General features: G+C 59.8%; 56 protein-coding genes and 1 pseudogene (1 of these 57 cut by a window edge). 21 read left to right on the top strand and 36 right to left on the bottom strand.

Annotation, left to right across the window (positions count from 1 at the left end):
* On the bottom strand, positions 1-2,480 hold the 5' portion of the coding sequence (ppc, locus tag L6D63_RS23560) for a phosphoenolpyruvate carboxylase (protein WP_131671900.1). 151 nt of this gene lie to the left of the window's left edge; only the first 2,480 of its 2,631 coding nucleotides appear in the window; it begins with the start codon at positions 2,478-2,480; the stop codon falls past the left edge of the window.
* A 210-nt stretch (positions 2,481-2,690) separates the two neighbouring features.
* Here ppc and L6D63_RS23555 point away from each other — a divergent pair, with 210 nt between their 5' ends.
* The 3 genes from L6D63_RS23555 (at position 2,691) to lptF (ending at position 4,651) form a co-directional block, all read left to right on the top strand.
* Complete coding sequence (locus L6D63_RS23555; RefSeq protein ID WP_003222064.1) at positions 2,691-3,035, top strand: hypothetical protein; 345 nt, start codon at positions 2,691-2,693, stop codon at positions 3,033-3,035.
* Between the two features lie 366 nt (positions 3,036-3,401).
* On the top strand, positions 3,402-3,806 hold the full coding sequence (locus L6D63_RS23550) for a DUF4398 domain-containing protein (RefSeq protein ID WP_007964219.1): 405 nt from the start codon (positions 3,402-3,404) through the stop codon (positions 3,804-3,806).
* Positions 3,807-3,862: 56 nt separating this feature from the next.
* Complete coding sequence (gene lptF, locus L6D63_RS23545; protein ID WP_047292806.1) at positions 3,863-4,651, top strand: lipotoxin F family OmpA-related lipoprotein LptF; 789 nt, start codon at positions 3,863-3,865, stop codon at positions 4,649-4,651.
* Positions 4,652-4,789: 138 nt separating this feature from the next.
* Here the strand turns inward: lptF and L6D63_RS23540 are convergent, their stop codons facing one another.
* The 15 genes from L6D63_RS23540 to L6D63_RS23470 all read right to left on the bottom strand — a co-directional run bounded on the left by L6D63_RS23540 (position 4,790) and on the right by L6D63_RS23470 (position 21,453).
* Positions 4,790-5,119, bottom strand: a complete 330-nt coding sequence (locus L6D63_RS23540) for a PA3694 family proteiin (RefSeq protein ID WP_007964217.1) — start codon at positions 5,117-5,119, stop codon at positions 4,790-4,792.
* Positions 5,116-6,021, bottom strand: coding sequence for an alpha/beta hydrolase (locus L6D63_RS23535; RefSeq protein ID WP_131671899.1), 906 nt, complete (start codon positions 6,019-6,021; stop codon positions 5,116-5,118). Before L6D63_RS23535 ends, L6D63_RS23540 begins: the two co-directional genes overlap by 4 nt.
* Positions 6,022-6,182: 161 nt before the next feature.
* Entirely contained in the window at positions 6,183-7,460 is a 1,278-nt protein-coding gene (locus L6D63_RS23530) for a flavohemoglobin expression-modulating QEGLA motif protein (RefSeq protein ID WP_095667407.1), read from the bottom strand.
* A 24-nt stretch (positions 7,461-7,484) separates the two neighbouring features.
* Entirely contained in the window at positions 7,485-8,042 is a 558-nt protein-coding gene (locus tag L6D63_RS23525; protein ID WP_047292800.1) for a hypothetical protein, read from the bottom strand.
* Positions 8,043-8,188: 146 nt separating this feature from the next.
* Positions 8,189-8,902 carry a TetR/AcrR family transcriptional regulator gene (locus tag L6D63_RS23520; protein ID WP_007964212.1) on the bottom strand — a complete coding sequence of 238 codons (714 nt, stop codon included), beginning with the start codon at positions 8,900-8,902 and terminating at the stop codon, positions 8,189-8,191.
* A 105-nt stretch (positions 8,903-9,007) separates the two neighbouring features.
* Positions 9,008-10,510 carry a lysine--tRNA ligase gene (gene lysS, locus L6D63_RS23515; RefSeq protein WP_041063265.1) on the bottom strand — a complete coding sequence of 501 codons (1,503 nt, stop codon included), beginning with the start codon at positions 10,508-10,510 and terminating at the stop codon, positions 9,008-9,010.
* A 112-nt stretch (positions 10,511-10,622) separates the two neighbouring features.
* Positions 10,623-11,718, bottom strand: a protein-coding gene (gene prfB / locus L6D63_RS23510) for a peptide chain release factor 2 (protein ID WP_131671898.1) whose coding sequence is annotated in 2 segments (ribosomal slippage) — positions 10,623-11,645 and positions 11,647-11,718 — 1,095 coding nt in all. Because the reading frame shifts where the segments join, the coding sequence is not laid out codon by codon here.
* Between the two features lie 202 nt (positions 11,719-11,920).
* On the bottom strand, positions 11,921-12,922 hold the full coding sequence (locus L6D63_RS23505; protein WP_047292797.1) for a response regulator: 1,002 nt from the start codon (positions 12,920-12,922) through the stop codon (positions 11,921-11,923).
* A 48-nt stretch (positions 12,923-12,970) separates the two neighbouring features.
* The gene (gene cheB / locus L6D63_RS23500; RefSeq protein ID WP_131671897.1) at positions 12,971-13,981 is read right to left on the bottom strand and encodes a chemotaxis response regulator protein-glutamate methylesterase; all 1,011 of its coding nucleotides are present in this window, start codon (positions 13,979-13,981) and stop codon (positions 12,971-12,973) included.
* Entirely contained in the window at positions 13,978-16,275 is a 2,298-nt protein-coding gene (locus L6D63_RS23495; RefSeq protein ID WP_095667409.1) for a hybrid sensor histidine kinase/response regulator, read from the bottom strand. The genes cheB and L6D63_RS23495 overlap by 4 nt, the downstream gene beginning before the upstream one ends.
* Positions 16,272-16,967, bottom strand: a complete 696-nt coding sequence (locus L6D63_RS23490) for a chemotaxis protein CheW (RefSeq protein ID WP_131671896.1) — start codon at positions 16,965-16,967, stop codon at positions 16,272-16,274. Before L6D63_RS23490 ends, L6D63_RS23495 begins: the two co-directional genes overlap by 4 nt.
* Entirely contained in the window at positions 16,964-18,241 is a 1,278-nt protein-coding gene (locus L6D63_RS23485; RefSeq protein WP_131671895.1) for a CheR family methyltransferase, read from the bottom strand. The genes L6D63_RS23490 and L6D63_RS23485 overlap by 4 nt, the downstream gene beginning before the upstream one ends.
* Complete coding sequence (locus L6D63_RS23480) at positions 18,238-18,756, bottom strand: chemotaxis protein CheW (protein WP_121183871.1); 519 nt, start codon at positions 18,754-18,756, stop codon at positions 18,238-18,240. Before L6D63_RS23480 ends, L6D63_RS23485 begins: the two co-directional genes overlap by 4 nt.
* The gene (locus L6D63_RS23475; protein WP_041063242.1) at positions 18,756-20,378 is read right to left on the bottom strand and encodes a methyl-accepting chemotaxis protein; all 1,623 of its coding nucleotides are present in this window, start codon (positions 20,376-20,378) and stop codon (positions 18,756-18,758) included. Before L6D63_RS23475 ends, L6D63_RS23480 begins: the two co-directional genes overlap by 1 nt.
* 352 nt (positions 20,379-20,730) lie before the next feature.
* Positions 20,731-21,453, bottom strand: coding sequence for a tellurite resistance TerB family protein (locus L6D63_RS23470; protein ID WP_131671894.1), 723 nt, complete (start codon positions 21,451-21,453; stop codon positions 20,731-20,733).
* 176 nt (positions 21,454-21,629) lie between these two features.
* On the opposite strand from L6D63_RS23470, the gene L6D63_RS23465 reads away from it, so the two are divergent.
* The 8 genes from L6D63_RS23465 to L6D63_RS23430 all read left to right on the top strand — a co-directional run bounded on the left by L6D63_RS23465 (position 21,630) and on the right by L6D63_RS23430 (position 31,574).
* Positions 21,630-22,544 (top strand): LysR family transcriptional regulator, encoded by a 915-nt coding sequence (locus tag L6D63_RS23465; protein ID WP_007954670.1) that lies wholly within the window; start codon positions 21,630-21,632, stop codon positions 22,542-22,544.
* 130 nt (positions 22,545-22,674) lie between these two features.
* Positions 22,675-24,132: a gamma-aminobutyraldehyde dehydrogenase gene (locus L6D63_RS23460; protein WP_121183869.1), complete on the top strand. Its 1,458-nt coding sequence runs from the start codon at positions 22,675-22,677 to the stop codon at positions 24,130-24,132.
* Positions 24,133-24,215: 83 nt separating this feature from the next.
* Positions 24,216-25,367, top strand: a complete 1,152-nt coding sequence (gene ydcS, locus L6D63_RS23455; protein ID WP_095667415.1) for a putative ABC transporter substrate-binding protein YdcS — start codon at positions 24,216-24,218, stop codon at positions 25,365-25,367.
* Between the two features lie 146 nt (positions 25,368-25,513).
* Positions 25,514-26,551, top strand: a complete 1,038-nt coding sequence (locus L6D63_RS23450; protein WP_131671893.1) for an ABC transporter ATP-binding protein — start codon at positions 25,514-25,516, stop codon at positions 26,549-26,551.
* 1 nt (position 26,552) lies between these two features.
* The gene (locus L6D63_RS23445) at positions 26,553-27,488 is read left to right on the top strand and encodes an ABC transporter permease (protein WP_236170398.1); all 936 of its coding nucleotides are present in this window, start codon (positions 26,553-26,555) and stop codon (positions 27,486-27,488) included.
* A complete protein-coding gene (locus L6D63_RS23440; RefSeq protein WP_007967757.1) occupies positions 27,478-28,287 on the top strand; it encodes an ABC transporter permease in 810 nt (269 codons plus the stop codon). The genes L6D63_RS23445 and L6D63_RS23440 overlap by 11 nt, the downstream gene beginning before the upstream one ends.
* Positions 28,288-28,451: 164 nt before the next feature.
* Positions 28,452-29,876 carry a gamma-aminobutyraldehyde dehydrogenase gene (locus L6D63_RS23435; protein WP_047292773.1) on the top strand — a complete coding sequence of 475 codons (1,425 nt, stop codon included), beginning with the start codon at positions 28,452-28,454 and terminating at the stop codon, positions 29,874-29,876.
* Between the two features lie 213 nt (positions 29,877-30,089).
* Positions 30,090-31,574, top strand: coding sequence for an APC family permease (locus tag L6D63_RS23430; protein ID WP_047292771.1), 1,485 nt, complete (start codon positions 30,090-30,092; stop codon positions 31,572-31,574).
* A 106-nt stretch (positions 31,575-31,680) separates the two neighbouring features.
* Here L6D63_RS23430 and L6D63_RS23425 read toward each other — a convergent pair whose 3' ends face one another.
* The gene (locus tag L6D63_RS23425; RefSeq protein WP_041063212.1) at positions 31,681-31,866 is read right to left on the bottom strand and encodes a hypothetical protein; all 186 of its coding nucleotides are present in this window, start codon (positions 31,864-31,866) and stop codon (positions 31,681-31,683) included.
* 393 nt (positions 31,867-32,259) lie between these two features.
* Here L6D63_RS23425 and L6D63_RS23420 point away from each other — a divergent pair, with 393 nt between their 5' ends.
* The gene (locus tag L6D63_RS23420; RefSeq protein ID WP_131671891.1) at positions 32,260-33,888 is read left to right on the top strand and encodes a glucan biosynthesis protein D; all 1,629 of its coding nucleotides are present in this window, start codon (positions 32,260-32,262) and stop codon (positions 33,886-33,888) included.
* 125 nt (positions 33,889-34,013) lie between these two features.
* On the opposite strand, the gene L6D63_RS23415 is transcribed toward L6D63_RS23420, so the two are convergent.
* The 4 genes from L6D63_RS23415 to L6D63_RS23400 form a co-directional block, all read right to left on the bottom strand.
* Positions 34,014-34,547, bottom strand: coding sequence for a GNAT family N-acetyltransferase (locus L6D63_RS23415; protein WP_131671890.1), 534 nt, complete (start codon positions 34,545-34,547; stop codon positions 34,014-34,016).
* Between the two features lie 83 nt (positions 34,548-34,630).
* Positions 34,631-35,737, bottom strand: a complete 1,107-nt coding sequence (locus L6D63_RS23410; RefSeq protein WP_047292764.1) for an NADH:flavin oxidoreductase/NADH oxidase — start codon at positions 35,735-35,737, stop codon at positions 34,631-34,633.
* 253 nt (positions 35,738-35,990) lie between these two features.
* Positions 35,991-37,700, bottom strand: coding sequence for a single-stranded-DNA-specific exonuclease RecJ (recJ, locus tag L6D63_RS23405; RefSeq protein ID WP_131671889.1), 1,710 nt, complete (start codon positions 37,698-37,700; stop codon positions 35,991-35,993).
* A gap of 55 nt (positions 37,701-37,755) precedes the next feature.
* Complete coding sequence (locus tag L6D63_RS23400; RefSeq protein WP_041063193.1) at positions 37,756-38,298, bottom strand: YaeQ family protein; 543 nt, start codon at positions 38,296-38,298, stop codon at positions 37,756-37,758.
* Positions 38,299-38,444: 146 nt separating this feature from the next.
* On the opposite strand from L6D63_RS23400, the gene L6D63_RS23395 reads away from it, so the two are divergent.
* Together L6D63_RS23395 and L6D63_RS23390 are read left to right on the top strand one after the other, a co-directional pair.
* A complete protein-coding gene (locus L6D63_RS23395; RefSeq protein ID WP_047292761.1) occupies positions 38,445-39,644 on the top strand; it encodes a CaiB/BaiF CoA transferase family protein in 1,200 nt (399 codons plus the stop codon).
* On the top strand, positions 39,592-40,551 hold the full coding sequence (locus tag L6D63_RS23390) for a TIGR02285 family protein (protein WP_236170397.1): 960 nt from the start codon (positions 39,592-39,594) through the stop codon (positions 40,549-40,551). The genes L6D63_RS23395 and L6D63_RS23390 overlap by 53 nt, the downstream gene beginning before the upstream one ends.
* A gap of 176 nt (positions 40,552-40,727) precedes the next feature.
* On the opposite strand, the gene L6D63_RS23385 is transcribed toward L6D63_RS23390, so the two are convergent.
* From L6D63_RS23385 to L6D63_RS23370, 4 genes and pseudogenes are all read right to left on the bottom strand, one after another.
* Complete coding sequence (locus tag L6D63_RS23385) at positions 40,728-41,009, bottom strand: DUF3509 domain-containing protein (protein ID WP_027610974.1); 282 nt, start codon at positions 41,007-41,009, stop codon at positions 40,728-40,730.
* Positions 41,010-41,171: 162 nt separating this feature from the next.
* The gene (locus L6D63_RS23380; protein ID WP_236170396.1) at positions 41,172-41,309 is read right to left on the bottom strand and encodes a hypothetical protein; all 138 of its coding nucleotides are present in this window, start codon (positions 41,307-41,309) and stop codon (positions 41,172-41,174) included.
* A gap of 196 nt (positions 41,310-41,505) precedes the next feature.
* Positions 41,506-41,658: pseudogene (locus tag L6D63_RS23375) on the bottom strand (transposase); the annotation flags it as partial.
* A gap of 47 nt (positions 41,659-41,705) precedes the next feature.
* A complete protein-coding gene (locus tag L6D63_RS23370; RefSeq protein ID WP_003119937.1) occupies positions 41,706-41,933 on the bottom strand; it encodes a helix-turn-helix domain-containing protein in 228 nt (75 codons plus the stop codon).
* Between the two features lie 101 nt (positions 41,934-42,034).
* Here L6D63_RS23370 and L6D63_RS23365 point away from each other — a divergent pair, with 101 nt between their 5' ends.
* The 5 genes from L6D63_RS23365 to L6D63_RS23350 all read left to right on the top strand — a co-directional run bounded on the left by L6D63_RS23365 (position 42,035) and on the right by L6D63_RS23350 (position 45,425).
* A complete protein-coding gene (locus L6D63_RS23365) occupies positions 42,035-42,622 on the top strand; it encodes a hypothetical protein (protein WP_003090691.1) in 588 nt (195 codons plus the stop codon).
* Positions 42,622-44,022, top strand: coding sequence for a DEAD/DEAH box helicase (locus L6D63_RS23360; protein WP_003090692.1), 1,401 nt, complete (start codon positions 42,622-42,624; stop codon positions 44,020-44,022). The genes L6D63_RS23365 and L6D63_RS23360 overlap by 1 nt, the downstream gene beginning before the upstream one ends.
* 90 nt (positions 44,023-44,112) lie before the next feature.
* The gene (locus L6D63_RS23355) at positions 44,113-44,415 is read left to right on the top strand and encodes a hypothetical protein (RefSeq protein WP_023083424.1); all 303 of its coding nucleotides are present in this window, start codon (positions 44,113-44,115) and stop codon (positions 44,413-44,415) included.
* Positions 44,416-44,535: 120 nt separating this feature from the next.
* Positions 44,536-44,799 (top strand): BPSL0761 family protein, encoded by a 264-nt coding sequence (locus L6D63_RS28670; protein ID WP_041104676.1) that lies wholly within the window; start codon positions 44,536-44,538, stop codon positions 44,797-44,799.
* A 14-nt stretch (positions 44,800-44,813) separates the two neighbouring features.
* Positions 44,814-45,425, top strand: a complete 612-nt coding sequence (locus L6D63_RS23350; protein WP_023083423.1) for a DUF6088 family protein — start codon at positions 44,814-44,816, stop codon at positions 45,423-45,425.
* Positions 45,426-45,574: 149 nt separating this feature from the next.
* Here L6D63_RS23350 and L6D63_RS23345 read toward each other — a convergent pair whose 3' ends face one another.
* The 8 genes from L6D63_RS23345 to L6D63_RS23310 form a co-directional block, all read right to left on the bottom strand.
* Positions 45,575-46,825: a TerD family protein gene (locus L6D63_RS23345; RefSeq protein ID WP_003090694.1), complete on the bottom strand. Its 1,251-nt coding sequence runs from the start codon at positions 46,823-46,825 to the stop codon at positions 45,575-45,577.
* Positions 46,826-47,071: 246 nt separating this feature from the next.
* Positions 47,072-48,277, bottom strand: a complete 1,206-nt coding sequence (locus tag L6D63_RS23340) for a lysozyme inhibitor LprI family protein (protein ID WP_023098557.1) — start codon at positions 48,275-48,277, stop codon at positions 47,072-47,074.
* A gap of 580 nt (positions 48,278-48,857) precedes the next feature.
* Positions 48,858-49,817, bottom strand: a complete 960-nt coding sequence (locus L6D63_RS23335) for a DUF3330 domain-containing protein (RefSeq protein WP_003090696.1) — start codon at positions 49,815-49,817, stop codon at positions 48,858-48,860.
* 26 nt (positions 49,818-49,843) lie between these two features.
* A complete protein-coding gene (gene merE / locus L6D63_RS23330) occupies positions 49,844-50,080 on the bottom strand; it encodes a broad-spectrum mercury transporter MerE (RefSeq protein WP_003090697.1) in 237 nt (78 codons plus the stop codon).
* Positions 50,077-50,442 carry a mercury resistance co-regulator MerD gene (merD, locus tag L6D63_RS23325; RefSeq protein ID WP_003090698.1) on the bottom strand — a complete coding sequence of 122 codons (366 nt, stop codon included), beginning with the start codon at positions 50,440-50,442 and terminating at the stop codon, positions 50,077-50,079. Before merD ends, merE begins: the two co-directional genes overlap by 4 nt.
* Positions 50,443-50,459: 17 nt before the next feature.
* The gene (gene merA, locus L6D63_RS23320; protein ID WP_003090700.1) at positions 50,460-52,145 is read right to left on the bottom strand and encodes a mercury(II) reductase; all 1,686 of its coding nucleotides are present in this window, start codon (positions 52,143-52,145) and stop codon (positions 50,460-50,462) included.
* Positions 52,146-52,216: 71 nt separating this feature from the next.
* Positions 52,217-52,492, bottom strand: a complete 276-nt coding sequence (merP, locus tag L6D63_RS23315) for a mercury resistance system periplasmic binding protein MerP (protein WP_000732290.1) — start codon at positions 52,490-52,492, stop codon at positions 52,217-52,219.
* A gap of 15 nt (positions 52,493-52,507) precedes the next feature.
* Complete coding sequence (locus L6D63_RS23310) at positions 52,508-52,858, bottom strand: mercuric transport protein MerT (RefSeq protein WP_001294666.1); 351 nt, start codon at positions 52,856-52,858, stop codon at positions 52,508-52,510.
* Positions 52,859-52,929: 71 nt separating this feature from the next.
* Here L6D63_RS23310 and L6D63_RS23305 point away from each other — a divergent pair, with 71 nt between their 5' ends.
* A complete protein-coding gene (locus tag L6D63_RS23305) occupies positions 52,930-53,364 on the top strand; it encodes a mercury resistance transcriptional regulator MerR (protein ID WP_000414383.1) in 435 nt (144 codons plus the stop codon).
* Positions 53,365-53,381: 17 nt separating this feature from the next.
* Here the strand turns inward: L6D63_RS23305 and L6D63_RS23300 are convergent, their stop codons facing one another.
* A complete protein-coding gene (locus L6D63_RS23300) occupies positions 53,382-53,921 on the bottom strand; it encodes a Fic family protein (protein ID WP_052150901.1) in 540 nt (179 codons plus the stop codon).
* Positions 53,922-54,249: 328 nt separating this feature from the next.
* Here L6D63_RS23300 and L6D63_RS23295 point away from each other — a divergent pair, with 328 nt between their 5' ends.
* Positions 54,250-54,480, top strand: coding sequence for a hypothetical protein (locus L6D63_RS23295; RefSeq protein ID WP_034010206.1), 231 nt, complete (start codon positions 54,250-54,252; stop codon positions 54,478-54,480).
* A 511-nt stretch (positions 54,481-54,991) separates the two neighbouring features.
* Here L6D63_RS23295 and L6D63_RS23290 read toward each other — a convergent pair.
* Positions 54,992-55,594 carry a hypothetical protein gene (locus L6D63_RS23290; RefSeq protein WP_126543330.1) on the bottom strand — a complete coding sequence of 201 codons (603 nt, stop codon included), beginning with the start codon at positions 55,592-55,594 and terminating at the stop codon, positions 54,992-54,994.
* A partial coding sequence (locus L6D63_RS23285) for a hypothetical protein (protein ID WP_236170395.1) occupies positions 55,566-56,545 on the bottom strand: 980 nt, incomplete at its 5' end. The genes L6D63_RS23285 and L6D63_RS23290, both read right to left, overlap by 29 nt.

Here is a 56,545-nt window from a genome sequence, read left to right as displayed (position 1 = left end):
AAACGGATGAATTCCAAGGTGTCTGGGCTATGTGCCAGCAGTTGCGACTGACCGGTCAGGCCGAGCACCACCGTGCACGCCTGCGACAATAGGTCGCGTAACTGTGCGCCCAACGGCAGCAAGTCCGGCTCGACCAGACGCTGGTCGTACGACAGCGCGATGTCGGCGTCGGCCTTGGCCAGGACCATTTCCAGCATGTCGATACGGGTGCGGAAGAACGGCCACTGTTCACGCATCTGCCCGAGCAGTTCGCCCTCGCCGCGCTCCAGCGCCTTGCTCAATGCAGTTTCCCAGCCGAGCCAGGCCGGCAGCATCAGACGAGTCTGGGTCCAGCCGAAGATCCACGGAATCGCCCGCAGGCTCTCGATCCCACCCGCACGGCGCTTGGCCGGACGGCTGCCGAGGGGCAAGCGTCCCAGCTCCTGCTCCGGTGTCGACTGGCGGAAATACTCGACGAACTGCGGATTCTCCCGCACCACGGCGCGGTACGCGGCGACGCCGTCGGCGGCCAGTTCATCCATCAGGTGCCGCCATTCGGGCGTCGGCGGCGGTGGTGGCAACAGCGTCGCTTCGAGCACCGCGGCCAGATACAGATTGAGGTTCTGCTCGGCGATGTCCGGCAGGCCGAATTTGAATCGAATCATTTCGCCCTGCTCGGTGGTGCGGAAGCGCCCCGCCACCGACCCCGGCGGCTGCGACAAAATCGCCGCGTGCGCCGGTCCGCCGCCGCGGCCCACGGTGCCACCGCGACCGTGGAACAACAGCAGTTCGACTTGCTGCTCGCGGCAGATCTCCACCAGCCGCTCCTGCGCGCGGTATTGCGCCCAGGCCGCAGCGGTGGTGCCGGCGTCCTTGGCTGAGTCGGAGTAGCCGATCATCACTTCCTGCGGGCCTTGCAGCCTTGCGCGGTAGCCCGGCAGCAGCAACAGACGCTCCATCACCGGCCCGGCGTTGTCGAGGTCGGCGAGGGTTTCGAACAGCGGCACCACGCGCATCGGCCGCAACACGCCGGACTCTTTGAGCAGCAGTTGCACCGCCAGCACGTCGGAGGCGGCGCCCGCCATCGAGATCACGTAGGAACCCAAGGACGCGGCCGGTGCGGCGGCGATTTCCTTGCAAGTGGCGAGCACTTCCGCCGTGTCGGCGGACGGTTTGAAATGCGCCGGCAGCAGTGGCCGGCGATTGCTCAATTCGCGGGTAAGGAAGCTGATGCGCTGTTCTTCGTCCCAGTCTTCGTAGCGACCGAGGCCCAGGTAATCGGTGATTTCGGTCATTGCCGAACTGTGCCGCGTCGAATCCTGACGTACATCGAGGCGCACCAGAAACAGGCCGAAGGTCACCGCCCGGCGCAGGCAATCGAGCAACGGCCCGTCGGCAATCACGCCCATGCCGCATTCGTGCAGGGAGTTGAAACACAGTTCCAGCGGATCGAGCAGATCGCGGTTGTTGTGCAACACGTCGGCCGGCGCCGGTGTACTGGCGCTGAGCGAGGCATGCGCCCAATTGCGCGTGGCACGCAGGCGTTCGCGCAATTGCTTGAGCACCGCCCGGTAAGGTTCGGCACTGTCACCGGCCTTGGCCTTGAGCGCATCACTGGCCTGCTGCATCGACAGCTCGGCGGCGAGGTGATCGACGTCACGCAGGTACAGGTCGGCCGCCATCCAGCGCGCCAGCAACAGCACTTCGCGGGTCACCGCTGCCGTGACATTCGGGTTGCCGTCACGGTCGCCGCCCATCCACGAGGCAAAGCGGATCGGCGCCGCTTCCAATGGCAAGTGCAGGCCCGTCGCTTCATAGAGCGCCTTGTCGGCCTTGCGCATGTGGTTGGGGATCGCCTGCCACAGCGAGTGTTCGATGACCGCAAAACCCCACTTGGCTTCATCGACCGGGGTCGGCCGGGTACGGCGGATTTCCTCGGTGTGCCAGGCTTCGGCAATCAGCCGTTGGAGGGTGTTGTGAATCTGTTCGCGTTCAGCGCTGGTCAGGTCGCGATGATCCTGTGCCGCCAATTGCGCGGCGATCGCGTCGTACTTCTGGATCAGCGTGCGCCGCGCCACTTCGGTCGGGTGCGCAGTCAGCACCAGTTCGATTTCCAGGCGCGCCAGTTGCCGGGCCAGGGATTCGGCGCTGTGGCCTTCGTTGCGCAGGCGGGCGAGCAGTTCCGGCAGTACGCGGGATTCGAACGGCGCGGGCTGCGACTCTTCGCGGCGATGAATCAATTGATACTGCTCGGCGATGTTCGCCAGGTTGAGAAACTGGTTGAACGCCCGCGCCACCGGCAGCAGTTCGTCTTCGCTCAACTGATTGAGGCTGGCGCTGAGTTCGGCGTCCATCGAGCCACGGCGGTCGGCCTTGGCGCCCTTGCGGATCTGCTCGATCTTGTCGAGAAATTCCTCGCCGTACTGGTCGCGGATGGTATTGCCCAACAGTTCACCCAACAGGTGAACGTCCTCGCGCAAGCGTGCATCAATATCGGTCATCAGCAGTTCTCCAGCGGTAATCGGGACGGCGCAGAAACGAATGCTTTGCCCAGAGAGTGCCGCTCTACGGCGCTTCTTACAAGCAGACGACGAAGGGACTTTAAACCTTGCGGCTTGAAGCTAGTCTCAACAGTAAGCCGCACAACGGCTTGCCGGCCGCGCCGGACAGTCACCCGATCCTGCCATGAGCAGGTACGACATGAGGTCATCATGAAAATCCGTGAACTCGCCCAGCATTGGGAAGAAAACGCCAAGGGTCGCCTGACCGACACTGGCTACACGATTCATCTGGACGTCGAGGCCGCTGCGCGACTGGCGGCGATTGCCGAGATGTACCCCAAACGTCATCCGGAAGAACTGCTCGGCGAACTGATCGGCGCCGCGCTCGAAGAGTTCGAGGCGAGCCTGCCGTATGTGAAAGGTTCGACGGTGGTGGCGACGGATGAAGAAGGTGATCCGCTGTATGAGGACGTCGGGCCGACGCCACGGTTTCTGGCGCTTTCACGCCGGCATTTGCAGGATTTGTCCGCCGCTGCCGGCAAGCAAAAACACTGATCAGACAACACAAAAACCTGTGGGAGCGGGCTTGCCCGCGATGGCGTCAGTTCAGTCACATCAGTGTTGAATTTGATGGCCTCATCGCTGGCAAGCCAGCTCCCACAGGGATCGTATCCTTCTCCGCTTCTGCACGCTTTTTACCCCGCGCGTACCTCTCCACGCCTCCAAAGTTCCCGGTTTAGAGCCTTGTCGACTTGGTCAAAAAAACTTTTGGCGATAGGCCATCTTTTCTGAACTTTTGAAAAACGCCTTCGGTCGGAAGCTGTAACCACGCCTGGAACGAGCGTTTCAAAAACGCGCTTTTACACGACGCTTGCGGCTCCTCGACCAGGATGGATTTTCGGTTTTATCAGGAGTTAAACAATGGAGTTGAAGACCATGAAGACCCAAACCTCGTTCTCCCACCTGCGCGGTCTGAAACTGGCTGCTCTGGCCATCGGTACCAGCTTCGTACTGGCCGGTTGCGCCGGTAACCCGCCAACCGAGCAGTACGCCGTGACCCAATCGGCGGTCAACAGTGCGGTCAGCGCCGGTGGTACCGAGTTCGCTGCTGTGGAAATGAAGCAGGCGCAGGACAAGCTCAAGCAAGCCGAAATCGCCATGCACGACAAGAAGTATGAACAGGCTCGCACCCTCGCCGAGCAAGCCGAATGGGACGCTCGCGTAGCAGAACGCAAGGCTCAGGCTGCCAAGGCCGAACAGGCTGTGAAGGATTCCCAGAAAGGTGTTCAGGAACTGCGTCAGGAAAGTCAGCGCACCGTGCAGTAAGCGCGCATCCCGAATCGCAAAGCTGAAACTTTTATCGATAGAAAGGACGACAAATTATGCGTAAGCAACTGATGATCCCCGCTCTTCTGGCCGCAAGCGTTGCCCTGGCTGCCTGCTCCACCCCGCCTAACCCGAACCTGGAACAGGCGCGTACCAACTACGCCGGCCTGCAGGCCAACCCACAGGCAAGCAAAGTCGCGGCCCTGGAAACCAAAGACGCCAGCGATTACCTGGACAAGGCCGACAAGGCTTACCTGGACAAGGAAGACGCGGCCAAGGTTGACCAACTGGCCTACCTGACCAACCAGCGCGTGGAAGTGGCCAAGCAGACCATTGCCCTGCGCACCGCTGAAAACAACCTGAAGAACGCTGCCGCGCAACGTGCCCAGGCCCGGCTGGACGCTCGCGATCAGCAGATCAAACAACTGCAGCAGAGCCTGAACGCCAAGCAGACCGATCGCGGTACCCTGGTGACTTTCGGTGACGTGCTGTTCGCCACCAACAAGGCTGATCTGAAGTCCAGCGGTCTGGTGAACATCAACAAACTGGCGCAGTTCCTCCAGGAAAATCCGGATCGCAAAGTGATCGTCGAGGGTTATACCGACAGCACCGGCTCGGCTTCGTACAACCAGTCGCTGTCCGAGCGTCGCGCGACTTCGGTTCAAGTCGCGCTGATCAAGATGGGCGTAGATCCTTCGCGCATCGTGGTTCAGGGTTACGGCAAGGAATACCCGGTTGCCGACAACGGCAGCGTTTCCGGTCGTGCGATGAACCGTCGTGTGGAAGTGACCATTTCCAACGACAACCAGCCAGTGATGCCACGTTCGGCGGTCAGCTCGAACTAAGCAACACGCGCTAACGCAAAAGCCCCGCCTGAGTGATCAGGCGGGGCTTTTTCAAGATCAAAAGATCGCAGCCTTCGGCAGCTCCTACAGGGATCGTGTTCCAATGCAGGAGCTGCCGAAGGCTGCGATCTTTGGCTTTTATGGCTCGAGTTTCTGCGGGGTTTCCTGGCCCATGCAGCGCACGGCTTTTTTCTGCGCATTGATCAGCACCCCGGTCAGGCCTTTCTGCTCGGTGTCGAACAGCACCAGCACGCCGTCGATGCACTGCGCCACCTGCGGCGCCGGGTCCAGCGAGACTTTGTAGTCTTCGCCCGGCACGGTCTTGAGCATGGTGAATTCGTTGAGCAGCAGCGCATCCTCGGGTTTGGCGAAGTGCAGGTAGCCGTAATACCACAGGGCACCAACGGTGCCGAGGATGCTGCAGATACCGGTGATGATCAGCGGGATGGCGTTACGTTCTTCAGTCATTGCGGACTCTCATCTTCAGAATTCGGGGGTTGCGGATAATTGGGGATCTCGCCGAGGCGCCGCAGGCCGTTGAAGTGCTCGGGATCTTCCAGATAACGCAGCATCACTTGGCGCCAGACCGGGTCGCCGAAGGTCTGTACGTGGCCGCCGCGGGTCAACTGCAACACCCGTGGTGGCGGCGCTGCCTGATACAGGCGGATGGCGTTGGACATTGGCACCAGTGGGTCGTCGATGCTGTGAAAGATCAGTTTCGGCACGCCGTTAAGCTGCGGCATCGAGTTGATCGCACTGTCGCCGTCCGGCACCAGCCACGACAACGGCACTTGAAACGGCCAGGTCAGCCACGACGTGCTGAGGGCGTACTGACCGACGCTGCGGTAACTGGCGGGCACACCGTCGAGCACGAATGCTTTTAGCTGTTTCTGCCGCTCAGGGTGCTGCACCAGCCAATGCACGGCCATTGAGCCGCCGAGGCTCTGGCCGAGGAGGATCAGCGGCTTGCCTTTGACCTCTGGCGCCTGATCCAGCCAGGCAAACGCGGCGTCGATGTCCTGATAGATCGCCGGCAGACTCGGCTCGCCCTCGGACAAGCCATACCCGCGATAGTCCACCAGCAGCACCTGATAGCCGTTTTTCGGCAACCACCAACTGCCACCCAAGTGCATCGGCAGATTGCCGCCGTTGCCGTGCAGGTGCAGGACTGTGCCTTTGACCTCGACACCAGGCTTGGCCGGCAGCCACCAGGCGTTGAGCTTGAGGCCGTCGGCCGTGGTCAGGGTGACGGTGCGGTATTCGAGCCTGGCTTTTTCCGGGGTGAAGATCTGGCCCGGTTCGGGGTAAAACAACAGCGAACTGCAACCGCCGAGGGTCAGGAGCAGGCAAAGGATGCCGAGGATTCTCATCCGGTGAAACCTCGCAGAATTCGGGTTGAAAACAATACTTGTGTCAACAAATAACCCTGTGGGAGCTGGCTTGCCAGCGATAGCGGTGGGTCAGCCAACATCAATATTGACTGTCAGACTGCAATCGCTGGCAAGCCAGCTCCCACAGGGTTCGTATGTGGTCAGAGGATATTGGAGTAATCCGCCTCGATCCGGTCCAGGCTCAAGTGATTGAGGAAGTTGGAGAAGCACATCCACGCCGACAGCGCGTTCATGTCGCGGAACTGTTCCGGCAGGTATTTCGGCGGCACCACCAGACCTTCATCGACCAGTTGACGCAGGGTACGCATGTCCTCCAGGGTGGTCTTGCCGCAGAACAGCAGCGGTACCTGTTCAAGCTTGCCCTTACGCACGGCCAACTGAATGTAGTTGTAAACCATGATAAAGCCCTTGAGGTAGGACAAGTCTTTGGTGAATGGCAGACCGGTTGGCGTCGAGCCTCGGAACACGCGGCTGGCGTTGCCGTAGCTTTCGGCCATTTCGAAACCCTGTTCGCGGAAGAACTCGAACACCTGCAAAAAGTCCGCGCCCTCCTCGACCATGTGAATGGCGCGGGTGCGGTTGGTCAGTTTGCGCAGACGACTCGGGTAGGAGGCGAAGGTGATGATTTCCATCAGGATCGCCAGGCCTTCCTGGGTCACTGTCGACGACGGTGGGCCCTTGGACAGGAAGGTGCAGATCGGCTGGTTCAGGCCGTTAAGCGTGGTGCCGACATGCACCAGGCCTTCGTGGACTTCCAGTGCACGCACGTCGCGGTCGTTGAACAGCGCGTCGGTGCGGATCTTGATGTAGTCGGCGCCTGCTGCCGCGTCGGCGACGATGCCGTCGGACTCGAACACACGAATGGTTTCTTCGGCCTCGCCGAACACCTTGTTCAACCGGGTTTGCAACAGGTGTACGGCATCCTTGGCGGTGAGGACCTTCGGTTCGTCTTTCAGGTCGCCGCGGCCGTCGATGTTGTTCAGGTAGTCAGACATCATCAAGCCAAGGTCGGCCAGGGTCGGGTCGCCGGCGTGGAACGCATCGGACGCGGCGCCGTACAGCTCTTGCGAGATCAGGCCGAAATCTTCGGTGCCGCGCGCTTCGAGCATGCGCACCACCATCCGGTATTCCTTGCACATGCGCCGCATGATCTGCCCGACCGGGTTGAACTGGCCAAGCTGGCGGGTGATGTCGCGTTCGATGTTCTGGAACTCGAGTTTGACCTTGCTCGAATCGAAACTCAGCGGCCGATTGAGGTAGTAGTCGCGATCCACCGCCGGCATTTCCTTGCCCTTGGCCTTGAGAAAGCCCTTGCGGATGTTCTCGTCCCACTTCACCGCATCGAGCACGCGGATCGGCGTCTGCGCCAGCACAATGCGATCGGACAACGTGCGTATCGTCTGCTGGTAATCGTCCACCCGAAACTCCTGTAGAAAACTGAATTATTTGGCGCGGGCCTGGCGCTGATAGCGTGCGGCCTCGACGAAGACATCGGAATTGGCCGGATCGTCGAGGTAAGCAAAGACCTTGTCGAGGCTACTGTCGACCTGCACGCCGTCGCCGTCGTCCTCGGTCTGGAAAGCCTTGCCGTCGAAGACTTGCTGCTTGATCGCCTGATTGATCTGTTCGAGGTCGAGGTTGTACACCACCAGCTCGTGTTTGTCGGTGAGTTCGAAACCGGCGATGGCGTATTGGCCACCGTAACGCGCCGGCACTTTCGCCGACAGGTACCAGCGGCTGCCGTGGCGCGACACCGTGAACGGGTACGCCTCACGCTCGTGAGGCCGGGCCTTGAACCAGGTGATCGCCTGATAGCGATCATGGCCGACGCGGGTCAGCTCAAGGTTCATCGGCTCGCCCCAGGCATTGGTGCTCGACCACGTGCCCAGCAGGCCCTTGGGCGCCGACTCACTGGCGGGCAGCGGATCCTTGAAAGTCACCAGACAACCGCTGAGCAGCAGGAACGACAAGGCGATCAGCACGCCACGCCAGGCTTTCATTCAATACTCCCATGAACTCGCAATACCTCCCTGTAGGAGCTGCCGCAGGCTGCGATCTTTTGATCCTGATCTCTTAAAGCAAGATCAAAAGATCGCAGCCTGCGGCAGCTCCTACATTGGGATCGGTGTCAGACGGACAACAGGGCTTACACCGAGGCCAGGACCAGATGCATGTACCGCGTCAGAATCCCGAGCATGTCCTGTTCGGCCAAAGGCTCGGCGTCGTTGAGCAGGCCCTGATATTCCATCCGTCCGATAATCGCCGTCAACACTTTGGCATCCTGTTGCGGTTCACGCGAGCCCAGGACCTGGAACAACTGGCAGGTGCCCTGCAGCAGGATCTGCTGATGCGAGCGCACCAGATCCGCCAGGCGCGGGTTGAGCAGTGCTTCCTGGCGGAACGCCTGCTCGGCCATCAGGTGCTCGCGACGGTTGACCAGTTGCCGGTGCACATAGTCGGCCATCAGCCGCGCGATGTCGTCGGCCAGTTGCGAGCGCGACTCGGGGCTGCCGTCGCCACTGACGACCATCTCGCGCAGCAGGCCTTCGTTGTTGATCCACAGCTTGGCCATGTAGGCCGCGCTGCGTTCGACGTATTGGGCGAAGGTATCGGTGAGCAGGTCATCGATGTCCTTGAAGTAATAGGTGGTGGCCGACAGTGGCACGCCGGCCTCGGCCGCCACGGCCCGGTGGCGCACGGCGCGCACGCCGTCGCGCACGACAATGCGCATCGCCGCGTCGAGAATGTCCTGTCGACGCTGCTCACTGCCCTGTCGGCTGGCCTTGCGGCCCTGGTACTGAACACTTTCAGCGACCGCAGTGGCGATACCCGCTGCACCTTCTTGAGCGATTGCAACCATCACGACTGGACTTCCTCTGCTATTGCAAAATTAACCAATTGATACATTTGTACCAGACAGGCAATAAAAAGCCGCCTGTTTTAGGCGGCTTTTTAACTGAAACGTTTACGCTTGCGGTCGCATGTGCGGGAACAGGATCACATCGCGGATCGATGGCGAGTTGGTCAGCAACATCACCAGACGGTCGATGCCGATGCCTTCACCGGCCGTTGGCGGCATGCCGTACTCCAGCGCGCGCACGAAGTCGGCGTCGTAATGCATGGCTTCGTCGTCGCCGGCGTCCTTGTCGGCCACCTGCGCCATGAAGCGCTCGGCCTGGTCTTCCGCGTCGTTCAACTCGGAGTAGGCGTTGGCGATTTCACGGCCGCCGATGAACAGCTCGAAACGGTCGGTAACGTTCGGGTTCTCGTCGTTACGACGAGCCAGCGGCGACACTTCGAACGGGTACTGAGTGATGAAGTGCGGCTGCTCCAGCTTGTGCTCGACCAGTTCTTCGAAAATCATCACCTGCAATTTGCCCAGACCTTCGAAGCCCAGCACCTTGGCGCCGGCCTTCTTGGCGATGGCGCGCGCCTTGTCGATGTCGTTCAGGTCATCGGCAGTCAGCTCAGGGTTGTACTTGAGGATCGAGTCGAACACCGACAGACGGGCAAACGGCTCACCGAAGTGGAACACCTTGTCGCCGTACGGCACGTCGGTGCTGCCCAGCACCAGTTGCGCCAGTTCACGGAACAGCTCTTCGGTCAGGTCCATGTTGTCTTCGTAGTCGGCGTAAGCCTGGTAGAACTCCAACATGGTGAATTCAGGGTTGTGACGGGTCGAAACGCCTTCGTTACGGAAGTTGCGGTTGATCTCGAACACCTTCTCGAAACCGCCAACCACCAGACGCTTGAGGTACAGCTCAGGCGCGATACGCAGGAACATTTCCATGTCCAGCGCGTTGTGGTGGGTTTCGAACGGCTTGGCCGCTGCGCCGCCAGGAATGGTCTGCAGCATCGGCGTTTCGACTTCGAGGAAGTCGCGCTTCATCAGGAAGCTGCGGATGTGCGCGATCACTTGCGAACGCACGCGGAAGGTCTGGCGTACTTCTTCGTTGACGATCAGGTCAACGTAACGCTGACGGTAGCGCTGCTCGGTGTCGGTCAGGCCGTGGTGCTTGTCCGGCAGCGGGCGCAGCGACTTGGTCAGCAGGCGCACGTTGGTCATTTCGACGTACAGGTCGCCCTTGCCGGAACGCGCCAGGGTGCCTTCGGCGGCAATGATGTCGCCCATGTCCCAGGTCTTGACGGCGGCCAGGGTGTCTTCGGACAGGGTCTTGCGGTTGACGTAGACCTGGATGCGCCCGGTCATGTCCTGGATCACCATGAACGAGCCACGGTTAAGCATGATGCGACCGGCAACCTTGACCGGAATTGCAGCCTCGGCCAGCTCTTCCTTGGTCTTGTCCGCGTATTTCTTCTGCAGATCTTCGCAGTAGTTTTCGCGGCGGAAGTCGTTCGGGAAGGCGTTGCCCTTGGCGCGCTCGGCAGCCAGCTTTTCCTTGCGCAGGGCGATCAGGGAGTTTTCTTCCTGTTGCAGGGCTTGCGGGTCGAGTTGTTGGTCGCTCATGTCTTCAGATATTCCATCAGGTTCGTTGCCCCCGGGCCTGGCGGCCCGGGAATCGCCAGCAGGGCTGGCTCCTACAGGGATCGCGTTGCATCAGCGATCCTGTGTGCGTCTGTTACAGCCCCGATTTCAGGCTGGCTTCCAGGTATTCGTCGATATCGCCGTCGAGTACCTTGTCGCAGTCGCTGCGTTCGATGTTGGTGCGCAAGTCCTTGATCCGCGACGCGTCGAGCACGTACGAACGGATCTGGTGACCCCAGCCGATGTCCGACTTGGTGTCTTCCAGCGCCTGGGAAGCGGCGTTGCGCTTCTGCATTTCCTGCTCGTACAACTTGGCCCGCAGCATTTTCATCGCGGTGTCCTTGTTGGCGTGCTGGGAACGTTCGTTCTGGCAGCTGACCACGGTGTTGGTCGGTACGTGGGTGATACGTACGGCCGAGTCGGTGGTGTTTACGTGCTGACCACCGGCACCGGATGAACGATAGGTGTCAATCCGCAGGTCTGCCGGGTTGATTTCGATTTCGACCTTGTCGTCGATCTCTGGCGAGACGAAAACGGCAGAAAACGAAGTGTGGCGACGGTTGCCGGAGTCGAACGGGCTCTTGCGCACCAGACGGTGCACGCCGATCTCGGTGCGCAGCCAGCCAAAGGCGTATTCGCCCTTGATGTGCACGGTCGCACCTTTGATACCGGCGACTTCACCGGCCGACAGCTCCATGATGGTCGCGTCGAAACCGCGTTTGTCCGCCCAGCGCAGGTACATGCGCAGGAGGATGTTGGCCCAGTCCTGGGCCTCGGTGCCGCCGGAACCGGCCTGGATGTCCAGGTAGGCGTTGTTCGGGTCCATCTCGTGGCTGAACATGCGGCGGAATTCAAGCTTGGCCAGTGACTCTTCAAGCCCTTGAAGCAGTTCAACGACGTCGTTTACCGCGCCTTCGTCGTTTTCTTCAACGGCCATGTCGAGCAGCTCGCGGGAATCGGCCAGACCGCTGGACAGCTCATCCAAAGTGTCGACGATCTGCGCCAGCGATGCTCGCTCGCGGCCCAGTTCCTGGGCGTATTCAGGTTTGTTCCAGACTGCAGGATCTTCAAGCTCGCGATTGACTTCGATCAGACGCTCATACTTTTGATCGTAGTCAAAGATACCCCCGAATAGTTTCGGAGCGCTCGGACAGGTCCTTGATGGTGTTCAGGATCGGGTTGATTTCCATGACGGGCAGCACTCGTTGGCGAACTTTTGAAAGCCGGCGAGTATAACGTAATCACGCGGTCACGGCAGCCCGTCTGGCGGCTGTCGGGGTGAATCACTTGACACATTGCCCTGTAGGAGCTGCCGCAGGCTGCGATCTTTTGATTTTGCATTTTAAGATCAAAAGATCGCAGCCTGCGGCAGCTCCTACAGCAATTGATGGGTTACTCGATACCCACCTGGTTACGGCCATTGTTTTTCGCCTGATACAACCCGCGATCCGCCGCCGAGATCAGCAATCGGCAGTCGCTGCCCGCCTGCGGCACCATGGTCGCCAGGCCGATACTGATGGTCAGGCTCGCCCCTTCGCTCGGGGTATTGTGCGGAATCTTCAGCGCCGCCACGGTCTGGCGCAGCTTCTCTGCCACCAGCCGGGCACCGCCCGGCGAGGTATTCGGCAGTACCAGCGCAAACTCTTCACCGCCGTAGCGTGCCGGCAGATCCGACGGTCGCGCGCTGGCGTCGCGGATCGCCGTGGCGACCTTGCGCAGCGCCTCGTCGCCTTCTACGTGACCAAAGCTGTCGTTGTAGGACTTGAAGTAGTCGACGTCGATCATCAGCAACGACAACTGGCTCTGATCGCGCAACGAGCGGCGCCACTCCAGCTCCAGGTACTCGTCGAAGTGCCGGCGGTTGGACAGCCCGGTCAGGCCGTCGGAGTTCATCAGCCGTTGCAGCACCAGGTTGGTGTCGAGCAACTGCTGCTGGCTGACGCGCAACGCACGGTACGCCGCATCCCGCTGCAGCAGGGTCATGTAGGAGCGCGAGTGATAGCGAATGCGCGCCACCAGCTCGATGGTGTCCGGCAGCTTCACCAGATAATCGTTGGCCCCGGCGGAGAACGCCGCGCTCTTGATCAGCGGATCTTCCTTGGTCGACAGCACAATGATCGGGATGTCCTTGGTCGCCGGGTGATTGCGGTATTCGCGCACCAGGCTCAGGCCGTCGAGGCCGGGCATCACCAGGTCCTGCAAAATCACCGTCGGCTTGATCCGGACCGCCTGGGCGATGGCCTGGTGCGGATCGGAACAGAAGTGGAAGTCGATGTTCTCTTCGTTCGACAGCCCACGGCGCACGGCTTCGCCGATCATCGCCTGATCGTCCACCAACAACACCATGGCGGCGTTTTCGTCGGTTTTAATGTCGTCGATCTGTAAATCATTCATGGGCGGTCACCTGAGTACTGCGGGGGCCAGGATTGCGGAAAACGCTGTTCATTTGGGGAAAACCTCCAGCAATCGTGGCGCTATCTTTTCCAGTGGACGGATTTCGACGGCTGCATCGATGGCCGCTGCGGCCTTGGGCATGCCGTACACCGCACTGCTTTGCTGATCCTGCGCGATGGTCAGGTATCCCTGCTGGCGCATGAGCTTAAGCCCTTGCGCCCCGTCGCGTCCCATTCCGGTCAATAAAACCCCGATGGCATCACCGTTCCAATAGTTGGCGACACTTTCGAAGAAGACGTCGATCGAGGGTCGGTAGATCTCGTTGACCGGCTCGGCGGTGTAGGCCAGCGTGCCGTTTTTCAATAAGCGAATATGGTGATTGGTGCCAGCCAGCAGCACCGCGCCGGCCTGTGGTGGCTCGCCTTCGCGGGCCAGGCGCACGTCCAGGCCACTGGCGCTGGCCAGCCATTCGGCCATGCCCGCGGCAAACACCTGATCGACGTGCTGCACCAGCACAATGGCCGCCGAAAAATTGCGTGGCAGGCCCTTGAGCAATACTTCCAGCGCTGCCGGCCCGCCGGCAGACGAGCCGATCGCCACCAGCCGCTTGCACGACGCCGAACTGCGGTGCGGTGTCGCCACCGGACGCGAGCGCGGGGTTTTCTCGCCGATCAGCCAGCCGATATTGAGGATCTTGCGCAGCAACGGCGCCGCCGCTTCCTGCGCGTTACCGGCCCCCAGGGCCGGGGTATCGACCACATCCAGCGCACCGTGGCCCATGGCTTCGAAGACCCGGTGCACGTTCTGTTGGCGGTCAACCGTAACGATGACGATCGCGCACGGGGTTTCAGCCATGATCCGTCGCGTGGCCTCGACGCCGTCCATGACTGGCATGATCAGATCCATCAGGATCAGATCCGGGGTGTTTTCGGCGCACAGACGCACGGCCTCGGCGCCGTTGCCGGCCACCCAGACCACTTGATGCGCCGGTTCGAAGGCCAGCGCACGGCGCAAAGCCTCCACCGCCAGTGGCATGTCGTTGACGATTGCGATTTTCATGCCCGCGCTCCTCCAATGAGCTCAACCACTGCATCGAGCAGGGCGTCGTCATGAAAACTGGCCTTGGCTAAATAATAGTCGGCGCCCGCATCCAGTCCACGACGGCGGTCCTCTTCACGGTCCTTGTACGAGACCACCATCACTGGTAGCGATTGCAGACGGGTATCGCGGCGCAGCAACGTAACCAGCTCGATGCCGTCCATGCGCGGCATGTCGATGTCGGTGATCAGCAAATCGAAGTCCTCCGAACGCAGCGCGTTCCAGCCGTCCATGCCATCCACCGCGACCGCCACGTCGTAGCCGCGATTGAGTAGCAGCTTGCGCTGCAACTCGCGCACCGTGAGCGAATCGTCGACCACTAGAATCCGTTTGCGCGCCACCTCGGCGGCCTGGTTGCCATGCCGCGCAATACGCTCCAGGCGCCCGGTATTGAGCAGTTTGTCCACCGAGCGCAGCATGTCCTCGACATCGACGATCAGCACCACCGAGCCATCGTCAAGCAGCGCCCCGGCGGAGATGTCCTGCACTTTGCCCAGACGTTCATCCAGCGGCAGCACCACCAGAGTGCGCTCGCCGACAAAACGTTCGACCGCCACGCCATAGACCGCATCGCGCTCGCGGATCACCACGACCTTGAGGGTTTCGCCGCTGCTCTGACTGGCCGGACGATTCAGCAACTGGCTGGCGGCGACCAACCCGACATGTCGGCCTTCGTGCCAGAAATGCTGGCGACCTTCGATCTGCACGATGTCCTGTGGCTCCAGATCGCACATGCGCTCGATGTGCGCCAGCGGAAAGGCATAGGCTTCCTCGCCGACCTCCACCACCAGACTGCGCACCACGGACAGGGTCAGCGGCACTTCCAGATGAAAGCGGCTGCCCTCGCCCGCCGTCTGCTCCAGCACCACTGCGCCGCGCAGCTGCCGGACCATGTGCTGCACCGCGTCGAGGCCGACGCCACGCCCCGACACTTCGGTGACCGTGTCGCGCAGGCTGAAGCCCGGCAGAAACAGGAACGTCAGCAACTCTTCCTCGCTCAATTGTGCGGCGGTTTCGGCCGGTGACAATTGGCGTTCGACGATGCTGCGGCGGACCTTTTCCAGGTCGACGCCATTGCCGTCGTCACTCAGTTCGAGCACCAGCAAACCGGCCTGATGCGAAGCACGCAGGCGGATCAGGCCCTCTTCGGACTTGCCCTTGAGCAGGCGTTGTTCCGGGGTTTCGATGCCGTGGTCGACCGCGTTGCGCAGCAGATGGGTCAGCGGCGCTTCGAGTTTTTCCAGTACATCGCGGTCGACCTGCGTCTTCTCGCCTTCGATTTCCAGCCGCACCTGTTTGCCAAGGCTGCGCCCCAGATCCCGCACCATGCGCACTTGCCCGGTGAGCACATCGGCGAACGGACGCATGCGGCAGGCCAGCGCGGTGTCGTAGAGCACTTGTGCACGCTGGCTGGCCTGCCAGGCAAATTCGTCGAGCTCGGCGTTCTTTTCCGCGAGCAATTGCTGGGACTCGGCCAACAGGCGCCGCGCCTCTTCAAGGGCTTCCTGGGCTTCGAGGCTCAGCGCGTGTTCCTTGAGGTGTACGTTGAGGCTTTCCAGCGCCCGCAGACCATTGTTCTGCATGCGCCTGAGGCGCTGCATGGTCGCCAGATGCGGCTTGAGGCGCTGGGTTTCGACCAGTGATTTACTCGACAGGTCGAGCAGGCTGTTCAGACGTTCGGCAGTGACCCGCAGCACGCGCTCGCCGCCCTCGGTGGTGCGCTTGTTCTTGCGCGGTGCCGGGTCGGAGGTTTCCAGCGGTGCATCAACCGCCGGCGTGGGCGCTGGCGGTGGCGTTTCAATCGGCGCAGACGGTGCCTGCATCTGCAATTCGGCCATGGGCGGCGACGCCACGGCGGGCGGTGTCGAAGGGTCGAGCAGGCGCCCCATCAACGCCACATACGCCTCAATGTCCGGCGCTTGCGGGGCATTCGCCGGCGTAGCGATGCGCATCAATAGATCGGTGCCCTGCAACAACGCATCGATATGTTCGGGGCGCAGCAACAGCCGCTTTTCCTGAGCGCTGACCAGACAATCTTCCATCACGTGGGCGACGCTGACGCCGTTGTCGATGCCGACGATCCGCGCCGCGCCCTTGAGCGAGTGCGCCGCACGCATGCACGATTCCAGATAGTCAGCCTGGGTCGGATTACGCTCCAGCGCCAGCAGCCCGCTGCTCAGCACCTGGGTCTGGGCCTCGGCTTCGAGGCTGAACAGTTCCAGCAGCGAGGCGTCGCGCATTTGCTCGGGGGTCATGTGAGGCTCCGGGTCACGGCGGACAGCAACTGTTCTTCATCCAGCCAACGCAAACTGCGCCCGCGGAATTGCAGGACGCCCCGAGTGTATTTGGCGCTGACCGTGCTGTTGTGTTCAGCACCGGCACGCGACGCAGCGTCGAGAATGCGTTCGTCGATGGCGTGGATGCCGTCGACCTCATCCACTGGCACCACCACCGGCCCGCCGTGGGCGGCGATGATCAACATGCGCGGCATGATCCGTGCGCCCGTGGCCGGTACGGCGTTGCCATCCAGATCGAGCAACTCGACCAGCGACAGGCACGCCACCAGCGCCCCGCGCACGTTCGCCACACCGAGCAATGCCCGCGAGCGTTGGTGTGGCAACGAGTGGATCGCCTGCAGCGGAGCGACTTCCACCAGACTGCGAGTGGCCAGCCCCAGCCACTCTTCGCCAAGGCGGAACATCAGCAGCGAACGGGTTTTCACATCGCTTTCGACCGCCACGGCGACCGGGTCGCGCTCATCCTGCTGCAACGCATAGCGGTCGAGCAGGCGCGTGGCGGCAGCGGAATACACCGCGCAGTTTCGGCAGTGAATGTGCTCGGCCAGCAACGGGCAGGACTTGTCGCCATGAATGCCGATGCGGTTCCAGCAATCATCGATGGCCCGGGCGTCTTCGTGGGTGACGTTCAAGGTGTCGGACGGGATCATCGTTTACGCTCACTGTCGGCGGTGCGGCCGCTGCGCGCGGCACGTTCCTGCAATCGTCTGGCACCGGCGCTGTCGCCCTGGGCCTGCAGCAAGGCGGCCAGGTGCATCAACGCTTCGGGGTGTTGCGGTTCAAGGTACAAGGCCTTGCGGTAATGACTCTGGGCTTCGAGCGCGGCACCGGCAACATCGCTGAGCAGACCGAGCCAGTAAAACACCTGCGCCACCGGTTCGTGACTGCGCAGATACTGCTCGCATGCCGCGCGGGCCTCGGCGCTTTTGCCTTCGTTGGCCAGCGCGGTGATGTTGGCGAGCAAGGTCGCCGCGTCCGGGTTGGCGCTTTTGCTGTTGACGGGCAACGATGCAACGCTGGCAAACGGCCGCGGACGCACCGGCGGCGATACTGGCGGCGGACTGCGCAGTGGTTGGCGCACCGGCAAAGGGGTCGGGGTCGGCAATGCCACAGGTTCGGGCATGGGTTCAGCGTGTCGACTGAAGGCAAACGACTGCGGGATGCCAATCGAGCGCATGCCCAGACGCCCGAGCAGACTGCCCTCGGCCGGGCCGATGAACAGCACGCCATCCACGTGAGTCAGACGCTTGAGCACTTCGAACACCTGCTTCTGGGTCGGCTGGTCGAAATAGATCAACAGGTTGCGGCAGAACACGAAATCGAACGGCGGCTCACCCGCCAGCAGCGTCGGATCCAGCACATTGCCGGCCTGCAGGCGCACCTGCTCACGCACCGCTTCGCTGACTCGATGGCCGTCCTGCTCGGCGGTGAAATGACGCTCGCGAAAGCCCAGATCCTGACCCCGAAACGAGTTCTTGCCGTACAGCCCGCGCCGCGCCTTGTCCACCGACAGCGGGCTGACATCCATGCCATCGACCTTGAACTGATGGGGCTTGAGCCCGGCATCGAGCAAGGCCATGGCAATCGAGTAGGGTTCTTCACCGGTCGAACACGGCAGGCTGAGGATGCGCAGCGCGCGCATGTTGTTCAATTGGTCCAGACGCTTGCGCGCCAGCTTGCCGAGCGTGGCGAAGGATTCTGGATAACGGAAAAACCAGGTTTCGGGGACGATCACCGCTTCGATCAATGCCTGCTGTTCATCCCGCGAACCTTGCAGCAGTTGCCAGTATTCATCGCTGTGCGCCGCCTGCGAGAGCGTGGTGCGTTGGCGCACCGCGCGCTCGATGATCGCAGGTCCCACCGACGTGACATCCAGACCGATGCGTTCCTTGAGGAAATCGAAAAAACGCTGATCGCTGCTCATGACGGCGTCTCATGCGGCGCGGGAAAGAGCAGGCTGCGCACGGCGTCATCCAGCAAATCGTTGACCCGCACCCACTGCACCAGCCCCTGGGCATCTTCGCGCACCGGGCCGAGGTACGGCGCCTGACGATTGTCCAGACCATACGGCTGAAAATCCTCGGGATTGCAGCGCAGGGTGTCGGTCGCCTGTTCGAGTATCAGTCCGAGCCAGCGTGGCGGCTGCCGTTGATCCGGGCGGTAATGCACCAGCACCAACCGGGTGCTGGTGCGCGCCTCGGCCGGTTGACCGAAGGTCAGCGCACTGAGGTCGATAGCCGGCACCACCGCACCGCGATAGGCGAACACCCCGGCCACCCACTTCGGCGCCTGGGCAATTGGCTTCAACGGTACGCGCGGCAGAACCTCCGCCACTTCAGTGGCGCGCAATGCATAGCGTTCGTTGCCGATGCGAAACAGCAGAAACAGCGCCTGTCTGGCCACTGGCGCAGCGCTGCGTTTGGCAGTGATTTCGCTCATCAGACTTTGAATCGCGAAACGCCACTGCGCAGCCCGACGGCCACCTGGCTCAGTTCGTCGATGGCGAAACTGGCCTGACGCAACGACTCGACGGTCTGGCTGCTGGCGTCGCCCAACTGCACCAGCGCATGGTTGATCTGTTCGGCACCGGTGGCCTGGGCCTGCATGCCTTCGTTGACCATCAACACCCGCGGCGCCAGCGCCTGCACCTGATGGATGATCTGCGACAGTTGCTCGCCGACCTGCTGCACTTCGGCCATGCCCCGGCGCACTTCTTCGGAGAACTTGTCCATGCCCATCACACCGGCAGACACCGCCGACTGGATCTCGCGGACCATCTGTTCAATGTCATACGTGGCGACGGCGGTCTGATCCGCCAGACGCCGCACTTCGGTGGCGACCACGGCAAAACCACGGCCGTACTCACCGGCCTTCTCGGCCTCGATGGCGGCGTTGAGCGACAGCAGGTTGGTCTGGTCGGCAACCTTGACGATGGTCACCACCACCTGATTGATGTTGCCGGCCTTCTCGTTGAGGATCGCCAGTTTGGCGTTGACCAGGTCAGCCGCGCCCATCACCGAGTGCATGGTGTCTTCCATGCGCGCCAGGCCTTGCTGGCCGGACCCGGCGAGCACCGAGGCCTGATCGGCGGCGGTGGACACTTCGGTCATGGTGCGCACCAGATCCCGCGAGGTGGCGGCGATTTCCCGCGAGGTCGCGCCGATTTCGGTGGTGGTGGCGGCGGTTTCGGTGGCGGTGGCCTGTTGCTGCTTCGATGTGGCGGCGATCTCGGTCACCGAGGTGGTCACCTGCACCGACGAACGCTGGGCCTGAGACACCAGCGAGGTCAGCTCGGTCATCATGTCGTTGAAGCCGGTTTCCACCGCGCCGAACTCGTCCTTGCGATCCAGATTCAGACGGCTGCTCAAGTCACCGGTGCGCATGATTTCGAGGATCTTCACGATGCGGTTCATCGGCGCCATGATTGCACGCATCAGCAGCAGGCCACAGGCACCTGCCGCCAGCACGGCCACCAGCAGCGAGACAAACATGCTGACCTTGGCCGCCGCTACCGCCTCGTCGATATTGGCCATGGCCTGATCGGCGACCCGCTTGTTCTCACCGATGATGTCGTTGAGTTTCATGCGGCCGGTGTACCAGGCCGGGGTCAGCTTCTCGGTAAACAGCTTGACCGCCTCGGCTTCGAGATTGCGCTTGTGCAGATCGAGTACCTGATCCTGAATCTGCATGTAGGTGTCGTGATCCTTCTCGAACGCAGCGAACTCGACCCGGTCTTCGTCGGTGGTGACGGTGCTGCGATAGTTGGCCATCTGCTCTTGCAGGCGCGTCTCGAACGCCTTGTAGTCCGCCGCATCTTCACTGCTGATGCCCTGCCCCTCCTTGAGCCCCAGCAACTCCTGGGTCTGCAGGTAACTGTCGACCCACGCACCGCGAATCATCGAGCTGTAATAGACGCCGGGAACGGCGTCATCACGCACGCTGCTTTCACTGGCTTCGATTTTCAGCAGGCGGGAATACGAAACAACGACCATCAGCAACATGATGGCGATAATCACCGCAAAGCTCGCCAAAATGCGTTGGCGCAACGTCCAGTTCTTCACAGTGATTCCTCGTGCCTAAGTCGAAATGCGGGGAGTATAGCCGAGGGCGGTGTTTCATTTATAAGACGCTTTTTAACCCTCGGGCCTGCCAGGCATGGATGGCCGGGAGGCTCTGGGGTGGGACTGTCCGACAATCCGGGGCTGGCGTGCCAGTGATGGAACGGCAAAAAGGGGCGCTGGATCGGCCATTGCTGTGGATGCGCGGCTGAAAACGCAATCGTGAGCAGGCTTCGGCGTCTGGCCCAAAACCTTGTAGGAGCTGCGGCACGCTGCGATCTTTTGCTGTTGGCTTAAAAAATCAAAAGATCGCAGCGTACCGCAGCTCCTACATGAATACCGTGTTCAGGCAGTTCTACAGCGATACCTGGCGCACCTGATTCTCCAGTTCTACCTTCAACCCCGGCTCCAGCTTCAGTTGCTTGGCCAGTTCCTCCAGATACGCCTTTTCCATAAAGCTCTCCTCATCCACCAGCATCACGCTGGCGATGTACATTTCCGCCGCCATCTCCGGCGTACTCGCGGCGCGGGCGACGTCGCTTGGGTCGAGGGGTTTGTTGAGTTCGGCGTGCAGCCAGTGTTGCAGTTCCTGATCGTTGTCGAGTTTGATGAATTCGCCTTCGATCAATTGGCGCTCGCGATCATCGATATGGCCATCAGCCTTTGCAGCGGCGACCAGTGCTTTGAGAATGGCCTGGCTGTGTTGCTCGGCTTGCGCCGGTGGCAAGCGATCGAGGGTTTGCGGTTCGGTTTGTGGGGCGGTGCCTTTTTGCGCGTTCCAGTTGCCGTAGGCCTTGTAGGCCAGCACACCCAGTGCTGCGAGGCCGCCGTAGATCGCGACTTTGCCGCCGACCTTGCGTACTTTCTTGTTGCCGAGAAGCAGCCCCATCGCTCCGGCCGCCAGCGCACCACCGCCGGCTCCCGACAGCAGACCTCCCAGCGCCCCTGAGCCTGAAGACCCACCAAGCAAACCGCCCAGGCCGCCAGCCGCCGGTTTGTTCTGCGCGCCGCCGGCCTTGTTCTGCAACAGATCCTGGCCGGATTTGAGTAGTTGGTCGAGCAATCCACGGGTGTTCATGTTCCGCCTCCAAAACAGGGGTTATCCGGATCTATCAGGCCCTCAGCCTAGTTCGAAAGTGCCCTGGCCCTGCCCGCAAGTGTGCTTCCAGATGTTGCTCAGCAAGCGCAGGCCCTTCGTGAAAATCGATATACACTCAGGCCAATCGATAAAAACCGCCCACCGGGTACCTTTCCATGATGACCCTGCGTCAGATCCGTCACTTCATCGCGGTGGCCGAGACCGGCTCGATTTCCGCCGCCGCGCAAACCGCGTTTATTTCCCAATCGACCCTGACCCTCGCCATTCAGCAACTGGAAGAGGAAATCGGCGTCAGCCTGTTCAACCGTCACGCCAAGGGCATGACCTTGACTCATCAGGGTCATCAATTCCTGCGCCAGGCGCATCTGATTCTGGCAACGGTGGATAACGCCAAGCGCAGCCTGCAACAAAGCACCGACCAAGTGGCCGGGCAGTTGATTGTCGGCGTGACCAGTCTGGTGGCCGGTTATTACCTCGCCGATTTGCTCACCCGTTTTCAGCGCGCCTATCCCAATGTCGAGATCCGGGTGATGGAGGACGAGCGGCCGTACATCGAACACTTGCTGGTCAGCGGCGAGATCGATGTCGGCGTGCTGATCCTGTCCAACCTCGAAGACCGCCACGCCTTGCAAACCGAAGTGCTGACTCACTCGCCGCACCGTCTGTGGCTGCCGGCCCAGCATCCGCTGCTGGAGCACGACAGCATCAATCTCGCCGATGTTGCCCGCGAACCGCTGATTCAACTGAACGTCGACGAGATGGATCGCAATGCCCAACGCCTGTGGCGCGGTGCCGGGCTGCAACCGAAAATTACCCTCAGAACCGCCTCCACAGAGGCGGTACGAAGTCTCGTCGCAGCCGGCCTGGGCGTGTCGATCCAGCCGGACATGACGTACCGCCCATGGTCACTGGAGGGCGACATCATCGAAGCACGGCCGATTGCCGACCTCAACCAGACCCTCGACGTCGGTCTGGCCTGGCGCCGTGGGACAGCGCGCCCCGCTCTGGTCGATCCATTCCTGACCGTGGCCCGCGAGCAACCGCACGGCGGACGCAAGCCATCTATTTAATCGAATGCCACCTTCAGTATTTAGAATTTGTCGACCTCGGAGCCGCGCACTAGTCTTGCTGCATCTATAAGACGGTCGGCTCCCGGGCATGGGAGCCACAATGACCACACAAGAAAAGAGATCGCGGAAAATGGCTGGCGTGCAGACCCCGATGTGTACCGCGTTGCTGATCGACGGCGAACTGGTCGCCGGGCAGGGTTTTGTCGAACCGATCCTTAACCCGGCCACCGGTGAAATCCTCACCCACATCGCCGAGGCCAGCACCGAGCAGGTCGAAACCGCGATTCTCGCCGCCCACCGCGCGTTTGCCGAATGGTCGCGCACCACACCGCAACAACGCTCGAATCTGTTGCTGGACATCGCCAACGCGGTGGAAAAACACGCCGATCACCTCGCCCGCCTCGAAGCGCTGAATTGCGGCAAGCCGCTGCACCTGGCGCGGCAGGACGACCTGACTGCGACTGTCGATGTGTTCCGCTTCTTTGCCGGTGCCGTACGCTGCCAGACCGGTCAGCTCAGCGGCGAATACCTGCCGGGCTACACCAGCATGGTGCGCCGCGATCCGATTGGGGTCGTCGCCTCGATTGCGCCGTGGAACTACCCGATCATGATGGCCGCGTGGAAAATCGCTCCGGCCCTCGCCGCTGGCAATACGCTGGTGTTCAAACCCTCGGAACACACACCGTTGTCGATCCTCGCGCTGGCGCCAGCGCTGGCCGAGATCCTGCCGCGCGGGGTGATCAACATCCTCTGCGGTGGTGGTGAAGGCGTCGGCAGCCATCTGGTCGGACATGCCAAGGTGCGCATGGTCTCGCTGACCGGCGATATCGTCACCGGGCAGAAAATCCTGCAAGCCGCTGCAAAAACCCTCAAGCGCACGCATCTGGAACTCGGCGGCAAAGCCCCGGTGATCGTCTGCAACGACGCCGACCTGCAAGCGGTGGTCGACGGCGTGCGCACCTACGGTTACTACAACGCCGGTCAGGACTGCACCGCCGCGTGCCGCATCTACGCGCAAGCCGGGATTCACGACAAACTGGTTGCCGAACTGGGTGCGGCAGTCAGCAGCCTGCGCTTCGCCGGCAAGCGCGATGCCGACAACGAGATCGGCCCGCTGATCAGTACCCGCCAGCGCGACCGCGTCGCCAGTTTCGTCGAACGCGCCCTCGGCCAGCCGCACATCGAGCGGGTGACCGGCGCGGCGGTGCATTCCGGCGCCGGGTTCTTTTACCAGCCGACGCTGCTGGCCGGTTGCAAGCAAACGGATGAAATCGTCCAGCGCGAAGTGTTCGGCCCGGTGGTGACCGTGACCCGTTTCGACGAACTCGCACAAGCGGTGGAGTGGGCCAACGACTCCGAATACGGCCTCGCCTCGTCGGTGTGGACACAGAATCTGGACAAGGCAATGCAGGTCGCCGCCCGCTTGCAGTACGGCTGCACCTGGATCAACAGCCATTTCATGCTGGTCAGCGAAATGCCCCACGGCGGACTGAAACGTTCCGGATACGGCAAAGACTTGTCCAGTGATTCGCTGCAGGACTACAGCGTGGTGCGGCACATCATGGCCCGCCACGGCCAGCATCTCTGACTACGCTAATAACAAGCCGCCAACGGCATGCTGCACCGCGTTCACAACTGCCCCGACCATAATTTAAAGAAGAGGGTTCAACCATGTTCGTGCACAAGACCGCACTGCTCAGTGCAATCACCACGGCCCTGTTGGCCAGCGCCAGCCTGCAAGCCGCCGAGCCGCTGAAGGCCGTCGGCGCCGGCGAAGGTCAGCTGGATATCGTGGCCTGGCCCGGCTACATCGAACGTGGCGAGAGCGACAAGGCTTACGACTGGGTCACCGGTTTCGAAAAAGAAACCGGCTGCAAGGTCAATGTGAAGACTGCCGCCACCTCCGACGAAATGGTCAGCCTGATGGCCAAGGGCGGTTACGACCTAGTCACCGCGTCCGGTGATGCGTCGTTGCGCTTGATCGTCGGCAAACGCGTGCAACCGATCAACACCGCGTTGATCCCGAACTGGAACACCCTCGATCCACGCCTGAAAGATGCGCCTTGGTACGTGGTCAACAAGCAGACCTACGGCACCCCGTATCAGTGGGGCCCGAACGTGCTGATGTACAACACCAACGTGTTCAAGACGCCGCCGACCAGCTGGAATGTGCTGTTCGACGCGCAGAACTTCCCCGACGGCAAGCCGAACAAGGGCCGCGTGCAGGCCTATGACGGGCCGATCTACATCGCTGATGCGGCGCTGTACCTGAAAACCGCCAAGCCTGAGCTGGGGATCAAGGATCCGTATCAATTGACCGAAGCACAGTACAAAGCGGTGCTCGATCTGTTGCGTGCGCAGCAGCCATTGATCCACCGCTACTGGCATGACACCACGGTGCAGATGAGCGACTTCAAGAACGAAGGTGTGGTGGCGTCGAGTGCCTGGCCGTATCAGGTCAACGGCCTGATCAATGAGAAACAGCCGATTGCCTCGACCATTCCGAAAGAAGGCGCCACCGGTTGGGCCGACACCACCATGCTGCACGCCGAGGCCAAGCACCCGAACTGCGCGTACAAGTGGATGGACTGGTCACTGCAGCCGAAAGTCCAGGGTGACGTGGCGGCGTGGTTTGGTTCGCTGCCAGCCGTGCCGGCAGCGTGCAAGGAAAGCGAACTGCTCGGCGCCGAGGGTTGCAAGACCAATGGCTTCGACCAGTTCGACAAGATCGCCTTCTGGAAAACCCCGCAGGCTGAAGGCGGCAAATTCGTGCCGTACAGCCGCTGGACCCAGGACTACATCGCGATCATGGGCGGCAGGTAAGCCCTTTCAAGATCAAAAGATCGCAGCCTGCGGCAGCTCCTACATCAATGGACACCGCTCTCCTATAGGAGCTGCCGCAGGCTGCGATCTTTTCGACGCAACACCTGATCATTCTTTGAAAGCCTGCTTTACCGGAGCACCGCACCATGACGCTTGCAGTCCAGTTCACCAACGTTTCCCGGCAGTTCGGCGAGGTGAAGGCCGTTGACCGGGTTTCCATCGATATCCAGGACGGCGAGTTCTTTTCCATGCTCGGCCCATCCGGCTCGGGCAAAACCACCTGCCTGCGCCTGATCGCCGGGTTCGAACAACCGAGCGCCGGCTCGATCCGCATTCACGGCGCTGAAGCGGCCGGTCTGCCGCCGTATCAACGTGATGTAAACACCGTCTTCCAGGACTACGCGCTGTTCCCGCACATGAACGTGCTGGACAACGTCGCCTACGGCTTGAAGGTCAAAGGCGTGAGTAAAACCGAGCGCCACAAGCGCGCCGAAGAGGCGTTGGACATGGTCGCGCTCAGTGGTTATGGCGCGCGCAAACCGGTGCAGTTGTCCGGCGGTCAGCGCCAGCGTGTCGCCCTCGCCCGCGCCTTGGTCAATCGCCCGCGCGTGCTGCTGCTCGACGAGCCGCTCGGCGCCCTCGACCTGAAACTGCGCGAGCAGATGCAGAGCGAACTGAAGAAGCTGCAACGCCAGCTCGGCATTACCTTCATCTTCGTCACACACGACCAGACCGAGGCGCTGTCGATGTCCGACCGCGTGGCGGTGTTCAACAAGGGCCGCATCGAACAGGTCGACACCCCGCGCAATCTGTACATGAAACCGACCACCACCTTCGTCGCCGAATTCGTCGGCACTTCCAACGTGATTCGCGGCGATCTGGCGCGCCAGCTCAGCGGCCATCCGCAGCCGTTTTCGATTCGCCCCGAGCACGTGCGCTTCGCCGACGGCCCGCTGGCCAGCCACGAAATCGAAGTCAGTGGCGTGCTGCATGACATCCAGTATCAGGGCAGCGCGACGCGCTATGAACTGACCCTGGAAAACGGCCAGAACCTGAGCGTCAGCCACGCCAACAATCAGTGGATCGACAGCAGCGCGCAGCACCAGACCGGCCAGCGTCTGCGTGCACGCTGGGCGCGGGAAGCCATGATTGCGCTGCACGACACTGTCTCGAGCGGGGTGTGAGATGAGCACGCTCGCAATGACTCAAGCACCGCCCTTGCGGCGATTTTCCAACCTGCTCTATCGCAAGCCGAATCTGTATCTGTCGCTGCTGCTGGTACCACCATTGCTGTGGTTTGGCGCGATCTACCTCGGCTCGCTGCTGGTGCTGTTGTGGCAGGGTTTCTACACCTTCGACGACTTCACCATGGCGGTCACCCCTGACCTGACCCTGGCCAATTTTGCCGCGCTGTTCCAGCCGTCGAACTTCGACATCATCCTGCGCACGCTGAGCATGGCCATCATGGTGTCGATCGCCAGCGCCATCGTCGCGTTCCCGATTGCCTATTACATGGCGCGCTACACCACGGGCAAGACCAAGGCGTTTTTCTACATCGCGGTGATGCTGCCGATGTGGGCCAGTTACATCGTCAAGGCCTATGCGTGGACGTTGCTGCTGGCCAAGGGCGGCGTGGCGCAGTGGTTCGTGCAGCATCTGGGGCTGGAGCCGGTGTTGCAGTTCGTTCTGGGGATTCCCGGCGTCGGCGGCAGCACCTTGTCGACCTCGCATCTGGGGCGCTTCATGGTCTTTGTCTATATCTGGTTGCCGTTCATGATCCTGCCGATTCAGGCCTCGCTGGAGCGCCTGCCGCCGTCGCTGCTGCAGGCCTCCGCCGACCTCGGGGCCAAGCCGCGCCAGACCTTCATGCAGGTGATTCTGCCGCTGTCGGTGCCCGGTATTGCTGCCGGCTCGATCTTCACGTTTTCGCTGACCCTGGGCGACTTCATCGTGCCGCAACTGGTGGGGCCGCCGGGCTACTTCGTCGGCAGCATGGTCTACGCCCAGCAAGGCGCGATCGGCAACATGCCGATGGCGGCGGCGTTCACGCTGGTGCCGATTGTGTTGATCGCCATTTACCTGTCCATCGTCAAACGACTGGGGGCCTTCGATGCACTCTGAAAAAGCCTCTCTCGGTCTGCGCATCGCAGCCTGGGGCGGGTTGGTGTTTCTGCACTTCCCGATCCTGATCATCTTCCTTTACGCCTTCAACACCGAGGAAGCGGCGTTCAGCTTTCCGCCAAAGGGCTTCACCCTGCACTGGTTCAGCGTCGCGTTTTCGCGCCCGGATGTGCTGGAGGCGATCAAGCTCTCGTTGCAGATTGCCGCCATTGCCACGTTGATCGCGATGGTGCTCGGCACATTGGCTTCAGCCGCGCTGTATCGCCGGGACTTCTTCGGCAAGCAGGGTATTTCGCTGATGCTGATCTTGCCGATTGCGTTGCCGGGGATCATCACCGGGATCGCGCTGCTGGCGACGTTCAAGACGCTGGGGATCGAGCCGGGGATGTTCACCATCATTGTTGGTCACGCGACGTTCTGCGTGGTGATCGTCTACAACAACGTCATCGCCCGCCTGCGCCGCACTTCGCACAGTCTGATCGAGGCCTCGATGGATCTGGGTGCCGATGGCTGGCAGACCTTCCGCTACATCATCCTGCCGAACCTCGGCTCGGCGCTGTTGGCCGGCGGCATGCTCGCCTTTGCGCTGTCGTTCGACGAAATCATCGTCACCACGTTTACCGCCGGGCATGAGCGCACATTGCCGCTGTGGTTGCTCAATCAACTCAGCCGTCCTCGAGACGTGCCGGTGACCAATGTCGTCGCGATGCTGGTGATGATGGTGACCATGCTGCCGATCCTAGGAGCGTATTACCTGACCCGGGGTGGCGAGAGTGTCGCCGGTAGCGGTGGCAAATAATTCATGACAGACACCACTTTCCCCCTGTGGGAGCGAGCTTGCTCGCGAAGAGGCCATGACATCCAACATTGATGTCGACTGGCGCACCGCTTTCGCGAGCAAGCTCGCTCCCACAGGGATCTCGATTCGGACAGAACAATAAAAGTGTTAGCGAGGACAATGAAATGCAAACCAGACTCTTGATCAACGGCCACCTGGTCAACGGCGAAGGACCGGCGCAACCGGTGCTCAACCCGGCGCTCGGCAGCGTACTGGTGGAAATCAATGAAGCCTCCGAGGCCCAGGTCGATGCCGCCGTGCGCGCCGCCGATAACGCGTTCGCCGAATGGTCGCAGACCACGCCGAAAGACCGTTCGCTGCTGCTGCTCAAACTCGCCGACGCCATCGAAGCCCACGGCGAAGAACTGGCCAAACTCGAATCCGACAACTGCGGCAAACCCTACAGCGCTGCGCTGAACGATGAGATTCCAGCGATTGCCGACGTGTTCCGTTTCTTCGCCGGCGCCAGCCGTTGCATGAGCGGTTCGGCCGGTGGTGAATACCTGCCCGGCCACACCTCAATGATTCGCCGCGACCCGGTGGGCGTGATCGCCTCGATTGCGCCGTGGAACTACCCGCTGATGATGGTCGCCTGGAAAATCGCCCCGGCCCTCGCTGCCGGTAATACCGTGGTGCTCAAGCCGTCGGAACAAACCCCGCTGACCGCGTTGCGTCTGGCCGAACTGGCGTCGGACATCTTCCCGGCCGGTGTACTCAATCTGGTGTTCGGGCGTGGGCCTACCGTCGGCAGCCCGTTGGTCACGCATCCGAAAGTGCGCATGGTGTCGCTGACCGGCTCGATTGCCACAGGCTCGAACATCATTTCCAGCACCGCCGACAGCGTCAAACGCCTGCACATGGAACTGGGCGGCAAGGCGCCGGTGATCATCTTCGACGACGCCGATATCGATGCTGCGGTGGAAGGTATTCGCACCTTTGGTTTCTACAACGCCGGACAGGACTGCACCGCCGCGTGCCGGATCTATGCGCAGCAGGGCATTTACGAAAAATTCGTCGAGAAGCTCGGCGCGGCGGTCAGCAGCATCAAGTATGGCTTGCAGGAAGATCCATCGACTGAGCTTGGGCCGTTGATCACTGCGCAACATCGCGACCGCGTCGCTGGTTTTGTCGAACGTGCCGTGGCGCAGCCGCACATTCGCTTGATCACCGGCGGCAAGGCTGTGGACGGCGACGGCTTCTTCTTCGAACCGACGGTGCTGGCCGACGCGCAGCAGGATGACGAAATCGTGCGCCGTGAAGTATTCGGGCCGGTGGTGTCGGTAACCAAGTTCACCGATGAAGCGCAGGCGCTGGAGTGGGCCAACGATTCGGACTACGGCCTCGCCTCCTCGGTGTGGACGGCGGACGTCGGACGCGCGCATCGCTTGTCCGCGCGGTTGCAGTACGGCTGCACCTGGGTCAACACGCACTTCATGCTCGTCAGCGAAATGCCCCATGGCGGTCAGAAATTGTCCGGTTATGGCAAGGACATGTCCATGTATGGGCTGGAGGACTACACCACGGTCCGGCATGTGATGTTCAAGCACTAAAAGCATCGCTGGCAAGCCAGCTCCCACAAGGTTCAATGCAGCTCTTGTGGGAGCTGGCTTGCCAGCGAAGGCGTCACCCCGGTTTCAGGAAGGAAACCGGCATTACGCACCACCAGGACACAAAAACAATAACTACCGAACCGGGCGGCGCCCGCAAAGCACCGCCACGGCCTCGGCCATCCGAAATCTGCCGATTTCACGGAGCAAACACACATGAGTGCCTCACCCGAATTCGCGGCCGCCGTTGCCGACAGCGATGCCGAACAACTGCGCAAACTGGGCTACACCTCCAACTTCAACCGCAGCATGAGCCTGTGGGAAAACTTCGCGCTGGGCTTCACTTATCTGTCGCCGGTCGTAGGGGTTTATACCCTGTTCGGCCTGTGCCTCGCCGCTGGCGGACCACCGATGTTCTGGGCTTACTTGCTGGTCGGTTGCGGCCAACTGCTGGTGTGCCTGATCTTCGGCGAAGTGGTGTCGCAGTTCCCGATTTCCGGCGGCGTCTATCCTTGGGCGCGGCGTCTGGTCGGCAAGAAATGGGCATGGATGGTCGGCTGGATCTACTCCATCGCCCTGTGCGTGACTATTGCGGCAGTGGCTGTCGGTGCCGGCCCGTATCTGGCGGCGATGCTCGGGTTTGAACCGAGTAACAACACCAATATCGTCATCGCGCTGGTGCTGACGCTGTTCGCCACGCTGGTCAATCTGAGCGGCACCCAAGTGCTGGCGCGGATCGCCATGTTCGGCTTCCTCTGCGAACTGGTCGGCGCGGTGATCGTCGGCGTCTACCTGCTGGTTTTCGAACGTCATCAGCCGCTGAGCGTGCTGTTCAACACCTTCGACATCAGCGTTGACGGCTCGTACCTGCCGGCGTTCCTCACCGCTTCGCTGGCAGGGATGTTCCTCTACTACGGTTTCGAAGCCTGCGGCGATGTCGCCGAGGAAACCCCGAACCCCAGCGCAAAAATCCCGGTGGCCATGCGCATGACCATCTACATCGGCGGCATCGCGGCAATGTTCGCCTGCCTGGCGCTGATCCTCGCCGTGCCGGACATGCAAGCGGTAATCAACGGCACCGACAAAGACCCGGTCACCACCATCCTCAACAACGCCTTCGGCCCGATCGGCTCGAAAGTGGTGATGGGCGTGGTGATGATTTCCTTCATCTCCTGCGTCATCAGCCTGCAGGCAGCAGCCAGCCGTCTGCTGTACTCCTACGCTCGCGATGAAATGGTGATCGGCAGCCGACTGCTGAAAAAGATTTCTCCTACCACTCAGGTGCCGGTTGCCGCGCTGTTCGTGTCCGGCGTCCTGCCCGCCCTGATCATCGCCCTCGGCTTCTTCCTGCAGGACGCCGTGGCCACCATCGTCAGCTTCGCCGCCATCGGCATCTACCTCGCGTTCCAGATGATCGTGCTGGCCGCGTTGTATGCGCGGATGAAAGGCTGGAAACCGAGCGGCAAATTCACCCTCGGCGCGTGGGGCTGGCCGGTAAACATCGGCGCGCTGGTGTACGGCGTCGGCGCAATCATCAACATGGCCTGGCCACGCACGCCGGATGCGGCGTGGTACATCAACTACGCGATGGTGCTGAGCACGGTGATTGTGATTGGGCTGGGGTTGATTTACATGTGGATTGGCAAGCCGTATGACCATGGGAAGGCGCCGGCTGGGGATGCGTGGAAGGTGAGTCGCTAAGACGAGTTCCCCGGAATCGAATTTTGATTCCGGGGCCTCCTCGAAGCGCCGTCATCAATTGTCTAGCCCTGAAACAGGTGTGAGCCTGTTTCAGGGCTAGACACACTCAAAACCGCGAAACACTGCGCATCGCATCCACCAGATAGCGCATCGCAATCCGGTCACTCTCCGACAACTCGCGATAACGCTCCACCAGCTTCAGCTCTTCAGAACTCAATCGACGCCTTCTGCGTCCGCTGCTCAGGCAGGGAAAGATGCCGAGCATTTCGGCGATGCCTTGTATTTTTGCCATGGACGATGTCCTTCTCTGATACGTCGAAGAATTGCTTGATCACCACATCGCCCTGTCCCTTACAGCAGCGCCTGTGCCCTGCCGGTCGCACCGGCCATGCCCATAGAATAGAAATTTAATCAGCGCTGAAAAGCGGTTTTTAGAGTAATTAGTCGAAAAAAGCAGATATGCCCTGTAAATCAGAAAGAGCCGTCAGACATTTAACCGACACGTCTTGTTTCATTGACACTCTCTCATCGTGTATCAACGAATTTTGCTCGGCGAGCGAACCGTTTAAGCTAGCCGGCATCTGTTTATAGTCCGTTGCGTTTGGCCGAAGGCTTGTCCGAACCGTAATTTCTGATCCAGCACGTGCCAGGAAAGGCGCGGGATTGCTCACGACAGGTTGTATTTATGCACCGCAGGAACTTGCTCAAAGCGTCGATGGCCATTGCGGCTTACACCGGTCTCTCGGCTTCCGGCCTGCTGGCCGCCCGTGCCTGGGCCGCCAATGGTGGCGCCGCTGATGGCGAAGCGCAGGCCTTCGACTTCGAAGCGCTCAAGCGTCAGACCAAGCAACTGGCCGGTTCGGCCTATCAGGACACTAAACAGGTGCTGCCGCCGACCCTGGCGACCATGACCCCGCAGAATTTCAACGCGATCCGCTACGACGGCGATCATTCGCTGTGGAAAGAGAACAAGGGTCAGCTGGACGTGCAGTTCTTCCACGTCGGCATGGGTTTCCGCCAGCCAGTGCGCATGTACAGCGTCGATCCAAAAACCCGTACCGCCCGCGAAGTGCATTTCCGCCCGACGTTGTTCAACTACGAGAACACCTCGGTCGATACCCAGCAGCTCAAGGGCGACCTGGGCTTTGCCGGCTTCAAATTGTTCAAGGCGCCGGAGCTGGATCGTCACGACGTGGTGTCGTTCCTCGGCGCCAGTTATTTCCGCGCGGTGGACGCCACTGGCCAATATGGCCTCTCGGCCCGTGGTCTGGCCATCGACACCTACGCCAAAAAGCGCGAAGAGTTTCCTGACTTCACCAAATTCTGGTTCGAAACTCCGGAGCAGAACGCCACGCGTTTTGTGGTCTACGCCCTGCTCGACTCGCCGAGTGCGACTGGCGCCTATCGCTTCGACATCGATTGCCAGGCCGAGCGTGTGGTGATGGAGATCGACGCCCACATCAACGCGCGGACCGCCATCGAACAGCTGGGCATTGCGCCGATGACCAGCATGTTCAGTTGCGGCACCCACGAACGCCGCATGTGCGACACCATTCACCCGCAGATCCATGACTCTGATCGACTGGCGATGTGGCGTGGCAATGGCGAGTGGATTTGCCGTCCGCTGAACAACCCGGCGACCCTGCAGTTCAACGCGTTTGCCGACACCGATCCGAAAGGCTTCGGTCTGGTACAGACCGACCACGAATTCGCCAACTATCAGGACACTGTCGACTGGTACAGCAAGCGCCCGAGCCTGTGGGTCGAGCCTACAACCGCGTGGGGCGAAGGCTCGATCGATCTGCTGGAAATTCCGACCACCGGCGAAACCCTCGATAACATCGTCGCGTTCTGGACCCCGAAGAAGCCGGTGGCTGCCGGTGACTCGCTGAATTACGGCTACAAGCTCTACTGGAGCGCTCTGCCGCCGGTTGGCACACCGCTGGCGCGGGTGCATGCGACTCGCTCGGGTATGGGGGGCTTCGTCGAAGGCTGGGCACCGGGCGAGCATTATCCGCCGGTCTGGGCACGGCGTTTTGCCGTGGACTTCACCGGCGGCGGCCTGGATCGCCTGCCACAGGGTACCGGGATCGAACCGGTGGTCACCTGCTCCAACGGCAAGGTGCAGGACTTCAGCGTACTGGTACTGGATGACATCAAGGGTTACCGGATCCTGTTCGACTGGTACCCGACCAGCGACAGCGTCGACCCGGTGGAACTGCGCCTGTTCATCCGCACCAATGACCGCACGCTGAGCGAGACCTGGTTGTACCAGTACTTCCCGCCGGCGCCGGACAAGCGCAAATATCCTTGAAGGTTGTCTAGCGTCTGATCGGGCCTCATCGCTGGCAAGCCAGCTCCCACAAGTTCGGTGCCGTACACAAATTTCGTGATCGACACCGACCACTGTGGGAGCTGGCTTGCCAGCGATGGCGTCCGTCAGGTCAGCGGCAAATACAAATGGATGTCGCGGGGTTCCAGAGCGAATAACTCCGGATCCGGTTGATCAACCAACCGGCAACCCTGTCGCTGATAAAACTCCACAGTGTTGCGCGATTCAGTCGCTGAGACATACAACGCCTCGGCACCGAACCGCCGCCCCTGCTCACAGGCCAATGCAAACAGTTTCGCCCCCAGTCCCTGCCCGCGGTAGTCGCGGCTGATGTGCAGAAACGTCAATTGCCGCATGTTCAGCCCCTGGTTGTGGATAACCCGGTTATCCACAACCACCGCCGCGACCAGCGCCTGCCCGTCGAAAGCGCCATACAGCCAACCTCCGCGCCGCAAACACTTTTCCAGCACCCACGCATTTTCCTCAGCTTCCCCTTCCGGCCAACCACGCATGTCGACATGCACCGGGTACAGAATCAGCGCACCGTTCTCCAGACGATAGTTCGCCTCAACCCGCTCACTGCGGTCGATCTGCGCCAGCAACGGCAAGTCGTGTTCGCTCAGTTCTCGTTCGATCAACATGCTCGACTTCCTTGGCAAATGGCAGGCAAGAAAAAACCCGCCGGTTCAATGGCGGGTTTTATAGACGTTACGCGGTTTTGAAATCAATCGCGCAGATCAGACTCATGGATCGGCTGATCACGATGGGTTGCGCGCTGATACTGCGCCGGCCACACCGCTTTGCGCCCGCCCAGATCATCGTCGGCGTGCAGCGGCCAGTACGGGTCACGCAGCAGTTCGCGGGCGAGGAAGATGATGTCAGCCTGACAGGTGCGCAGAATATGCTCGGCCTGCGCCGGCTCGGTAATCATGCCGACGGTGCCGGTGGCGATGCCTGACTCCTTGCGCACCCGTTCGGCGAAGCGTGTCTGATACCCCGGCCCTACCGGAATCTCGGCGTTGGCGGCGGTACCACCAGACGAGACATCGATCAGATCCGCGCCCAGTGCCTTGAGGCGACGCGCCAGTTCGACGGTTTCATCCGGGTTCCAGCCATCTTCGACCCAATCGGTGGCCGAAACCCGGACAAACACCGGCAACTCTTGCGGCCAGACCTCGCGCACGGCCTCGGTGACCTGCAGCACCAGGCGAATACGGTTTTCGAACGAACCACCGTATTGATCGCGGCGCTGGTTGCTCAACGGTGACAGGAACTGATGCAGCAGATAACCGTGCGCGGCATGCACCTCGACCACGCTGAAACCTGCGGTCAGTGCGCGTTTGGCCGCGGCAACGAAGGCCTGGATGACGTCGGCGATCTGCGCTTCATCGAGCTGTTTCGGTTGCGTATGTTGCGGATCGAAGGCTATCGGCGATGGCCCGACCGGGGTCCAGCCGCCATCCTCCGGTTTGACGCTACCGTGTTTGCCGATCCATGGCCGATGGGTGCTGGCCTTGCGCCCGGCGTGGGCCAATTGAATGCCAGCAACCGCGCCCTGAGCCGTGATGAAACGGGTGATGCGTTGCAACGGTTCGATCTGTTCGTCGTTCCACAAACCGAGGTCTTCGGCGGTGATTCGCCCGTCGGCGGTGACCGCCGTGGCCTCGGTGAAAATCAGTCCGGCACCGCCCACCGCGCGGCTGCCCAGGTGCACCAGATGCCAGTCGTTGGCCAGACCGTCGACGCTGGAGTACTGGCACATCGGTGACACGGCGATGCGGTTGGGCAGGGTCAGTTGGCGAAGGGTAAAGGGTTCGAGCAGCAGACTCATGGGGCACCTCTCAAATCAGTGGGCAGGCTCCAGGGTTCTGTTTGAAAAGTCGACGAGTGACAAAAAAGGCGCAGCACCCGCCCCCGCGGGCAAAAAATTCGACAAGACGTCACAAGGCCAATCAAGCAGTGCTTAGAGCCTAGTCGACAACGGGGGTTCTCGGGGGGTTCCTGAAAAGATCGCAGCCTGCGGCAGCTCCTGCAATGGAATGCGATCCCCTGTAGGAGCTGCCGCAGGCTGCGATCTTTTGATTTCAGCGTGGTTCGATGTGGGCAATCATCAACTGCACCGTCTCGTTGCCCCGAAACTCGTTGACGTCGAGCTTGTAAGCCAGCTCGACCCACTGAATGGTCGGGTTCGGCCATACATCGCGGTCAATGCCGAAAGCGATGCCATCCAGCTTCACCGACCCGCACTCGCTTTTCAGCACTACTTTCAGATGGCGCTCGCCGACCACGCGCTGCTCGACCAACTGGAACACACCATGGAACAGCGGCTCCGGGAAATGCTGGCCCCAAGGCCCGGCATGGCGCAGGGCGCGGGCCAGCTCGAGGTGGAATTCCTCGACGGCGAGCGTGCCGTCGGAGAGCATCCGCCCGGTCAGGTCTTCTTCGCGGAGTTGCCGACGCACTTCGGCATCGAAAGCCTCGGCGAACAGCGCAAAATTCTCCTGCGGCAAGGTCAGGCCCGCCGCCATCGCGTGACCACCGTACTTGGCAATCAGGTTCGGATGCTGCGCGGCCACCACGCTCAGCGCGTCACGAATGTGGAAGCCTTGCACCGAACGCCCAGAGCCCTTGAGCAGCCCGTCGCCAGCATCGGCGAAAGCAATGGTCGGACGGAAATAAAGCTCTTTCATCCGCGAGGCGAGAATGCCGATCACGCCCTGATGCCATTCGGGATCGAACAGGCACAGGCCGAACGGCATCGATTCCACTGGCAAATCCTTGAGCTGGGCCAGCGCCTCGCGCTGCATGCCCTGCTCGATGGATTTGCGGTCCTGGTTCAAGCCGTCCAGTTGCGCAGCCATTTCCCGCGCCAGATTGGCGTCGGCGGTGAGCAGGCATTCGATCCCGAGGCTCATGTCATCCAGGCGCCCCGCTGCATTCAAGCGCGGGCCGACGATGAAACCCAGATCGGTGGAGGTAATCCGCGCCGCGTCACGCTTGGCCACTTCAAGAATCGCCTTGATCCCCGGCCGTGCGCGCCCGGCGCGAATCCGTTCAAGGCCCTGATGCACCAGAATCCGGTTGTTGGCGTCCAGCGGCACCACGTCGGCGACGCTGCCCAGCGCCACCAGATCGAGCAACTCACCGATGTTCGGCTGTGGCTTGCTCTCATACCAGCCGAGGCTGCGCAGGCGCGCGCGCAAGGCCATCAGCACGTAGAAAATCACCCCGACCCCGGCCAGCGCCTTGCTCGGAAACTCGCAGCCTGGCTGATTCGGGTTGACCAGTGCATCGGCCAGCGGCAGTTCATCGCCGGGCAAGTGGTGGTCGGTGATCAACACCTTCAGTCCCGCGCGCCTGGCAGCAGCCACGCCTTCGACGCTGGAGATGCCGTTGTCGACAGTGATCAACAATTGCGGCTCACGGGTCAGGGCGACTTCGACGATTTCCGGGGTCAGGCCATAGCCGTATTCGAAGCGGTTCGGCACCAGATAATCGACATGTGCCGCGCCCAGCAGACGCAAGCCGAGCACGCCGACCGTACTGGCCGTCGCCCCGTCCGCATCGAAGTCACCGACGATCAGAATCCGTTGACGCTGCTCCAGCGCCGTCACCAGCAGATCCACCGCCGCCTCGATGCCCTTGAGCTGCTGGAACGGAATCAGCCGCGCCAGACTTTTATCCAGCTCTGCCTCGGATTGAACGCCCCGCGCCGCGTACAAACGGGTCAGCAGAGGTGGCAGGTCACCGAGAAACGGCAGCGTGGCAGGCAACGGTCGAGGATCAATACGCATGGGGTAACGGAAACTTCTCTTGAATACGTGGGATTAATCAGCGGACGACGCGGGATCAGCCGCGCTCGCCTGCCAGCCATTCCAGCTGGACTTCGTGCTGACCACGGTCGTCGGTGACGAAAATCGTGCCTTCGCTGATCATCACATCCCACTTGATGACACGCGGCATGTCCTTGGCCAGGGTTTCCAGCACCTCTTGCGGCACGGCGGCGATGTTGACGTTTTTCAGGTTCTTCGCCACCGGCACCACTTTGCCTTCCCATACGCGCAGGCTGCCATAGGCCAGCAGGCTGGTGCGTTCAGTGCGACGCGAGCACCAGGTCAGGCGATCGGCATCCGGCTGGCCGACTTCGATCCAGTGCAGAACGCGGTCGTCCAGGCTTTTTTCCCACAGCGCAGGTTCATCCACATCCGACAGACCACGGCCAAACGACAGCAGTTCGTTGTACCAGAGGGCGTAGGCCAGCAGCCGCACGGTCATGCGCTCTTCAGTTTCCGAAGGGTGACGGGCGATGGTCTGCTTGACGCTCTCGTAGACACCACGGTCGAGGTCAGTGAGGTTCAGTTCGAATTTGTAAGTGGTAGACGGCTGGGCCATGAACGGGCTTCTTGATACGAGGAAAGTCGGCAAGTCTAACCGATGCGGTAGGCAATCATCGAATTGATGGCGATCAAGCTGCGGCGTCTGACAGCCGGCTATGTTAAAACGCTGTATCTGCTCAGCCTTGTCCTACAGGATTCAGTATGCCGTTCGCCAACAAACCGCTCAGCGGTGTGAAAGTCATTGAATTGGGTACGTTGATTGCCGGGCCGTTCGCCTCACGCATTTGCGGCGAGTTCGGCGCCGAAGTGATCAAGGTCGAATCGCCCGACGGCGGCGATCCGTTGCGCAAATGGCGCAAATTGTATGAAGGCACTTCGTTGTGGTGGTTCGTCCAGGCGCGCAACAAGAAGTCGCTGACGCTGAACCTCAAGCACCCCGAGGGTCTGGCGATCCTGAAAAAACTGCTGGGCGAAGCCGACATCCTGATCGAGAACTTTCGCCCCGGCGTCCTGGAAAAACTCGGGCTGAGCTGGGAAACCCTGCATGCCCTGAACCCGAAACTGGTGATGGTGCGTCTCTCGGGCTTCGGCCAGAGCGGGCCGATGAAGGATCAACCGGGTTTCGGCGCGGTCGGTGAATCCATGGGCGGTTTGCGCTACATCACCGGTTTCGAGGATCGGCCACCGGTGCGCACCGGCATTTCCATCGGTGATTCGATTGCCGCGTTATGGGGCGTGATCGGTGCGCTGATGGCCCTGCGTCACCGCGAGGTCAACGGCGGTCTCGGCCAGGTCGTCGATGTCGCGTTGTACGAGGCGATTTTCGCCATGATGGAAAGCATGGTGCCGGAGTTCGACGTGTTTGGCTTCATCCGCGAACGCACCGGCAACATCATGCCGGGTATCACGCCGTCATCGATCCACACCAGTGCCGACGGCAAGCATGTGCAGATCGGCGCGAATGGCGACGCGATCTTCAAACGTTTCATGCTGATCATCGGCCGCGAGGATCTGGCTAACGACCCGACGCTGGCGAGCAATGACGGGCGCGACACTCGCCGTGACGAGCTGTATGGGGTGATCGACCGCTGGGTCAATTCGCTACCGCTGCAAAGCGTGCTCGACCTGCTCAACCAGGCGGAAGTGCCGGCCAGCCGGATCTTCAGTGCCGAGGACATGTTCAGCGACCCGCAGTACCTCGCCCGGGAAATGTTCCTGCAGGCGAAACTGCCGGACGGCAAGCCTTTCAAGATGCCGGGCATCGTGCCGAAACTCTCCGAGACGCCGGGTACTTCCGAATGGGTCGGGCCACAACTCGGTGAACACAATGCGCAGGTGCTGCACGATCTTGGCTACGACGAACAGCAGATCGCCCGGTTGCGCACAGACGGAGCCATTTAAGCTGAAACATCGCCAGACATCGGCCGCCAACCGCGCCCACCCATGGTGGACGTGGCGGCTGTTCGGCCTGCTGTTTCTGCTGGCCCTGCCCGCCTGGGCGCAAGCGAAACCCACGCTGATCTGGTTGTTGCGCGACCTGCCGCCCCTGACCATCTTCGAAGGCCCGAAAAAGGGCCAGGGTGTGATCGATCAACTGATGCCGATGCTGATCGCCGGCATGCCGCAATACGAACACACACTGATGCGGGTCAATCGCGCCCGGGGCATGCAGATGCTGCACGAGCCGACCTTCACTTGCGATCCGTCGCTGATCTGGAGCAGGGAGCGCACGCAATGGATCGCCTTCTCTATTCCGGCGTTTCGCGTTGTCAGTAATGGTCTGGTGGTGCGTCAGCAAGATCGCGAGGTACTGGCGCCATACCTGGTCGACGGTGAAGTTGATCTGACGGCATTTCTGGCCAACGGCGAAATCAAGGTCGGCGTCGTCGCAGAACGCAGTTACGGCGAGTATCTCGACACGCTGCTCAAGCAGGCCCCGGACGGTGCGCTGACGCCGCATTATGGCAACGACGCCCTGAGCAGCCTGCTATCGATGCAGCGCCTGGGGCGTCTGCAAGTGGTGTTGGGTTACTGGCCGGAGATCCGCTATCAGGCGCATCAGGCGCAAATCGCCGAAGACCAACTGGTGTTCTATCCGATTCGTGGCACCGGCAAATATCTGTCCGGCTATGTCGGGTGTTCCGATACGCCTCAGGGCCGTCAGGCGATCAGTGAGATCAACCAACTGCTGCGTACCCTGCCCCATGAGCAACTTAACCAGTCGTATGCCGACTGGCTCGACCCCGAAATGCGCACGGATTACCTGCATCAGGCACGGATCTTTTTCGAACAACAGGCCGCGCAATAAAAACCTGCGGGCAAAAAGAAACCCCGAGAAGTGGGGAGACGACTCGGGGTTAAACGCGGTCTACATAAAGACCCGTAGCAGCAAGCGACAAGCACCGGAGCACAATGCTTGATCCTGCTGTTACGGGGTCTGACTGACGGGAATGCAGGAAGGTTCCCACAAAAAATATTTCATCTTTACAGTGCCGCACGCTTATCTAGCGCCGCATTGCGCAAAGCCGCGATGACACAGGGCTCCAGCCGCCCTTCGGCGATCAGGACGTCGCGGTGCAAACCGTCGACCACATCGGTCAGCAGACGTTTGTCGCTCAACTGCGCCTGATTGAATTCGCGCTCGACCACAAGGGCGCCGTTGCTGTTCTTCAGCGTCACCAGGCATTCGCCATGGGCGCCACACGGAGTCAACGTCACCTGATACGGGCTCAGAGCCTCACCGAGCAATAGACTGATACTTTCCATCTCGATCTCCACTCAATAGTCCGAAAACATTGTGCCTGGGGCGTGTTCACATTAAGTGACCACCGGCCCGAGAAGAAAGTTCTGAATGCCGCGCTGCTGTCGAAGCAGTTAGCGGTCTGTCAGAGCATGCACAGTGAAGATGACAGAAACATAACCGCCGGCTCAGGCACCGGCCGGCTGGGCTGCCGATTGCAGGTAGCGGTCCAGCAGCCCGCGCATCAGCACTGCCGAAACCGGCGTGTGCAGGCGCCCCAGCAGCGTCAACGCCTGTGTTTGCAGCAGGCTTTCGAGATCGCTCAACAGGCCCGGTGCTACTCGCCCCAACAGAATGAGAGCACATTAAATATGCCGGTTGTAACATGTTACAAATATAAGTGCATGATTCTAATCATTTTTTATTCTGTAACGCTTTTACCACCTTCCAGCTATTCGCTTACACAGAACTCCAGTCGCTCGACTCTTTCAGAAGATCTTACCGACAGTAGAGACACCTAGCCCAGTTCTGAATCAGATGCACGCTCAGCATTGCCATCAACGGGTACGCCGGGCGAATGCCCTTCCCCTTTGGGTAGTGCGAATCGATCAGGGCAATTAGATTCTTCCACGATACCACCAGGCCCATCTCAATCAGAAACAGCTCCCTGCGGATCTGCTTGCGCTTGCCGACGTACTCGGCTTAGCGCCAGTATTACTTGATCAGCTCAGAATCTCAGATGGCGGTGGCAGAAGGCTTGAAGGATCGCAGGCGAGTTCGCCTGCGATGCGGTAGAGCTTCTCGACGGTAATGTTGACCTCGCCACGCTCGATGCGACCTACATAGCTGCGGTCGAGACTGCACGCCAGCGCCAATGCGTCTTGGGAAATCCGGCAGACCTTCCTCTGCATTCGGATGCGTTCCCCTAACGCTTTCGCCAACTTATCCATGACCGTCTCAATTCAACTTGAGGCGGCACTATCGTGCGTTTGCGGACGCAGAGGCCACGGATTATAATCCGCATTTTCGCGCTAATTCTTCTGGTGCCTCAATGAAATCGGCCTCGCTTATCTTCGACAGGCGTCTGTATGAGCTGCTTCAGGAGCCAGGGCGTACAACGTTTACGACCCGTGAACTGCGCGATGCTTATGCCGCTCGCTTGAGTGGCACACATTTCCGTATCGCCGATGTGCGCCGCTATGTGTATGAGCAGATCCGCCGATTAGTGCGCGCAGGCTGGGTTGTGCTGGATAAGGATCGTCGTGTTCGAGGACAGGTCTACCACCTGCAGCCGATTCCAGTACATCTGCAACTGGAACTGATCGACAACGGTTTTGAGAACAGCCTTATGGTTGCCGGAGTGCCCGAACCAGACACGGCAGTACCCGACGTGGAAGCTTTGCCACTTAAGTCGTCAGCCAATACGGATTTGCAGTTGGAAGCGCTCCACAAGGAAATCCGCTTGGACTTTCTCACCTCAATGGGCGAGGCAGAGCGATTCAAACTGCTTCTGGACGAAATGCCGCATTTCCGGGACAAGCTTGAAGGCGATTACCTGGAAGCCAGGGATCGCAGTTCTCGCCTCTTGGGGCATCTGCGCGCCATCGAAAAGGCCCTCAAAACGCTCGCTGCACCATGATGAGCAGTTCGCTACGGAGCTGGCAGGACAGCTGCATCACTCGGGCGTTGGAGCACTTTACCGTCACGCCGCACTTCTTCTGCCAGGCTACGCCGGGAGCCGGAAAGACACGCATGGCTGCAGAACTGGCCAGCCGACTGCTTGAGCAGGACAGAATCGATTTGGTGCTGTGCTTTGCGCCGTCCTGCCAGGTCGTGGAGGGTTTTCGTTCGACCTTTGCGGCTGTGCTAGGCAGGCGTCTCGACGGCCAGATAGGTGCCGTGGGCGCGGCTTATACCTATCAGGCCATGGAATACCGTGATGAGGGATTCTGGCAGCTGCTTGATGACTACCGGGTGTTCGTGGTCTTCGATGAGATCCACCATTGCGCCGGCCACGATCCGCTGCTCAGCAATGCCTGGGGGCAGCAGATACTGCATCGGATACAGGATCGGGCTGCCTTCACGTTGGCCCTGTCTGGCACGCCCTGGCGTTCGGACGACAAGGCCATCGCATTGGCTCGCTACTCTTCGCCCGAGGGGCATCTGATCTGTGATTACCGTTATGGCTTGAAAGATGCCATTGCCGACGACGTGTGCCGATCACCTCGCATTGTGTTGCTCGACAATCAGAAGGTGAAACTTACGGAAGAGCTTGGCGCGAATAGCTCCGTGAGGCTGTTTCCCAGCATCGCCAAGCTTTTAGGGGAGTCACCTGTCACCTATGAGGAACTTCTGCGTCATGACGAGGTGATCAATCCAATCCTCGATCTTGGCTGCAGCAAGCTGAACGAGCTACGCCAGATCAAACCTGATGCCGCTGGTTTGGTGGTGGCCACAGACATCGAACACGCCCAGCAAGTTACACTGGCTCTAGAAGCAATGGGTGAAGAGTGCCGCATCGTGACCAACAAAACCCCGGATGCGCAGCAGGTGATCAATGCATTCCGGAGCAGCGCCTGCCGCTGGATTGTGGCCGTCGGAATGATCAGCGAAGGTACCGACATTCCCCGCCTGCAAGTGTGCTGCTATCTCAGCCGTATCCGCACCGAACTGCATTACCGGCAAGTGCTGGGACGAGTGCTGCGGCGCACAGGTGAGTCCGACGACCAAGCGTGGCTATTCATGTTAGCGGAGTCAACGCTTCAGGGCTTTGCGGAGCGAATATCGAATGACTTGCCTGATGACCTGGCAGTTTTGAGCGATGTGCAGATGCCTGGTTTTACTCCAGGGTCCAAACCTGAGCCGATGGGCACTTTGGGTCATGTCGAAGGTTTCGGCGGTGCGGGGTTAGGTAGTGCAGAACCGGGTATTGGATCGCAGCCTACGGACATCATTTCGCTGGATGGCTTTGCAATTGAGCCCGCTTACCAGGTCAGCTTTTCCCAGCATTATCGGCAGCAGCTACTGGCTTGTTTTTGATGCTCAGCCAGTCGAGGCAGATCCAATGATGTTGGTGTTCATGATTCCATACCCGGCCGGCGTCGTTTGGAACGTAATCGTGAGGTGTACATGGAGATTAAGTCGCAGGCATTGGTCGATGTCGTTGAGGATGTGATCTGCGACGTGTGCCGCTCTGGCACGGGTATTCCCGGCTACGGTCCCCAATACGGCAAGCTTGAAGCCCAATGGGGATATGGCTCCCCGCATGATGGGCAGCACTACCGGGTGCATCTCTGTGAGCCCTGCTTTTTCAGGGTGCTGAGTGGGTTGCGTCGGGAGCGCATGGTCAATGGTATGTTCGATGATGATCAGCCATTTGCTTCTGAAGATTTTGGTCTGGTCAGCAAAGATAACTACTGGGAAAAAAACTGATTGTAGGGCTGAAAATCCATCAGCCGCACCACGTCGAATCGCGGACAAATTAGGGGTAAGCGCGCGACTTGCCCGTTCTGGTCTCGTAGATTGGAATAACCGAATAAGGAGGTAGCCGCTTTGACCCTTCCGCATGAAAGAACCCGGAGTGTCGTCAAGACCGAAGCTTTTCTCCGCGACCTCTCTCGTAACACTGAGCTACCTGATGACATTCGCAGCTATGCGAAAAGCCTGCTTAGACACTACCCCTCAGCCGATCAAGTTTTCTCGCTGGGGCGCCTCGAAGAGTGCCTAGTAAATGACGCTCAAGATGATGAATATCGGCGAAGGGTGATTGCGTTCCATCAGCCACTTTTCAGTTCGTCGTTAGACTTCACGCTATAGGCGTAAATGCCACGATGCTCAGCACTGATCAAGCCCAGTCGGTATACGCCCGGATTACGCAACGAGTCAAGCGACTACCTAAAGGGCAGCCGTTCAGCATTAGCCGTTTCACAGGGTTTGGAACGAAAAATGCCGTATCCAAGGCAATAGCTCGACTGGTCAAACGAGGCGAACTCGAACGGGTGTATCGTGGGATTTATATGCGCCCGAAACCCGGACTTTACGTTGCCAGGGCTCGTCCCAACCACTGGCAATTGATCAGCGTAATTGCCAGGCAGAAGCACTTGTCTTTACAAATCCATGGTGCCAATGCCGTCAGGAGGTTTGGGCTCAGTACCCAGATGCCGCTTATTCCAATCTTTTACACTAACGGCGCCAGCCGCTCAGTATTCATAGGAAACGCTGAAATCAGGCTAATACATGCGACAACGATGGTCATGCAGCATGCAGGAACTGAGGTAGGGGTGGCTATCAGCGCACTGTATTATCTCGGCAAAGAAGGCTCCACTCCGGAATGCATAGCAGCGATCAAGAAAGGACTCAGACCTGAAGACTTTGTCAAGTTGCTGGCCTGCAAACTACCAAAATGGATGAGCACGGTGTTGAAGGTTGAAAGTGTGAAATAGCGGAATCGCTACCTTACGATGAGCTGCCCGCGCATGGGGGCATTGTCGTCAACGATCCCGCGGCGATCTCCCTACCTACCAGTCCCCTTGGAGGGTCAAGTAGCACGAGCCCGGTGCAAGGCGAACGCCTGGGCACCGGGCTATCGCCATCACACGTAATGCTTGTTCCCTTTGCGCTCAAGCGGACGGCCTTTAAATACATGCGGGCCGTCCATCGTCAACTCGACCCTGTCCCCTTTGCGGGTTAGCCAAGGCGTGGCTTCCGATCCAGTTTTGGAGGTAACGCCACTGGGGCTGATGCGAATTTCGTCGCCATCGATCTCGATCATCCCCAAGACGTAGGTGTAAACCAGGCTACTGAAAAATCCTCCTTTGAATTCGAAGGCACACTCTACGACCTCGTCCCCGTACTCCATCCGCATTTTCGGCTTGAGGGAGGCAACCGACACTGCTCCGTTGTCGACGGCGGAATAGACGCTGCAGACCAGCGCGACTTTGCCGCCCATAAGATGAGAGATGGCTGCATTGATCTCGACGGTTTCGATCCCTGGGGCAGAGGTGCTCGCGCTTACCACATCGCCGGTATGGAACACGAAGGGGTCAGCCTCGAAGGAACCGCGCTTGTCAGGCGCCTGAATGATGGACATCCGACCGTCTGGGCGAAGGATACCGATTCGCAGGTCAAGGTCGTCGTTGTCTCGACCGTCTCCGTTGTCCACCCACCTGGCGCTGACCTTGATGACCTTCGGCGCGGCCGCGCCTTTCTCCAGAGAGACCTTGTGCGTGCTCCCGGGTTTGTCCAAGGTGATCACCGTCTTGGTGATGCTGACCGGTTTCGCAGGGGGCGCGGCTGGGATCGGGGCAGTTGCCGGCTCATCGTCGACCTCGACTCCATACATGCCACAGAGCCCGACCAGGCCCGAGGCGAAACCCTGCCAGACAGAGCGCGCCTTCGCTTGACCGTTTCGGACGTAGAGCTCGAGTACGATGATGCCCGTCTCCCGCTCAAATGCCCCAGGCGCAAGATCCAGCACCTGGTCGCCGGCAAGAACACGTGCGCTGAGGTTTGGTACTCCTGCGAAACCTCCTCCGGTGCCATCTTGGGTCAAGGTGATGGCGATCTTCGAGATAGCGGCTGGCAGGCGACTCAGATCAAAGCTGATGCTGTGACTGATCGAGCCGGCCTGGATGATGGGAGGCGAGAATGCGGCCGCGCCGGACGCATGCTCCGGCGCATTGAAGAAGACCATCCCACTGTCATCGACCACTTTTCCGGAGTCAGTGATGAGGAAGGCCGTCAGGTTCACGTCGAGGTTTGCGCCGGCAGAATGCGTTACCAGCACCTGACCTTTCGACTGGTTGATGGTGGTGTTCTCGCCGGGCTTGAGGGATTGATTCAATTCTGGTCGCCTATTCCTTGGTTTATGTGCAGGCAAAGTAAGCCTGGATTGCATGAAGCGAGGTCCCACACTCGTCCATTCAGGGCCGAATCTCCAAAGTGAAGTGTAACTAGAGAAGGGAAAGGTTGAAGCCAATCCGGGCTGCAGGATACTGAGCAATAAAACTGATTTGTGGGATGCGGAAGACATTGATGCCGCCGAGGCTGAATCAGCATGAGGCGCGATGACCGCGCCTCATGAGTTGACTTAAGCAACGCTTGCGGTCGAGTCAAAAGCTAGGCATTCAGAAACAGAGATGAACTCTTGCCGTCGGCACAGCCAAGCCGAAAGGAAGGTGTAGGCAGTAGTGAGCACGGAGATCATGGCCATCGTTTCTTTCTTCTCCCGTCGGTTCCTTGCATTCGCTCTCGCCTGGGACTCCCCTTTGTACTTGGTGCTTAAGAATAGCGATGCCACCAGTACGCCTATTACTGCATAGAATACTGACACCAGAGTCATCTTGGCGATGAGCGACAAGCTGATGCTCATCCATCCCTGATTGGTTCGCACAGACGCATACACCGCGAACATCAATGCAAACATGAAACCCGTGAGGCCTGCCACCATTGCGAGTTGACGAGGCAGCTCGAGCCAGTTCATCAAGAAGGCCAGTACCACGCCTGCAGCCGGCAAGAGGTTCGTAATCGCGGCATCCGTGTAGTCGTTGTAGATGGTTGTTTGCCCCTGATGGTGTCTCCACATCGCCCAAGCTGTCAGAAGTGCCCCCGCCAGCAGCAAGTACTTCCAGGCCGGGCTAGATTTGAACTGCTGCCACAGAGTCTTCTCCGGCGAGCGGTATGACGGCGAGGACGAGGTTGCACTCGAAGCTGGCGCAACCTTTTGAGGGGGTTGGTACTGCGGCATCTGGGCTGGTACCTGCTGGTGCTCTCCAGCACGTTGAGTTTCGAGCGCTTGGGCGGCCTGAGCACGCTGCTGGAGTTCGATGATTGCCAACTGGCGCTGATTCTCGATCTGCGCCTGTCGAGCTGCTTCTTCAGTCGCTAGACGCTCCGCAGTTTGCCGCTGCCTGATGGCCTCCGCTTCCTGGTGCTTGTTCAGCTGGGCATGGGCTAAAGCCGATGCAGCCTTACCCTTCTCCGCCGTCACATATTGATCAAGCGCCTGGATGCGGGCGCCGATAGTGCTGTCGAGGCACTGCTGGTCAGTACACGCATTCCTTGTCGCGAGCCATTCACGTTGCGACTGACGGACCGCATCAGACTGGCCAGGATTTACCTCCAGGGCGGTCTTATAGGATCTAGCTAACCACTCGTCCAACCCGGACAGGTAGCCATCACGGCAGATTTCTGTTTCGGGGAAGCTGCTGGCCTTGGAGCAGTCAAAGCTTGCTGCCACAGTTTGGCCGGCCAGGAGGGCCAGAAGCAGACCGGAGACTGCTGCACGAAGTTGCATCGAGATCATCCTTTACTTGTTGATCGCCTATTTGCGTTATTGGCGGCCCAGGGTGGTTTATGCACCCCGTTAACCATAACGCCCGAGCCGAATGATGCCAGTTAGCCGGCATCTGGCACAGTCTCCCCTTGTGCCGTTACAGTGAAGGCTCAAGTCGCGAAGGATAATCTCCGATGTCAACCGAATTCTCTAGCCCCGCAACCACGTAAGCAACTGCACATTGGCTACTTCCGGGGGGTGATGCTGCACTGGCCGCATACGTGGTTGCTTTGCACAACACCACCCGCGGCCCTCATTAGCTCCTAGCGGCTGGAGGATATCCTCAGGAACCCCCTACTCTGGCAACCTTCCACAGTTGCACTAAATCCGATGCCCTATCCCGGAGAAGAGTTGCGGCGTCGGAGCACGCTGATTCGAGCGTCATGGGGACGATAGAGAAAACGGAAAAAATCGTACGTTAAGCGTACGGCCTGTCAGGTTGAGGCCCTAGAGGTTGCCGGCGAGGCGTCAGAAAATGCTGGAATCGGCCCTATCCTGACGCAGCCCAAGGTTCCGGCCTGACGCCTAGTTAGGGCATGCCTCAGTCTGACAGTGATGAGTCGCAGGCGTTCGGATCGGCATCGGTTTCGCTCCCGGTCTTGGCGCGCGCCTGGAAGCGCTGATAGCACTCCAGCCCGCAGAAGTGCTCGACGTATTCCGCGCCTTCCGGGGTGAAGGCGGCATCGAGCGGGATTTCCTTGCAGCACACGCAGCAACTGGTGGCAGTCGGATCATTTGCATTCATGGTGGCACCCCTCCATTGACTGACGAAGACGGCGAATGCCGCCGCCGGCATCGGCTTGGCGAACAGGAAGCCTTGTCCTGTGTCGCAGTCCGCTTGTCGCAACAAATCAAGACTCGCCGATGTTTCCACGCCTTCGGCCACTACTTCCATGCCAAGCCCATGCGCAAGCTGAATCACGGTGCGCACGATGGTCTGGTCGCGGTGGTCGTTGGCGAGTCCGGCGACAAACGATTGGTCGATCTTGAGCGTGCTGATGGGGCAGCATTTCAGGTGTTGCAGGCAGGAATAGCCGGTGCCGAAGTCGTCGGCGGCGAAGCGCACACCGATCTGTCGCAAAGCTTCCAGGGCGGGGAAGATCGCCGGATCACCGAACGCAACCGATTCGGTCAGCTCAATTTCAAGATACGCGGCGGGCAACCCGGCATCGGCCAGCACGCCCTTTACCCACTTGTCGAAATCTGGCCCCACTTGGCTCGCCGAAACATTGACGGCCAGCCGGAACGGTTGCCATGCCAGCACCCGCCAGTCGCGCATTTGACGGCAGGCTGCGCCCAGCACCCATGCGCCGATTTCCGGCATCAGGCCGGACGATTCGATCACGGGCAGGAACTGGCCCGGCGGCAACAGTCCGAGCGTCGGATGACGCCAGCGCAACAGGGCTTCCGCGCCGACAATCTGCTCACTGCGCAAATCGACAATCGGCTGGTAGTGCAGCTCAAGCTGCCCGCGCTCGACCGCCTGCGCCAGTTGCGCCACTGTCCATTCAATTGGCTGGGAAGCGCTCATGATCGACCTCTGAAGGCCCGCAGCAGCCGCGTCACAGACAGGACAAACAAGCCGGTCAGCGTGAGGGCTGCAATACCCCAGTGCTCGCCGATGAACGCGCCGGCCGTCGTGCCGGCCAGCACAATGGCGAGAATCGGCAAATGACAGGGACAGGTGAGCACCGCCAGCGCACCCCACAGGTAGCCGGTGAACGGCTTGTGTGTCTCGGTCGGCAAGCGCTCGGGGCTGTTCATGGCAGACTCTCCGCTTGCTGGGCCGGCGCGGTCGGCATCGCGGCCAACTGCACTTCCAGATCGGCCAACGCTTCGCGTCGGCGTTCGACGAACTGACTCAGCACGGCAAGCTGTGCGGCTGTTTCATCGCAGTCCGCCGCATCCAGCGCCCGGCACAACCGCGCCAATGCGTCCAGGCCGATGCCCGCCTCAAAAGCGGCCCGCACAAAGCACAGCCGCTGCAAGGCGGCGTCATCGAACAAGCCGTAGCCGCCCGTGGTGCAGGCGACTGGCCGCAGCAATCCGCGCAGCAGGTAGTCGCGCACGATATGCACGCTCACCCCGGCCTCAAGGGCCAGTCGGGACACTGTGTAGGCGTTCATCGAACACCTCCTTTTCCTTATCCGGCGCAGCAGGACAGTTGCTTCACGTCCTTGCTGAAGGTCTGCGCCGCGAGCTTCAAGCCCTCGACCATCGTTAGGTAGGGGAACAACTGGTCGGCTAGTTCCTGCACCGTCATGCGGTTGCGAATGGCGAGAACAGCCGTCTGGATCAGTTCGCCCGCTTCCGGGGCCACCACCTGTACGCCAATCAGCCGTCCGCTGCCTTCCTCGATGACCAGCTTGATGAAGCCGCGGGTATCGAAGTTGGCGAGCGCACGCGGCACGTTGTCGAGCGTCAGCGTGCGGCTGTCGGTTTCGATGCCATCGTGGTGCGCTTCCGCCTCGCTGTAGCCCACGGTCGCCACTTGCGGGTCGGTGAACACCACGGCCGGCATCGCGGTCAGATTGATGGCGGCGTCGCCGCCGGTCATGTTAATGGCCGCACGAGTGCCGGCCGCTGCCGCCACATAGACGAACTGCGGCTGGTCGGTGCAGTCGCCGGCCGCGTAGATGTTCGGGCTACTGGTGCGCATGCCCTTGTCGATGACGATGGCCCCCTGCGCATTGACGGCTACCCCCGCCGCTTCCAATGCCAGGCTGCGCGTGTTCGGTGTCCGGCCGGTGGCGACCAGCAGCTTGTCGGCGCGCACTTCGCCCTGTCCAGTGGTCAGCACGAATTCGCCGTCCACATGGGCGACTTGGCTGGCTTGCGTATGTTCCAGTACCTTGATTCCTTCGGCACGGAAGGCGGCTGTGACGGCCTCGCCGATGGCAGGGTCTTCGCGGAAGAACAGCGTGCTGCGCGCAAGGATCGTGACCTGGCTACCCAGCCGGGCGAAGGCTTGCGCCAGTTCCAGCGCCACCACCGACGAGCCGATGACGGCCAGGCGTTCGGGAATGGTGTCGCTGACCAAGGCCTCGGTCGAAGTCCAGTAGGGTGACTCTTTCAGGCCCGGAATCGGCGGCATGGCCGGACTGGCACCCGTGGCGACCAGGCAGCGGTCGAACATCACGACGCGCTCACCACCCTCGTTCAAACTAACGATAAGGCTCTGGTCGTCCTTGAAACGCGCTTCACCGTGCAGAACGGTGATGGCTGAATTGCCGTCCAGGATGCCTTCGTACTTGGCATGACGGAGTTCTTCGACACGGGCCTGCTGCTGGGCCAGCAGCCGCTCGCGCAAGATCGTCGGCGGTGTGGGTGGCATGCCGCCGTCGAATGGGCTTTCCCGGCGCAGATGGGCGATGTGGGCGGCGCGGATCATGATCTTGGACGGCACACAACCGACGTTGACGCAGGTGCCGCCGATGGTGCCGCGCTCAATCAGCGTGACCTGCGCGCCTTGCTCGACGGCCTTCAGTGCTGCCGCCATCGCGGCTCCACCGCTGCCGATCACGGCGACTTGCAACGGGCGCTCGCCGCCGCTGCCCTTGTCGGCGGCACCCATCCAGCCGCGCACCTTGTCGAACAGCCCAGTGCGGTTGTCGGTCGGCGGGGCATCGGCGAGCATCGCTTTGTAGCCCAGGCCAGCCACGGCGGCGGTCAGTGCGTCCGGCGCTGTGCCTGGATCAAGGGCGAGCTGGGCCGCGCCCTTGGCATAGGACACTATGGCAGATTGGACGCCGGGTACTTTTTCCAGCGCTTCCTTGACGTGCGCCGCGCACGAGTCGCAGGTCATGCCGGTGATTTTTAGATGGGTCATGCGACAGATCCTTTTTCGTTTGTGGTAGCAGACAAGGGCGTCAGATGTGCTGCGCTGCCGTTTTCAGTGCCTCACTTCTTGACGCTGGACGGATAGCCTGCGTCTTCGGTGGCCTTGGTCAGCTTCTGCACGCTGGTCTTGGCATCATCGAAGGTGACAACCGCTTCGCGTGTCTCGAAGGTCACGTTAACTTTGCTGACGCCTTCGACCTTGGAAATCGCCTTCTTGACGGTGATCGGACAAGCGGAGCAGGTCATGCCCGGTACGGACAGCGTGACGGTCTGGGTGGCGGCCCACACGGGGGCAACAACGGCAGCGATGGCGAGAGAGGCAAACAGTTTTTTCATGATGAACTCCTGTGATTAATAGAAAAATGGCATGACGTAGGGAAATCCGAGCGCGACCAGAACCAGCGCGGCCACGACCCAGAAAATGAGCTTGTAAGTAGCGCGCACTTGGGGAATCGCACACACATCCCCTGGTTTGCAGGCTTGCGCCGGTCGGTAGATGCGCCGCCAGGCGAAAAACAGCGCCACCAACGCCGCGCCGATGAAGATCGGGCGATAAGGTTCCAACACCGTCAAGTTGCCGATCCAAGCGCCGCTGAACCCCAGGGCGATCAGAACCAGCGGCCCCAGGCAGCAAGCCGAGGCGAGGATGGCGGCTAGCCCGCCAGTGAAGAGCGCCCCGCGCCCGTTTTGAGGTTCAGACATACGCTTGTCCTTTCAAATCTGGATTGGATAGCTTAAGCTTACTTCCGTACCAATGTACGGAGTCAAGCGATATGGAAAAAAATTTGGAGAATCTGACTATTGGCGTTTTCGCCAAGGCGGCCGGGGTCAACGTGGAAACAATCCGGTTCTATCAGCGCAAGGGCTTGTTGCCGGAGCCGGACAAGCCCTATGGCAGCATCCGCCGCTATGGCGAGGCGGATGTGACGCGGGTGCGCTTCGTGAAATCAGCCCAGCGGCTCGGATTCAGCCTCGACGAGATCGCAGAGCTGCTGAGGCTGGATGACGGCACCCACTGCGAGGAAGCCAGCAGCCTGGCCGAGCACAAGCTTCAGGACGTGCGCGAAAAAATGACCGACCTGGCGCGCATGGAAACCGTGCTATCCGAACTTGTGTTCGCCTGCCATGCGCGGCAAGGGAACGTTTCTTGCCCGCTGATTGCTTCGCTGCAAGGGGAGAAAGAGCCGCGTGGTGCCGACGCGGTGTAGCCGAGGGTAGTTACGCCTTAGCGTGCTTTATTTTCCGTTTTCTGAGACGACCCCATGTATGTACGAAGGTTCTCGGCAGCCGGTGGGATGTGGTTTCCGACCTTGACGCCTTGATCCCTGAACTCGCCTGGAACAAGACGAACAGTCTCTCCCTCCTCGTTGACTTTGATCTGCAGGAACTCTTCGGGCATACCCTCGTAGAATTCGCGGTGCATGCGCGAAATCGCGCCATTGGTACAGATATCAACCTCATCAATTGGGTCATCGCTGAGGCGCTTCTGAGCTTCAATGTGGCGCTTGATCTCCAGCAACTCCTCGCCGGCCCTGACGTCAGCGGGCAAGTCCTGCGCACGCAATACGTCAGCCGGGACGGTGGAATTCCCTTCAATTCTGTTGCTGTAGTACGAGTTGACCTTACGCAGCAGGTTCATCATGGGGAGCCGCAGCGGCTGAGGGATATTCGCGTGCAGCGCGGCGTCGAGTCGCATGAGCTCGACGACAGCATCCTGGAGGTCACCAGGGGCGCGGTCTTGCGGAATGAGGGGAGTAAGTGCCATTTCCCGGTTAACTACCTCGTCATGAGCCCTGTGGCCTAAGGCTTTTCCATATTGCTTGCAGAGTAATCTGCCGGTTCATTTTCCAGCAAATTTAACGCCTTGGAAAAATTTTGGACGCCTCATCTGAAGATAAAAACCGCTCCGGTATAGGCCTGAATGCAAACTGCGATTTGAGATTATGAATAGCCCCGGCTTTTCTAGCGACCTCCAAGCCTCATAATGAGGCCCACTAAGAGTCCAAGGCTTCTCGGTGTAACGTTTGTGCCAGCAAGCCCAAGCCCGTAGTACACCAGACTGATCGGGCCGTTTTGCCAGTACAGGAGAAGTAATGAAGCGCGAAAACGTGAAAGTCAGAATTGCCGAAGGTGTAGTTTTTGATACCCAAATCCTAGCCAATCCAGCAAATACTCGCGAATGGATCGTGATGTTCAAGAAGGATGCCGGCCGCAGTTTCTTTCTGATAGATGATCAGGACGAGATCGACTCTTTTCCCGACCTCAATAGCTTGGTCGACGAGCTACGAAAACTCGGTATCCGCCGTACGGAGATTCATCTATAACCCCTCAGGGTGCGAAATTGCAGTGATTTGACCACCCATTCGCACAGCCACTGACCGGTCAATTGCACAAGCTGACCAAGCGTTTGCATTCGACTTGACCAGCGCACGCCTTAGTGACGACCGGCAGAGAACGGCCGATTCTGTTGAAAAAGTCGGTTTTCGAGAGCGCTGCTTTTCGGCAGCTCAAGAATCGCTCAATTTCGACGTTGCTACGTGAAAACCAAGACAGCTTTGGCTTCTGAGCGAACCAGATTTCAACGTCTCTAACGCTCCTTCATGATCAAAAATCGCGACGGCACTTTTTCAACAGAATCGGCCAGAAGCGGGCATTCAGCCTACGATAGGCTTTAACTAGAGGCAATTCCTCGGATCAGAATAATTTGCGCCAAGAGAGGCTACTTAAAGCAGTACGCTGCAGTAGAAATAGTTGGGCGTACTTCATAAATGCTGATGTAATAAATTTAAACCCTTCATTCCGCCGATGACTTACTTGGCAGCGAATACATAGCTGCTAGTCGTCTCCGAGAGGAAGTACTGGATCGTGTGACTTGTCTAGGTAGTCAAACATTGTAGCCAAATTCTTTTTTATGAGATAAAGCGAAAGCATTAAAAAGGATATAGCTAGAATTACAAGGAACGAGCATACCATCACAGATGGTACGCTTTCGTACAAGCCAATAGTTAGCTGCGCTATGGATGCAAGAAAGCTAAATGAGATTGTGTAGAAGAGTATGTTGCTTAATCTTCTAAGCGGCCTAAATAAAGGTGGATAGTTTTCAGGGCCGTTTAACTCCATACCATCGAGCCAGTCCTGCTTGTATTTGGCGGAGTCATAAACCTCTTTTTTCATATTAACAATGATAAAAGTTTTGGCAGACATAAGAAACCCACCAAGTGCTAAGAACCCTGTAAAAAGACTCCCTCTCAAGTTTTCTGCATAGAACTCAAATATTTTAGCGGTTGTGCCAGCTTCTAAAAACAAAAAACCTCTCAGGTGTACCTCTTTAGAAATCGTGATTATCAGGGCCACATAGAGTAAGGCAGTGATTGCCGCCGCCACAACAAATGTCCAGCATTCCTTGCTATTAGTTAGAGGATGTTTTTGTGAAGACATGCTTATAATCCTTTTCGCATTTGCCTTTAAGATCTTGAAACAAACTACAGCCTTTAATGTCTGTCATTTTAAATGTTAGCAAATTCTTGATGAAATCATCATAGCCCATTTCGCCAAAATTCGCAGGCACATCCATTACTTTCACAGAGACCGGCTCATCCTGATCGTCAAGCACTTCAACTCTAGCCGTTGCTTGTTTAATGGTAGGTATCATACTTTGAATACCACTTATGATCAGACTTGAATCTACTGAGCTATCAAAGCGTACGTGATGTCTTACCTTTTCAATTAGGCCTTGCAGCGGCGACTCTTCACGTAAAGACGCTTCGAGAGAAGACACTTCGTATCTGAAAGAACGTATGGATTTGTATTTTTCTAAAACTTTTTTAATGTCTTTTGACTGAGCAATCATGTCAAATTCAATTCCATGAAAAAAACGACTATTAATAGCTTTTAATTGTTTTCTTGGTACGGAATCTCTACCACCGAGAGCTAATATCTCTGCATCTCGCTTAGCCTCTAATTTTCGCCTATAAAGCGTGGTTATCATTGATCCAAAATTAGGGGCGGTACACGACCCATGATGATACTGGTAAATCCCAAAGCCATTTTTTTTATTGATAATTAAAAAATTGAATTCAGCTATTTTTTCAAGTTTTGATAGATCCGAGACCTTAATTTCAAGATTGCTTCCTTTCCCTACTAATGATGTGAATTTTTTCTGGTTTTTTATGGTTATAACTGTGCCATAGATATATTTTTCATCTTGGTCAATTATTATTTTTCTCGCACTATCAGTGCGGATTGGAAAGTCAATATCGGCTCCCGCCGCGTCAGGATAGTTGTCGTGTGAGTTGATTCGATGAGTCTTGGTCGGTGGGCGTAAGTGAGAGCCGTGTGGCGCGTTATTCGATAGAGCATCGGGAGTGGGTGGTGCGGCAGATGATGCCG

Source organism: Pseudomonas parakoreensis, assembly GCF_021602155.1.
Lineage (GTDB): Bacteria > Pseudomonadota > Gammaproteobacteria > Pseudomonadales > Pseudomonadaceae > Aquipseudomonas > Aquipseudomonas parakoreensis.
Note: the sequence above shows the minus strand (reverse complement) of the source record. Positions and strands in the feature narration are given on the sequence as shown.

Excerpts from the sequence above, each read along its gene's own strand:
- cheB (WP_131671897.1), bottom strand. The coding sequence starts at position 13,981 with ATGAAAATCGCAATCGTCAACGACATGCCACTGGCGGTGGAGGCTTTG.
- L6D63_RS23445 (WP_236170398.1), top strand. The coding sequence starts at position 26,553 with ATGAGCACGCTCGCAATGACTCAAGCACCGCCCTTGCGGCGATTTTCC.
- L6D63_RS23415 (WP_131671890.1), bottom strand. The coding sequence starts at position 34,547 with ATGTTGATCGAACGAGAACTGAGCGAACACGACTTGCCGTTGCTGGCG.
- L6D63_RS23485 (WP_131671895.1), bottom strand. The coding sequence starts at position 18,241 with ATGAGCAGCGATCAGCGTTTTTTCGATTTCCTCAAGGAACGCATCGGT.
- L6D63_RS23360 (WP_003090692.1), top strand. The coding sequence starts at position 42,622 with ATGAGCAGTTCGCTACGGAGCTGGCAGGACAGCTGCATCACTCGGGCG.
- L6D63_RS23525 (WP_047292800.1), bottom strand. The coding sequence starts at position 8,042 with ATGAAAGCCTGGCGTGGCGTGCTGATCGCCTTGTCGTTCCTGCTGCTC.
- L6D63_RS23495 (WP_095667409.1), bottom strand. The coding sequence starts at position 16,275 with ATGACCCCCGAGCAAATGCGCGACGCCTCGCTGCTGGAACTGTTCAGC.
- L6D63_RS23435 (WP_047292773.1), top strand. The coding sequence starts at position 28,452 with ATGCAAACCAGACTCTTGATCAACGGCCACCTGGTCAACGGCGAAGGA.
- L6D63_RS23355 (WP_023083424.1), top strand. The coding sequence starts at position 44,113 with ATGGAGATTAAGTCGCAGGCATTGGTCGATGTCGTTGAGGATGTGATC.
- L6D63_RS23460 (WP_121183869.1), top strand. The coding sequence starts at position 22,675 with ATGGCTGGCGTGCAGACCCCGATGTGTACCGCGTTGCTGATCGACGGC.
- merE (WP_003090697.1), bottom strand. The coding sequence starts at position 50,080 with ATGAACAGCCCCGAGCGCTTGCCGACCGAGACACACAAGCCGTTCACC.
- L6D63_RS23385 (WP_027610974.1), bottom strand. The coding sequence starts at position 41,009 with ATGGAAAGTATCAGTCTATTGCTCGGTGAGGCTCTGAGCCCGTATCAG.
- L6D63_RS23365 (WP_003090691.1), top strand. The coding sequence starts at position 42,035 with ATGAAATCGGCCTCGCTTATCTTCGACAGGCGTCTGTATGAGCTGCTT.
- L6D63_RS23450 (WP_131671893.1), top strand. The coding sequence starts at position 25,514 with ATGACGCTTGCAGTCCAGTTCACCAACGTTTCCCGGCAGTTCGGCGAG.
- L6D63_RS23295 (WP_034010206.1), top strand. The coding sequence starts at position 54,250 with ATGAAGCGCGAAAACGTGAAAGTCAGAATTGCCGAAGGTGTAGTTTTT.
- L6D63_RS23535 (WP_131671899.1), bottom strand. The coding sequence starts at position 6,021 with ATGAGAATCCTCGGCATCCTTTGCCTGCTCCTGACCCTCGGCGGTTGC.
- L6D63_RS23350 (WP_023083423.1), top strand. The coding sequence starts at position 44,814 with ATGCTCAGCACTGATCAAGCCCAGTCGGTATACGCCCGGATTACGCAA.
- L6D63_RS23470 (WP_131671894.1), bottom strand. The coding sequence starts at position 21,453 with ATGAACACCCGTGGATTGCTCGACCAACTACTCAAATCCGGCCAGGAT.
- ydcS (WP_095667415.1), top strand. The coding sequence starts at position 24,216 with ATGTTCGTGCACAAGACCGCACTGCTCAGTGCAATCACCACGGCCCTG.
- merA (WP_003090700.1), bottom strand. The coding sequence starts at position 52,145 with ATGACCCATCTAAAAATCACCGGCATGACCTGCGACTCGTGCGCGGCG.
- lptF (WP_047292806.1), top strand. The coding sequence starts at position 3,863 with ATGCGTAAGCAACTGATGATCCCCGCTCTTCTGGCCGCAAGCGTTGCC.
- recJ (WP_131671889.1), bottom strand. The coding sequence starts at position 37,700 with ATGCGTATTGATCCTCGACCGTTGCCTGCCACGCTGCCGTTTCTCGGT.
- L6D63_RS23505 (WP_047292797.1), bottom strand. The coding sequence starts at position 12,922 with ATGAATGATTTACAGATCGACGACATTAAAACCGACGAAAACGCCGCC.
- L6D63_RS23310 (WP_001294666.1), bottom strand. The coding sequence starts at position 52,858 with ATGTCTGAACCTCAAAACGGGCGCGGGGCGCTCTTCACTGGCGGGCTA.
- L6D63_RS23290 (WP_126543330.1), bottom strand. The coding sequence starts at position 55,594 with ATGTCTTCACAAAAACATCCTCTAACTAATAGCAAGGAATGCTGGACA.
- L6D63_RS23305 (WP_000414383.1), top strand. The coding sequence starts at position 52,930 with ATGGAAAAAAATTTGGAGAATCTGACTATTGGCGTTTTCGCCAAGGCG.
- L6D63_RS23400 (WP_041063193.1), bottom strand. The coding sequence starts at position 38,298 with ATGGCCCAGCCGTCTACCACTTACAAATTCGAACTGAACCTCACTGAC.
- L6D63_RS23425 (WP_041063212.1), bottom strand. The coding sequence starts at position 31,866 with ATGGCAAAAATACAAGGCATCGCCGAAATGCTCGGCATCTTTCCCTGC.
- L6D63_RS23420 (WP_131671891.1), top strand. The coding sequence starts at position 32,260 with ATGCACCGCAGGAACTTGCTCAAAGCGTCGATGGCCATTGCGGCTTAC.
- L6D63_RS23370 (WP_003119937.1), bottom strand. The coding sequence starts at position 41,933 with ATGGATAAGTTGGCGAAAGCGTTAGGGGAACGCATCCGAATGCAGAGG.
- L6D63_RS23490 (WP_131671896.1), bottom strand. The coding sequence starts at position 16,967 with ATGATCCCGTCCGACACCTTGAACGTCACCCACGAAGACGCCCGGGCC.
- merD (WP_003090698.1), bottom strand. The coding sequence starts at position 50,442 with ATGAACGCCTACACAGTGTCCCGACTGGCCCTTGAGGCCGGGGTGAGC.
- L6D63_RS23480 (WP_121183871.1), bottom strand. The coding sequence starts at position 18,756 with ATGAGCGAAATCACTGCCAAACGCAGCGCTGCGCCAGTGGCCAGACAG.
- L6D63_RS23555 (WP_003222064.1), top strand. The coding sequence starts at position 2,691 with ATGAAAATCCGTGAACTCGCCCAGCATTGGGAAGAAAACGCCAAGGGT.
- lysS (WP_041063265.1), bottom strand. The coding sequence starts at position 10,510 with ATGAGCGACCAACAACTCGACCCGCAAGCCCTGCAACAGGAAGAAAAC.
- L6D63_RS23465 (WP_007954670.1), top strand. The coding sequence starts at position 21,630 with ATGATGACCCTGCGTCAGATCCGTCACTTCATCGCGGTGGCCGAGACC.
- L6D63_RS23550 (WP_007964219.1), top strand. The coding sequence starts at position 3,402 with ATGGAGTTGAAGACCATGAAGACCCAAACCTCGTTCTCCCACCTGCGC.
- L6D63_RS23410 (WP_047292764.1), bottom strand. The coding sequence starts at position 35,737 with ATGAGTCTGCTGCTCGAACCCTTTACCCTTCGCCAACTGACCCTGCCC.
- L6D63_RS23430 (WP_047292771.1), top strand. The coding sequence starts at position 30,090 with ATGAGTGCCTCACCCGAATTCGCGGCCGCCGTTGCCGACAGCGATGCC.
- L6D63_RS23540 (WP_007964217.1), bottom strand. The coding sequence starts at position 5,119 with ATGACTGAAGAACGTAACGCCATCCCGCTGATCATCACCGGTATCTGC.
- L6D63_RS23395 (WP_047292761.1), top strand. The coding sequence starts at position 38,445 with ATGCCGTTCGCCAACAAACCGCTCAGCGGTGTGAAAGTCATTGAATTG.
- L6D63_RS23300 (WP_052150901.1), bottom strand. The coding sequence starts at position 53,921 with ATGGCACTTACTCCCCTCATTCCGCAAGACCGCGCCCCTGGTGACCTC.
- L6D63_RS23520 (WP_007964212.1), bottom strand. The coding sequence starts at position 8,902 with ATGGTTGCAATCGCTCAAGAAGGTGCAGCGGGTATCGCCACTGCGGTC.
- L6D63_RS23440 (WP_007967757.1), top strand. The coding sequence starts at position 27,478 with ATGCACTCTGAAAAAGCCTCTCTCGGTCTGCGCATCGCAGCCTGGGGC.
- L6D63_RS23340 (WP_023098557.1), bottom strand. The coding sequence starts at position 48,277 with ATGCAACTTCGTGCAGCAGTCTCCGGTCTGCTTCTGGCCCTCCTGGCC.
- merP (WP_000732290.1), bottom strand. The coding sequence starts at position 52,492 with ATGAAAAAACTGTTTGCCTCTCTCGCCATCGCTGCCGTTGTTGCCCCC.